The organism is Cupriavidus metallidurans CH34 (assembly GCF_000196015.1).
Lineage (GTDB): Bacteria > Pseudomonadota > Gammaproteobacteria > Burkholderiales > Burkholderiaceae > Cupriavidus > Cupriavidus metallidurans.
In genome coordinates, this window is sequence record NC_007973.1 from 3,431,156 (window position 1) to 3,488,335 (window position 57,180).

The following is a 57,180-nucleotide window of genomic DNA, read 5'->3' on the forward strand; positions in this document are numbered from 1 at the left end:
AAGTGTGAACGCTTGACTTGTGAACACAAGCCTCTAGAAAGGAGGTGATCCAGCCGCACCTTCCGATACGGCTACCTTGTTACGACTTCACCCCAGTCATGAACCCTGCCGTGGTAATCGCCCTCCTTGCGGTTAGGCTAACTACTTCTGGCAAAACCCACTCCCATGGTGTGACGGGCGGTGTGTACAAGACCCGGGAACGTATTCACCGCGGCATGCTGATCCGCGATTACTAGCGATTCCAGCTTCACGTAGTCGAGTTGCAGACTACGATCCGGACTACGATGCGTTTTCTGGGATTAGCTCCCCCTCGCGGGTTGGCAACCCTCTGTACGCACCATTGTATGACGTGTGAAGCCCTACCCATAAGGGCCATGAGGACTTGACGTCATCCCCACCTTCCTCCGGTTTGTCACCGGCAGTCTCTCTAGAGTGCTCTTGCGTAGCAACTAGAGACAAGGGTTGCGCTCGTTGCGGGACTTAACCCAACATCTCACGACACGAGCTGACGACAGCCATGCAGCACCTGTGTCCACTTTCCCTTTCGGGCACCTAATGCATCTCTGCTTCGTTAGTGGCATGTCAAGGGTAGGTAAGGTTTTTCGCGTTGCATCGAATTAATCCACATCATCCACCGCTTGTGCGGGTCCCCGTCAATTCCTTTGAGTTTTAATCTTGCGACCGTACTCCCCAGGCGGTCAACTTCACGCGTTAGCTACGTTACTGAGAAAATGAATCCCCAACAACTAGTTGACATCGTTTAGGGCGTGGACTACCAGGGTATCTAATCCTGTTTGCTCCCCACGCTTTCGTGCATGAGCGTCAGTCACGTCCCAGGGGGCTGCCTTCGCCATCGGTATTCCTCCACATCTCTACGCATTTCACTGCTACACGTGGAATTCTACCCCCCTCTGACGCACTCTAGCCTTGCAGTCACAAGCGCAATTCCCAGGTTAAGCCCGGGGATTTCACGCCTGTCTTACAAAACCGCCTGCGCACGCTTTACGCCCAGTAATTCCGATTAACGCTCGCACCCTACGTATTACCGCGGCTGCTGGCACGTAGTTAGCCGGTGCTTATTCTTCCGGTACCGTCATCCACGCCAGGTATTAACCAGCGCGATTTCTTTCCGGACAAAAGTGCTTTACAACCCGAAGGCCTTCTTCACACACGCGGCATTGCTGGATCAGGGTTGCCCCCATTGTCCAAAATTCCCCACTGCTGCCTCCCGTAGGAGTCTGGGCCGTGTCTCAGTCCCAGTGTGGCTGATCGTCCTCTCAGACCAGCTACTGATCGTCGCCTTGGTGGGCCTTTACCCCACCAACTAGCTAATCAGACATCGGCCGCTCCTGCTGCGTGAGGCCTTGCGGTCCCCCACTTTCACCCTCAGGTCGTATGCGGTATTAGCTAATCTTTCGACTAGTTATCCCCCACAACAGGGTACGTTCCGATGTATTACTCACCCGTTCGCCACTCGCCGCCAGACCGAAGTCCGCGCTGCCGTTCGACTTGCATGTGTAAGGCATGCCGCCAGCGTTCAATCTGAGCCAGGATCAAACTCTTCAGTTCAATCTCTGTGTGGTGCCGAAGCACCTCGCTCTTTCGAGCGGTCGCTCACTCTCAGAAAACTGACTGGCCAGGCTCCGAAGAACCCAACCAACATGTTTTACTGTGCGAGCACTGATAACTTTTGAAGCATCACAGCGACCGAAGTCACCGTGGCGTTCGCCATCAAGCGCCCACACTTATCGGTTGTTTGATTGTTAAAGAACCTCAGCGCCCGGCTTTGCCGGTTCGCTGTCGCTGCCTCGCTGACGTTGCCGTCATTTCGTTGCAGCGGAGAAACGAGATTATGCAGAGCATTCAACGTTTCGTCAACAGTTTTTGCAGAACTTTTTTCTGCCGGTCAGCGCTGCATTCCCTCGCAACCCCAACCCACTGCCGCCCCGCAACCCTTGTCGCTGCTGCGTTTGCAGTGCGTTTCGTGTTGCGAGGGGGCGAATATTAGGCCGGTTCACCGGGCTTTGCAACACCAATGTCACGTTACCGTGCTCAAGAATTCGGCCAGCACTCGGCAAGTCATTGATCATAAAGAAAAAATGGGCCGGAAATAACTTTCCGGCCCATTTAATAACCCTTGATTATCCTCGGGTATTCCCTAGTCCAGGGTCACCGATTCTGGAAATTGGGTGCACGCTTCTCCACAAACGCTGCCATACCCTCCTTCTGGTCTTCGGTGGCGAAGGTCGAGTGGAACAGTCGGCGCTCGAAGTGGACCCCTTCATTCAGAGTCGTCTCATAGGCAGCGTTCACCGACTCCTTGATCATCATGACAACCGGCAGCGAGTAACCGGCGATAGTCTCGGCCGCGGCCACGGCTTCGTCTACCAGTTTGTCTGCCGGGACGATCCGGGAAACCAGCCCGGCGCGCTCGGCCTCGGTGGCATCCATCATGCGCGCGGTCAGGCACAGGTCCATCGCCTTGGCCTTGGAGACGGCACGCGGCAGCCGCTGCGTGCCGCCGGCGCCAGGCATCGTGCCGAGCTTCACTTCCGGCTGGCCGAACTTCGCGCTGTCGGCGGCAATCACAATGTCGCACATCATCGCCAGTTCGCAACCACCGCCCAGCGCATAGCCGGCCACGGCGGCGATCACCGGTTTGCGGATGCGGCGGATTGTCTCCCAGTTGCGGGTGATGTAGTCGCCCTTGTAGACATCCATATAGGAGTACTTCGCCATCATGCTGATATCGGCCCCTGCGGCGAAGGCACGCTCGCTCCCCGTGATGACGATGCAGCCGATTGCCTCGTCCTGGTCGAATGCCGTCAGCGCCGCGCCCAGTTCGTCCATCAGCGCGTCATTGAGCGCATTGAGCGCTTTGGGCCGGTTCAGCGTCACCAGACCAACGCGACCTCGCGTCTCCACCAGGATGTTCTCGTACGACATGTCTGCTCCTTGCAATGCGGTTGGGTTCTATTTGTCGAGTGTCAGCGGGGACGATACTGGCGTGCTTGCGCCCAGCAGGTCAAGCGCACCAGCCTCTTGCGCCCTGCCACCATCCCGTCTACTATTTGCCGACCGACTGGTCGGTTAATTTAAAGCGATCGCGTCCTCACTACAATGGCCGTGCATCGCGTCGTGGCATCAGATCCACTACCAACCAGGAGAACAATATGGCGCAGGAGACAACCATGCCCCCATCCCAAGCGCAGACAACTGCGCGCGCAAGCCTCGATTCAGGCCCGATCCTGCTGCACTGGCAGGGTGATGTGGCCGTCGTCACGCTCAACCGTCCCGACAAGCTCAACAGCTTCACACGCGACATGCATCGGGCACTGGTCACCGCGCTCGACCATGTCGAGGCAGGCGGTGCCCGCGCGCTATTGCTGACCGGTTCGGGACGTGGCTTCTGCGCCGGGCAGGATCTGGCCGACCTCGACTTCACCCCCGGCCAAGCCACCGATCTTGGCGAACTTATCAATACGTGGTTCAACCCGCTCGTGCGGCGCCTGCAAGCCCTGCCCCTGCCGGTGATCGCCGCTGTAAACGGCACGGCAGCTGGCGCGGGGGCGAACCTGGCCTTCGCGTGCGACATCGTGCTCGCGGCCCGGTCGGCCAGCTTCATCCAGGCCTTCGTGAAGATCGGACTGTTGCCCGACTCTGGCGGCACGTGGCTGCTGCCCAAGCGGGTAGGCATGGCGCGCGCGCTTGGCCTGGCCATGACGGGCGACAAGCTCAGCGCCGAAGAAGCCGCGAAATGGGGTCTGGTCTGGGAAGTGATGGACGACCCACTACTGGCCGAGCAGGCCATGGCGCTGGCCACGCATCTGTCCGCGCAGCCCACGCGCGCCCTGGCAGCGATCAAGCAGGCCATACACGCCAGCGCGACCAACACCTACGACGCCCAACTCGATCTGGAGCGCGACCTGCAGCGCGAGCTTGGCCAATCGCACGACTACAACGAGGGCGTGAACGCCTTCCTCGAAAAACGCGCGCCCCGCTTCACAGGCGCCTGACAGCATTCCCGCCAACGCCAAAGGAGACCCGCTTGACGCAAGATCCCCAAGCGCTTGCCGAAGCGGCCGCCCATGCCATGTACGAGTCCGATGCCTGCAGCCGCTGGCTCGGCATGGTCCTGGAAGCGGTCCGCCCCGGCTATGCCCGCATATCTATGCCGATCCGCCCCGAGTTCCTGAACGGCCATGGCATCTGCCATGGTGGACTGATGTTCACCCTGGCAGATTCGACGTTCGCATTCGCCTGCAACAGCCACAACATCAATACGGTGGCGTCGGGCTGCTCGATCGAATTCCTGCGCCCGGTGCATGGCGGCGATGTACTGACAGCCGAAGCAGTCGAGCAGGTCTTGTCCGGCCGCCATGGCATCTACGACATCCGCGTAACCAACCGCGCCGGCGAACCCGTGGCGATGTTCCGCGGCAAGTCGGCCCAGATCAAGGGGCACGTGGTGCCACCCGCGGAGTCCTGACACACGCGGAAAGACAGCCACGCAGCAAGACCGCAGGAAACAAGCAGAAGCCAGCGCCAACGTAGCGCCACCGATCCGAAAACGGAGACATTCATGATTACGCGCCTGACCGATCTGCCCCTGGAGCCGATCGAGACCGCCAGCCGACAGGAGCTCCAGGCCCTGCAGCTTGATCGTCTGAGATGGTCCCTTCGCCACGCCTATGACCATTCGCCGGTGTACCGGCGCAAGTTCGACGAGGCTGGCGTGCATCCCGACCAAGTGCGATCGCTGGCCGATCTGGCCCGCTTTCCGTTCACGACCAAGAAGGACCTGCGCGACAACTACCCGTTCGGCATGTTCGCGGTGCCGCAGGACAAGATCGCTCGCATCCATGCCTCGTCGGGCACTACCGGCAAACCCACGGTGGTGGGCTACACCCTTGGCGACATCGACACCTGGGCCACGGTCATGGCACGTTCGATCCGCGCATCGGGCGCCCGGCGCGGCGACAAGGTGCACATCAGCTATGGCTATGGCTTGTTCACCGGTGGACTCGGCGCGCATTACGGCGTGGAGAAGGCAGGCCTCACTGCCATTCCCTTCGGCGGTGGCCAGACCGAGCGGCAGGTGCAACTGATCCAGGACTTCAAGCCCGAGGTCATCATGGTGACGCCGAGCTACATGCTGGCGATCGCCGACGAGCTTGAGCGCCAAGGTGTCGACCCGGCCTCCACATCGCTAAAGATCGGCATCTTTGGCGCGGAGCCGTGGACGCCCGAAATGCGTCTGGCGATCGAGAAGCGGATGGGCATCTCCGCTGTCGACATCTACGGCTTGTCCGAAGTGATGGGCCCGGGCGTCGCCAATGAGTGTGCCGAGACCAAGGACGGCCCGACGATCTGGGAAGATCACTTCTACCCCGAGATCATCGACCCCGATACAGGCGAAGTCCTGCCGGACGGCGAGTTCGGCGAACTAGTCTTCACCTCGCTGACGAAGGAAGCGATGCCGGTCATCCGCTATCGCACCCGCGACCTCACGCGCCTGATGCCCGGCAGCGCGCGTGCCGCATTCCGCCGGATGGAGAAGATCACCGGCCGCACCGACGACATGATGATCGTGCGTGGCGTGAACGTATTCCCGTCGCAGATCGAGGAATTGATCCTCAAACATGCGGAACTCGCGCCTCACTACCAATGCGTGCTGAACAAGGATGGCCCGCTCGATACGCTGATCGTGCGCGTGGAGTGCGCGCATGGGGCAGATCCGGCCACCGCGCGGCAGGCCGAATCGCAGCTCGCGCACGACATCAAGTCCTATATCGGCGTGACGGCGGGCATTGAGATTCTTGCCGAAGGCGGTGTCGAGCGCTCCGTCGGCAAGGCCCGGCGCATCGTCGACCTTCGTCCGCGCTAGTACGTGCTGCCGCGGCTAATGCGTCCTAGCGCGTTCTTGCCGCACTCTTGCTGCCGCCTGGCTCGTCGCGCTTGACGCCGAGCCGGCGGGCCAGCTTGTGCAGATTGCTAGCATCCATGCCAAGCTGCCGCGCGGCCTGGGCCCAATTCCCGCTCTGGGCCTCCAGGGCCTGCTCGATGCACCGGCTCTGGCAGGCCTCCACCGCCTCGCGCAAGCTGGTGGCCGGCGCCGACATAAACGGCGCTGCATCGGCGGCCGCATCGGCTGGCGCGACAACCCCATCCAGATCCAGCAAATCGGTGTCGAGCGTAATGATGTCCTTGCGGCTGGCGCCCCGGCTGAGCAGCTTCAGCGCGGCCCGGCTGATCACATGCTCCAGCTCGCGCACGTTGCCCGGCCACGTGTATCGACGTAGCGCATCCTGCGCCGCGACGGACAGGCGCAGGCTGCGCAGGCCCAGCCGCGCCCGGTTGAGTTCCAGGAATCGTCCCGCCAACAGCAGCACGTCATTGCCGCGCTCGCGCAGCGGCGGAATCGGAATGGGATAGACCGAGAGCCGGTGATACAGGTCGGCGCGGAACGAGCCGTCGCGCACATGCTCGCGCAGGTTGCGGTTGGTCGCCGCGATCACGCGCACGTCTACGCGGCGCGGCCGATCGGACCCCAGACGCTGGATCTCGCCGTTCTGCAGCGTGCGGAGCAGCTTGGCCTGGATGGCCAGCGGCAGCTCGCCCACCTCGTCGAGGAACAGCGTGCCACCGTCGGCGGCCTCGAAGCGCCCAGGGCGCTCGCCCGTCGCCCCCGTGAAGGCGCCGCGCACATGGCCGAACAGTTCGCTTTCGGCCAGGGATTCAGGCAGTGCGGCGCAGTTCACGTGAATCAGCGGGCGGTCCCGGCGGCGTGACAGCCGGTGCAGCCGGTGCGCGAACAACTCCTTGCCAACGCCGGTCTCGCCGAGCAGCAGCACCGGCAGTTCAGAATCCGCCACCACGCCGATCTCGTGCATGAGCTGCGCGATCGCCTCGCTCTCTCCGATGATTTCGCCGATGACCTCGCCATCGTCGCGCACCGTCTCCCCGGCTGCGCCCACCGCGCGGCCCATGCGTAGCGCGCGGATCTCGCCTTCCAGCCTCGAGGTGCGTATCGATGCCTCGATCAGCGCCGTCAGCTGGCCCAGTTCCTCTTGGGCCGAGGCGGTAAACGTCCCGACTTCCAGGGCGTCCAGCGTCACCACGCCCCATGGCTTGCCTTCGCTCTGGAGACTGATGCCCATGCAGTCGTGGACGGGCAGCGGCTCGCCCACGTGCTCGTCGATCAACCCGTCGTACGGATCGGGCAACGCACTGTCATGGTGGAAGCATGTGACGCCGCGCCGCGCCAGGATCGCCGCAAGCCGGGGATGAAGGCCCACGGAGAACCGCCGCCCAAGGGCATCGCGCACCAACCCATCCACCGCGATCGGACGCAGATGGTCCTCCTCCAGGCGCAGGATCGCCACCGCTCCGCAGTGGAAATGCGAGCGTAAGCACCCTACCAGGCGCTGCAGCCGCACGGCCTGGGGAAAGTCGGCGCAAAGATCCGCAAGAAGCACATCGCTGATCATGGTCAAAACAACCCTAGATAGTCAAAAACACCCTAAACGGCCACGGTGAATATTACCGCGCCCGACGCCAACCTGTTGAATCTTTTAGGACTCTTATCAGGCACGCGAATCGCATAGATGAAGCGGTATTCATTGCGACATCAAGAAGGAGCAATTCATCGTGGGCCCCTACAAGAAACTATGGTTCTTGTTGATCGCCGTGCTGGCGGTCACCTTTTCCTTACTCGGCTACTACGGTGCCGAGGTCTATCGGCAGGCGCCGCCCGTTCCGGCCAAGGTCGTCACCTCGGACGGCGCCACGCTTTTCACCGGTGACGAAATCCTTGACGGTCAAACCGCATGGCAGTCCGTCGGTGGTATGCAGCTTGGCTCCATCTGGGGTCACGGCGCCTACCAGGCGCCGGACTGGACGGCCGACTGGCTGCACCGCGAACTGACCGCATGGCTCGACCTGGCCGCGCGTGACCAGTACGGCAAGGATTACGCCGCGCTGGACGCGCCCGCGCAGGCCGCCTTGCGCGCGCAACTCAAGTCCGAGTACCGCAGCAATCAGTTCGACCCGGCCAGCCAGGCGCTGACCGTGTCCGACCGCCGCGCGAAGGCGATTGCCAAGACGGCCGATTACTACAGCCGCCTGTTCTCCGATGCGCCCGAGCTGCACAAGAGCCGGGAGAGCTTCGCGATGAAGGAAAACCCGCTGCCCTCGGCGGAGCGACGCGCTCGCCTGACCAACTTCTTCTTCTGGACCGCCTGGGCAGCCTCCACCGATCGTCCGGGGCACACCGCCACCTACACCAACAACTGGCCGCATGAGCCTCTGATCGACAACCATCCCACTGCGGAGAACATCGTCTGGTCGATCGCGAGCGTGGTGATCCTGCTGGCCGGCGTGGGTCTGCTCGTATGGGCCTGGGCGTTCCTGCGTGGCAAGGAAGAACCCCTGCCTGCCGCACCGGCACGCGACCCGCTGACCACCTTCGCCCTGACGCCTTCGCAACGCGCACTCGGCAAGTACCTGTTCCTGGTGGTGGCGCTGTTCGCCTTCCAGGTGCTGATCGGCGGCTTCACCGCGCACTACACGGTGGAAGGGCAGAAGTTCTACGGTATCGATGTTTCGCAGTGGTTCCCGTACACGCTGACGCGCACCTGGCACATCCAGAGCGCGCTGTTCTGGATCGCCACTGGATTCCTGGCTGCCGGCCTGTTCCTGGCTCCGCTGATCAACGGCGGGAAGGACCCGAAGTATCAGAAGCTCGGTGTCGACATCCTGTTCTGGGCGCTCGTGGTCGTGGTGGTCGGCTCCTTTGCCGGCAACTACCTGGCGATCGCGCAGAAGATGCCGCCCAACCTGAACTTCTGGCTCGGCCATCAAGGCTATGAGTATGTGGATCTGGGCCGACTCTGGCAGATCGGCAAGTTCGCTGGCATCGTGATCTGGCTCGTGCTGATGATGCGCGGCATTGCCCCCGCCCTGCGCGCGCGCGGCGGTGACAAGAACCTGCTGGCGCTGCTGACGTCGTCGGTGGTGGCCATCGGCCTGTTCTACGGCGCCGGTCTGTTCTACGGCGAGCGCACCAGCCTGTCGGTGATGGAATACTGGCGCTGGTGGGTGGTTCACCTGTGGGTGGAAGGCTTCTTCGAAGTATTTGCCACCACCGCATTGGCATTCATCTTCTCCACGCTGGGCCTGGTATCGCGTCCGATGGCCACGACGGCCAGCCTCGCGTCGGCCTCGTTGTTCATGCTCGGCGGTATCCCTGGTACGTTCCACCATCTCTACTTCGCTGGCACAACGACGCCTGTGATGGCCGTCGGCGCGAGCTTCAGCGCGCTGGAAGTCGTGCCGCTGATCGTGCTCGGACATGAGGCATGGGAAAACTGGCGCCTGAAGGAACGCGCGCCGTGGATGGCCAATCTGCGCTGGCCGCTGATGTTCTTCACCGCCGTGGCGTTCTGGAACATGCTGGGCGCCGGTGTGTTCGGCTTCATGATCAACCCGCCGATCACGCTGTACTTCGTGCAAGGTCTCAATACCACCGCCGTGCACGCACACGCTGCACTGTTCGGGGTCTACGGCTTCCTGGCGCTTGGCTTCACGCTGCTGGTACTGCGCTATGTCAGACCCAACTACACGCTGAACCCGCGCCTGATGTCGATTGCGTTCTGGGGAATGAATGGTGGTCTGGTTCTGATGATCGCCACCAGCCTGTTGCCGGTGGGTATCATCCAGTTCATCGCCAGCGCAAGTGAAGGCCTGTGGTATGCACGCAGCGAGGCCTTCATGCAGCAGCCACTCCTGCAAACGCTACGCTGGATGCGTACCTTCGGTGATGTGGTCTTCCTGGTGGGCGCGCTGTCGTTCTCGCTGCAGGTCGTGCTCGGGCTGTTTGGACGGCAGCCCAGCGGCAAGGTCGCCGAAGGCGTGCTGGTCCGTCAATGAAGCAGGGTTGGGGATATCAACGACTTCCCCAACCAGAATGACCGCCGGGCTGGCAAGCCCGGCATCCGCAGCCTCGGTCAATGTGGCCAGGCTGCCAACCCAACGCTTCTCATCCCCACGGCTAGCATGCATCACCACCGCAACCGGCATTTCCGACCGCATACCCGCTTGCAGCAAGGCGTCGCGAATGGCGGCAAGACGGCTCATCCCCATGTAGATGACGAGCGTCGTCCGGCTGCCGACCAATGCGGCCCAATCGGGATCGCCATCGTCACGCGTATGCGCGGTAACGAAGGTCACACCGTGGCAATGCTGACGATGGGTCAGCGCAATGCCAAGCGCCTGCGCAGCAGCCATGCCACTGCTGATGCCGTTGACAATTTCCACTTCGATGCCGTGCCCGCGCAGGAACTCTGCTTCCTCGCCGCCGCGACCGAACAACAATGGGTCGCCGCCTTTGACACGCGCCACGCACCGGCCAGCCTGCGCGTGCTCGAGCGCCTGCTCGTGAATGCTGGATTGACTCACCGAACAGCGGCCGCCACGCTTGCCGACCGAGATGATTTGCGTCCCGGGGTTCGCATAGCACAGCATGGCCTCCGGCACGAGATCGTCCACTAGCCAGACATCCGCTTCACGTAGCGCCCTGACTGCCTTCATGGTGGCGAGTTCCGGATCGCCCGGGCCCACCCCAACCAGCCAGACCTTTCCGGTCGTTTGCATGTTGGTACTCCTCAATGGCTCGTGCCAGACGAGCGCGTAGTCTTGTTGAATACGTTGTACTTGCCGATCGGCTTGTCCATCGGCAGTCGCTTGATTTCCTTCAGCGTCCTGGCGTCGTAGACGACGATCGCCCCATCGGCTTCCATCAGGCTGACCAGCGCATATCGACCATCACGGGTGAACTCCACGTGCGCCGCGGTGCGTCCCGGAGACGGCGTGACATTGCCAACGATGGCGAGTGTCTGCTTGTCGATCACCTGCAATGTGTCGCGTTTCGGACTCATCATCGCGTCGGTCCATGCGTATGGCGTGGCTTCGTGGCTACGCAGGAAGAAGCCCGGCCCATTGGTCGGGATCGTCGCCACGGTCTTCCAGGACTGCATGTCGATCACGCTGATCGCGCCCTGCTTCAGGTTCGGGGATGCCATGACTTCGCGGCCGTTGCGTTTCCACGTAATACCGCTGCCAAGATGCGGCATGCCGGTCAGCGCGAGGTCCGCCACTTTCCGGCCTGCGTCGAGATCGATCACCTGACCCGTGGCCGTGCGCGAGGCGCCAAGAATGTGGCGATACGGCTGATCGAAGAAGAAGTCGTCGAGCACGTCCGTGAGTTCGATCACGCGCGGTTCGAACGTCTTCTTGCCGATGTATGGGATCTCCCAGACCTCGGGAATATCGCGCAGCGCGACGATGAACGACCCACGCGGCGCGGCGTCGTAAACGGCTGAAACGCGGGAGGACTTCCCGCCCGCGCCCGTGACCGGATAGATACGCTGCAGTGACAGATCCGAAGCGCGCAGCAGCACCAGCGTCTGGGGCAACGTATTGCCGACCATCACCCACTCGCCATCTTCGCTGACCGCAAGGTTGCGGGTATTCATGCCGGCGCGGACCTCGGCCACGAGCTTCAGGTTCCAGAGGTCGTACTTGCTGACCCAGCCATCGCGGCTCGCCATGTACACATAGCGTCCGTCACTGCTGAACTTCGGCCCGCCGTGCAGCGCGAACCGGGTGGTGAATCGGTGAATCGGTTCGAGTTTGTCGCCGTCGAGCACGCTGACGTGATGCGTCCCGGCCTCGACGACCAGAAACAGGTTGGAAGGATCGGCACTGAAAACGGGCCGGGCCGGCAGCGTGCCGGGTGCGTGATAGACGATGCGCGATGCCTCGATGTCCGCCTGCTCCCAGCGCGGCGTGGCCGCGGGTGCGGAGCGCAGCCAGGTTGCCATCTGCTTGATCGTGGCGTCTCCGAGTTCTTTGGAGAAGCCTTGCATCTGCGTGGCCGGACGACCGTTGCGCAGCACGTCGAGCAAGTCGTCGGGCCGCAGCCGCTCCAGGCTTTCCGGCAACAGCGCCGGACCCATGCCGCCCAGACGATCGGCACCATGGCAAGCCGCACAGTGGCTGCTGTAGATGCTGGCGGGATCGATTGTCGTCTCCGCGTTGGCGACGAATGAAGCAAACATGCACGTCCAGAGAATCGCGTGCTTCATGTCACTGTCTCCAGATTGGGCTGCGCACTGATCTCCGCGTCTGAGAGATAGCAGCCCGGGTCCTGCGCCCACGGATTGCCGCTGACCGCGTAGGCCCGCGCGCGCGTATTGCCGTTGCAGATGTCACGATGCAGGCAAGTTGCGCATCGGCCCTGCAACGGTCTCGGCCTGGCGGCCAAGCCACGCATCAACGGATGGCTGCGGTCGGCCCAGATCTCGCCGAACGGGCGCTCGCGCACGTTGCCAAGAGAGAGTTGCCACCACATCGTGTCCGGGTGGACATTGCCGAGGTTGTCGATATTGGCCACACCGACACCCGTGGCATTGCCGCCCCAGTTGACCAGTCGCTCTCGCATGTCTGCAACGCGCTCGGGCCATTGACGCGCAATCCAGTACAGCAGGAACACGCCATCGGCATCGTTGTTGCCCGTGACGAAATCCCCGGCGCTACCCTGCTGCGCGCGCGCCCAGACATGCTCGAACAACCACTCGACCGCCACGCGTGTACCCGCGTGGCGCGCGTCATCGTTGCGATGGCTGCGGCCTCGCCCGGCGTAGTTGAAGTGGGACAGATAGAACTTGTCGATGCCTTCGGCCTCGGCCAGGGCCACCACGGAAGGCAGCTCGGCCGCGTTGGCCTCGGTCAGCGTCATGCGCACCCCCACGCGCAGGCCTGCTTCGCGCGCGATGCGCAGCCCGGCTATCGCCTGGGTAAAGGCGCCATTCATGCGGCGGAAGCGATCGTGTGTGGCTTCGATGCCATCCAGGCTCACGCCGACATAGTCGAACCCTGCCGCAGCGAGCCGCGCAGCGTGTGCCGCGTCGAGCAACGTACCATTCGACGACAGGGAGAGATGAAATCCGAGTTCGCGCGCACGCGCGGCGATCTCGTACAGGTCCGGCCGCAACAGCGGTTCGCCACCGGACAGGATCAGCGCGGGCACGCGCGCCGCCTTGAGCTGGTCGAGCACGGCCATGACTTCGCCGGTCGACAGCTCGCCCTTGAAATCCGTATCGGCAGATGTGGAATAACAGTGCTTGCAGTTGAGATTGCAGCGCCGCACCAGATTCCAGATCACCACGGGACCACTGGCACGGCGCGGCGGGGGGACCGACCCCCCGTCGCGCAGCGCCTCCATGAAGCGGGAGAGTCGGAACATGGATCAGAGGCTTAGCACCCACTTGGCCAACGTGTTGGCTTCCGCCTCGCTGACCTGATTGGGCGGCATCGGGATCGGGCCCCACTTTCCGCTACTTCCCTTCAGGATGCTTTGAGAAAGCTGCGCAGCAGCCGCCTTGTCACCTTTGTACTTCGCGGCGATGTCCTTGTAGGCGGGGCCGACCAGCTTCTTGTCGACGCTGTGGCAAGCCATGCAGTTCTTGCTTGTGGCAAGTTCCTGGCTGGCAAACGCGGTAACCGGCAGCGCGGCAGCAAGTGCCACGGCGGCGATAACTGTAGACGGATGCATGCGAATTCTCCTTCCCCTGATCAATAGACGTCGTGTTGTGTGTTGTGCGCGTTGAACTTGCCCGTCGGGGTAATCAGACGCGGGTCCTTGATCACGGTCTTGAGCTTGCGGGTCTTGTCATCGACCACGACCAGCGCGGACTCGCCATCCTTGGTACCCCAGACCGAGAACCAGACTTCATCACCGGCCTGGTTGTACTCGGCCTGCACCACACGCTTCGCGCCTTCGCCCTTCAGGTTCGCCCATTCGGCGATCGGCAGCACCTTGTAACCGTCTTCCAGCTTCTGCGTATCGAACACCGCCACGCTCTGGTTCAGCTTCGCGTCGGGATTGAGCGGCGTATCCACCCACAGGTTGTGCGACTTCGGATTGGTCTTGATGAACAGCGAGCCACCGCCCTGTCCCTTGAGCGTTTCGACCACCTTCCAGGCCTGCGCCTTGTGGTTGATGGGATCGGTGCCGATCAGGCTGATGGTTTCGTCGCCGAGATGGCTCGTGGCCCAGACCGGACCGAACTTCGGATGCACGAAGTTCGCGCCACGTCCCGGGTGCGGGGTCTTGCCGACATCGACCAGCGCGGCCAGCTTGTCTTCCTTGGTATCCACGACAGCGATCTTGTTCGATGCGTTCGCGGCCACCAGGAAGTAGCGACCCGTGGAGTCGAAACCACCGTCATGAAGGAACTTGGCGGAATCGATCGTGGTGGTCTTCAGGTTCTTCAGATCCGAATAATCGACCATCAGGATCTTGCCTGTTTCCTTCGCGTTGATGACGAACTCGGGACGGAAATGGCTGGCAACGATCGATGCGACACGCGGCTCGGGGTGGTACTCGTTGTCGACGGTCATGCCGCGTGTGGACACTACCTTCAGCGGCTTGAGTGTGTCACCTTCCATGATCACGTACTGCGGCGGCCAGTACGAGCCGGCCACGGCGTACTTGTCTTCGTAGCCCTTGTACTTCGAGGTTTCCACCGAACGCGCCTCGAGACCGATCTTTACTTCCGCGACGTTGTCCGGCTTGGGCAGCCACAGGTCGATCAGGTTCAGACGCGCATCGCGGCCGATCACGTACAGGTAGCGCCCGGACGCCGACATGCGCGAGATGTGCACCGCGTAGCCGGTCTTGACGATATTGATGATCTGCTTGCTGTCGCCGTCGATCAGGGCCACCTCACCGGAATCGCGCAGCGTGACCGAGAACAGGTTCTGCAGGTTGTAGTTGTTCATCTTGCGCGTTGGCCGCTTGGCCACGGGCACGATGTCCTTGCGCGATTTTTCGATGTCGGCCAGCGAGAATTCCGGCGGTGTCGGAGGATCGAGCTGGATGTAGCGCGCCATCAGATCGACCTCGGGATCGGTGAGATCGCCCGAGGTGCCCCAGTTGGGCATACCGGCCGGACTGCCGTACTTGATGAACGTCTTCAAGTATTCGGTGCCACGGGCACGCGTGATGTCGGGTGTCAGCGGTTTGCCCGTGGCGCCCTTGCGCAGCACGCCATGGCAGCCTGCGCACCGTTCGAAATAGATCTGCCTGGCGTGGTTGAATTCTTCCGCAGTCAGCTTCGGCTCGGGATTCTGAGTCGGCGCCGTCTGGGCGCTACCGTGCGCACTCCAGAAGAAGAGCGGCATGGCCGCCAGTGCGGGGAACATCCATGATTTCGCTTTCATGATTTTTCATTAGCGAGTGGGGAATGCTGTGCTGCGGCACCGTGCATGGAGCGCGGCGCGCGACAGATGTTCCAATCATGGGGAAGAAGAACTGCATCGCGATTGACACGAGTCAACGCGGGGAACGGGGCAGGAGAATAACCCTGCTCCGTGTCAGGGAACTAACTCGGACGGCGGGCATTGCTGTATGTAGCCCGCCGATAACATGACGTCAGCTGCGCGGCATCAGGACCCACATCCTGCCACCCTGCTTCATGCGGCCGGCGGTCTCGCCGGCGGCGTCGCCTGCGCCCCAGAAGAAGTCCGCGCGCACGCCACCCTTGATGGCGGAGCCCGTGTCCTGCGCGAACATCAGACGTTGAATCGGTTCGGAGGAAAGTGGCCGTGTGGTCGACAGGAAAACCGGCACGCCAAGCGGGATGGTTGCGGGATCAACTGCTATCGAGCGTTCCGCCGTAAGCGGCACGCCCAGCGCGCCTACCGGTCCTTCGTTGGTGGGCGGCAATTCGCGGAAGAACACAAAGCGCGGATTGACGTTGAGCATTTCGTCCACGCGTCCCGGGTTGGCACGCGCCCATGCCTTGATGCCCTGCATCGTGGCCTGCGCCGGCGTGATCTCGCCACGGTCGAGCAGCCATTTGCCGAATGAGCGGAACGGCTGGTCATTGGTGCCGCCGTAGCCGACACGCATCATCGTGCCATCGGCCATGCGGATGCGGCCGGAGCCCTGGATCTGCAGGAACGCGGCTTCGACCGGATCATCCACCCAGACCAGTTCGCTGCCACGCATCGCCGGGTTCTGCAGCAGTTCGGCGCGCGGCGGCAACATGCCCTTGCCGAGTTGCGGCGGCCGGCGATAGAGCGGGACCTGATACGCACCCTGACGCGTGCGGGAGCCGTGCAGGATCGGTTCGTAGTACCCGGTGATCAACCCGTTGTCCGTCCCATCGACGTTGACCACGCGGTATGGCAGGAAGTTGGTTTCGAAGTACGCGCGCATCGCCTCGAGATCGCCGGCGTCCACCATCAGGCCGACGGCGCAGACGCGGTTCCAGTCGGCGCGCTTTTTCAGCGCCTGGCAGCTCGCCAGCAGCGCGGGCCAGGCGGCACGCACGTCGTCCTGGCTCCAGCCACCGATTTCCGCCCAGCTCGCCGGTTGCAACCGGCCTGCCGCGGATGAGGTAGCAGGCGCCTTCCCGCCCGGCACGCCGCCCGGACCTTCGATACGCGGGGGCGGCCCGCTCATGCAGCCGGCCAGCAGTGCGGCAGCGCCCGTCAGGACAAGCCAGCCGCGCCAGGAAGTGTTGCTCGACGATGCGCGGGGGGCGCGCAGGGAATACTGATTTGCCATCTTGTCCATTCTTCGCGGACACGGCCGGCGGTCAGACAGTCCACAAACCCGCGCATGTCCTACAATCTCAACCCGATCCGTCGACTGACCCCCTCGCGATGAGCCAGTTCTTCGAAAACCACCCTACCCTGCTACTTGCCGCCGAAGCCGGCGTGGCGCTGCTGTTGCTGATCTTCATCGTGGTCTGGACGATGAGCACCGCCAAGAAGAATCCGCGCCCCACGCGCGCGCCGCAGGACCATCCGTCCCGCGCCAACCAGACTTCGACGGATGCAGACACGCCGCCCGAGGCCTAGTTCCCGCCGTGCGGCGGTTCAGTGCAGCATTCGGGGCAGCACCAGCGCGAATTCGGGAATCGGCACCTCGAAACGGTGGCCGTCTTCGGCCACGCAGAAATAATCGCCCTTCATCGATCCCACCGGGGTGGAGATCGTCGCCCAGCTCGAATACTCGAAGTGCTCGCCCGGCTTGAGCAGCGGCTGATGGCCGACCACGCCCAGGCCCGAGACTTCCTGCGTCGAGTTGTCGCTGTCGGTGATGATCCAGTGGCGCGAGATCAGCTGCGCGGCGACTTCGCCGGTGTTGTGGATCGTGATGGTGTAGGCGAACGCGTAGCGTCCACGGTCTGGGTCCGATTGGTCCGGCATGTACTGCGTGCGCACGGCCACGGAAAATGCGTACTCGCTCATGTATCGACGTGGTAAGAAGGGTCGGCAGGCCGCGCGGCGGCCGGGTGTTGCGCATTGTGCGGCAAGGCCATGGCAGGGGCAAGCGGCCCGGCCAGGCGTTCGTCCCGACTCCGGGGGCCCGACCGGCGTAAAATACCGCCCATTCCGCCTTCAGCCCGCCCGAATATCATGAGCAGCCCCACCTTCCGCATTGCCCCGTCCATCCTGTCCGCCGACTTTGCCCGCCTGGGCGAGGAAGTGCGCCGCGTCACCGAAGCCGGCGCGGACTGGATCCATTTCGATGTGATGGACAACCACTACGTGCCCAACCTGACCGTGGGGCCGCTGGTCTGCGAGGCGATCCGCCCGCACGTCACCGCCCCAATCGACGTGCACCTGATGGTACGTCCGGTGGATCGCATCATCCCGGACTTTGCCCGCGCCGGCGCCAACATCATCACATTCCACCCCGAGGCCAGCGACCATATCGACCGCTCGCTCGCGCTGATCCGCGACAACGGCTGCCAGGCCGGCCTGGTGTTCAACCCGGCCACGCCGTTGCACTACCTGGACCACGTGATGGACCGCCTGGACGTGATCCTGCTGATGTCCGTGAACCCGGGATTCGGCGGCCAGTCTTTCATTCCCGAGACGCTGAACAAGCTGCGCGCCGTGCGCCAGCGCATCGACGCGTACACCGCGCGCACGGGCCGCCGGATCCTGCTGGAAGTGGACGGTGGCGTGAAGGTGGACAACATCGCCGAGATCGCCGCGGCGGGCGCGGATACGTTCGTGGCGGGCTCCGCCGTATTCGGCAAGCCGGACGCCGACGGCGGCTACAAGGGCGTCATCGGCGCGCTGCGGGCCGAATTGGCCACGGTTGGCAAGTAATCAGGCAGGGAAGTCACGCGCATGAGTCTCGAAATACTGCGCCGCACGGACTGGCACGCCATCCGGGCGGTGATCGTCGACCTCGATGGCACCATGGTCGACACCGCTGGCGATTTTCACGCCGCCGTCAACGCGATGCTGCTGGCCCTGGCGCACAAGCATCCCAACCTGGGCCCGGTCGAGCCGATGTCCCAGGAGGACATTGTCAGCTTCGTCGGCAAGGGGTCGGAGAACCTGATCCGCCGCGTGCTGGACGCGCGTTTCTCGCCACTGCACGCCAACGGGCTGTTCGCTGATGCCTACGCGCTGTACGACCGCGAGTACGTGCGGATCAACGGCCAGTTTTCGAACGTCTACCCGAATGTCCGCGAGGGCCTGACGGCGCTCAAGGCGATGGGCCTGCGCATGGCCTGCGTGACCAACAAGCCGTGGAACTTCACCGAGCCGCTGCTGGCCCGTACCGGCCTGGCCCAGTATTTCGATCTGGTCTACGGCGGCGACGCGTTCGCCCTGCGCAAACCCGATCCGTATCCGCTGCTCAAGGTGGCCGAGGCATTCCGGGTCGATCCGGAGGCCGTGCTGGCCATCGGCGACTCCGAAAATGACGCGCGGGCGGCACGTGCGGCGGGCATGGGAGTGCTCTTGATGCCATATGGCTACAACCATGGCAATCCTGTACAAGACGTCGACGCCGATGGTATAGTCGCCGACATTGCCCGCGTGGCTGCGCTTCTTGCCGCACATCGGGCAACACACCGCTAAACCCGGCTGAACACCATTCAATGTTCCTCAACCGCAAACGCAACTTTCTTGGCAGTGATCGGCAGGCTTGGCCCTGGCGTCGCTGGCGCGCCTCTGAACAGGCGTAAAGTGCGTTCGCGAGTTTCCTGACGGGCTTGCGGGGATACATCGGGACTTATTAAGTCCGCCGCAGTCACCCCCCAAGCTCCGCCGGCCCGGTCCAGATCCACTGTCGACCGACGTCTCCGGCAGATCCTTCCGCCAGCGCCGTAGCCCAGATGCCTGTGTGCTACGGTTAGCTCATGAACGCGCCGCACGCCACGCCTTCGGCCGTGTGTGCGCGTGCGTCAAACGCGTGTGCTACACGGTCCGCTCCCGGGGCGGGTTGCCGCAACTTCTCCAGCCCTCCCCCTGCCGACGACACACGCGGCGCCGCCTGAACCCGACCATCGTGGCGGGCGCCGCAAGAAGAGGATCGACATGACCGAACTGGAATTCAAATCGCTGGCCGACCAGGGATACAACCGCATTCCCATCATCGCCGAGGCGCTGGCCGACCTGGAAACCCCGCTGTCGCTGTACCTGAAGCTGGCCCAGTCGCAAACGCGTGGCGTGAACACATTCCTGCTGGAATCGGTGGTCGGGGGCGAGCGTTTCGGCCGCTACTCGTTCATCGGCCTGCATGCCCGCACGCTGTTGCGCGCCTACGGGCACCGTGCCGAAGTGGTCACCGACGGCAAGGTCGTGGAGACGCACGAAGGCAACCCGCTCGATTTCATCGCCGAGTTCGAAAGCCGCTTCAAGGTGGCGCTGCGCCCCGGATTGCCGCGATTCTGCGGCGGTCTGGCCGGCTACTTCGGCTATGACGCGGTCCGCTATATCGAAAAGAAGCTGGCCGACACCCAGATGCCGGACGACCTCGGCCTGCCCGATATCCAGTTGCTGCTGTGCGAGGAACTGGCGGTCATCGACAACCTGTCCGGCAAGCTCTACCTGATCGTCTACGCCGACCCGACCACGCCGGAAGCCTATTCCCGCGCCCGCCAGCGCCTGCGCGAACTGCGCATGAAGCTGCGCCAGCCCGTGGATGTGCCGGTGACGAGCCCCTCCGTGCTGACCGAGGTCTATCGCGAATTCGCCAAGCCCGACTACCTGGCCGCCGTGCACAAGGCCAAGGAATACATCATGGCCGGCGACATGATGCAGGTGCAGGTGGGCCAGCGCCTGATGAAGCCGTATCGGGACTCGCCGCTGTCGCTCTACCGCGCGCTGCGTTCGCTGAATCCGTCGCCGTACATGTACTTCTACAACTTCGGCGATTTCCAGGTGGTGGGCGCCTCGCCCGAAATCCTGGTACGCCAGGAGACCCGCAAGGTCGGCGGCGCCCAGGCCAACGGCGACACGCAGAATGCCCGCATCGTCACGATCCGCCCGCTGGCCGGCACCCGCCCGCGCGGCAGCACCCCCGAGCGCGATGCCCAACTGGCCACGGAACTGCTCAACGATCCGAAGGAGATCGCCGAGCACGTGATGCTGATCGACCTGGCTCGCAACGACATCGGCCGCATCGCGGAAACGGGTTCGGTCAAGGTCACCGACAAGATGGTGATCGAGAAGTACTCGCACGTGCAGCACATTGTCAGTTCCGTGGAAGGCACGCTGCGCGACGGCATCAGCAACCTCGACGTGCTGCGCGCCACGTTCCCGGCCGGCACACTGTCCGGCGCGCCGAAGGTGCGCGCGATGGAAATCATCGATGAACTGGAACCGCGCAAGCGCGGCATCTACGGCGGCGCCGTGGGCTACCTGTCGTTCGGCGGCGAGATGGATCTGGCCATTGCCATCCGCACCGGTGTGATCAAGGACGGCAATCTCTATGTGCAGGCCGCGGCCGGCATCGTGGCGGATTCGGACCCCGAAGCCGAATGGAGGGAAACCGAAGCGAAGGCACGCGCCGTGATCCGCGCCGCCGAACAGGTCCAGGACGGTCTGGACGCCGACCTCTGAGCCCAGGAACAGGAGAAACGAACATGCTGCTGATGATCGACAACTACGACTCGTTCACCTACAACCTGGTGCAGTATTTCGGCGAACTAGGCGCCGATGTGCGGACCTTCCGCAACGACGAGATCACGATCGAGGAAATCGAAGCGCTCAAGCCCGACCACATCTGCGTGTCGCCGGGGCCGTGCAGCCCGCACGAGGCCGGCATCTCGGTGCCCGTGCTGCAACACTTCGCGGGCAAGATTCCGCTGCTGGGCGTGTGCCTGGGCCATCAGGCCATTGGCGAGGCGTTCGGCGGCAAGGTGATCCGCGCCAAGCAGGTGATGCACGGCAAGGTCAGCACGATCGAGACCACGCAGGAAGGCGTCTTCGCCGGGCTGCCCAAACACTTCGACGTGACGCGCTATCATTCGCTGGCTATCGAGCGCGAAACGCTGCCCGATTGCCTGGCTGTCACCGCCTGGACGCCGGACGGCGAGATCATGGGTGTGCGCCACAAGACGCTGGCCGTCGAGGGTGTGCAGTTCCATCCGGAATCGATCCTGTCCGAACACGGCCATGCGCTGCTGGCCAACTTCATCAAGGCGCCACGATGAGGCGCACCGATTTCTCCGCTTTCGCCGCACACTCTGCCCAAGAATCCGCCATGTCCATCACGCCGCAGGAAGCACTGACGCGCTGCATCGAGCACCGCGAGATCTTTCATGACGAAATGCTGCACCTGATGCGGCAGATCATGCAGGGGCAGATTTCCCCCGTGATGGCGGCGGCCATCCTGACCGGCCTGCGCGTCAAGAAAGAGACGATCGGCGAGATCTCGGCGGCGGCACAGGTGATGCGCGAGTTCGCCAATCACGTGACCGTCAAGGACCGCGAGAACTTCGTGGATATCGTCGGCACCGGCGGCGACGGTTCGCACACGTTCAACATTTCCACCGCGTCGATGTTCGTCGCCGCTGCCGCTGGCGCGAAGATCGCCAAGCATGGCAACCGTGGCGTGTCGTCGAAGTCCGGCAGTGCCGACGTGCTCGAGGCGCTGGGCGTGAACATCATGCTGACGCCGGAGCAGGTAGGCGAGTGCATCGAGCAGACCGGCATCGGCTTCATGTTCGCCCCGACCCATCATCCGGCCATGAAGAACGTGGCGCCGATCCGCAAGGAAATGGGCGTGCGCACCATCTTCAACATTCTCGGCCCCCTGACCAATCCTGCCGATGCGCCGAACATCCTGATGGGCGTGTTCCATCCGGACCTGGTCGGCATCCAGGTGCGCGTGATGCAGCGCCTGGGCGCGCAACACGCGATCGTGGTCTACGGCAAGGACGGCATGGACGAGGTGTCGCTCGGCGCGGCAACCCTGGTGGGCGAACTCAAGGACGGCGAAGTGCGCGAGTACGAGATCCATCCTGAAGACTTCGGCCTGTCGATGATCTCGAACCGCGGGCTGAAGGTGGCAGACGCCGTCGAGTCGAAGGAAATGCTGCTGGAGGCGCTGAGCGATGTGCCCGGCACCCCGCGCGAAATCGTGTCGCTGAACGCCGGCACCGCGCTCTACGCGGCCAATGTGGCCAGTTCGATCGAGGATGGTATCCGCCGCGCGCGCGAAGCCATCGCCAGTGGCGCCGCTCGCGAGAAGCTCGACCAGTTCGTGCGCGCCACCCAGCAATTCAAGTGAGCCCCCATGTCAGCCAAGTCCGACATCCTGGAAAAGATCCTGGCCGTGAAGGCCGATGAGGTGGCAGCCGCGCGCAAGAAGCGCGACCTGCCGAGCCTGCGTGCCGAGGCCGAGAGCCTGCGTCACGAAACCGGCATGGCCCCGCGTGGCTTCGAGCGCGCACTGCGCGACAAGATCGCGGCCGGCAACGCCGGCGTGATCGCCGAGGTCAAGAAAGCCTCGCCGTCGAAGGGCGTGCTGCGCGAGAACTTCGTGCCGGAGGCCATCGCCGAAAGCTACGCCGCCCATGGCGCGGCGTGCCTGTCCGTGCTGACCGACGTGAATTTCTTCCAGGGTCATGCCGAGTACCTGAAGCGCGCGCGTGGCGCCTGCCCGCTGCCGGCGCTGCGCAAGGACTTCATGGTCGATATGTACCAGGTCTACGAAGCCCGCACCTGGGGCGCCGACTGCATCCTGCTGATCGTCTCCGCGCTCGACCACGGCCTGATGGCCGAGCTGGAAGCGTGCGCGCACGAACTCGGCATGGATGTGCTCGTGGAAGTCCACGGCGGCGAGGAACTCGATAGTGCGCTGCGACTGAAGACGCCGCTGCTGGGCGTGAACAACCGCAACCTGCGCACCTTCGAGGTCTCGCTGGACAACACGCTGGACCTGCTGCCGCGCATGCCGGCCGACCGGCTCGTGGTAACCGAATCGGGCATCCTCGGGCCCGACGACGTCAAGCGGATGCGCGACGCCGACGTCCACGCCTTCCTGGTCGGCGAAGCGTTCATGCGCGCGCCGGAGCCGGGCGTGGAACTGGCCCGCCTGTTCTCGTGATTCCCAGATGGGCATCGAGATCGAACTGAAACTGGCCGTGCCCGACGCCGCGCTTGCCGCGGTGGCGGCCTGGCTCGACGCCAACGGGCAGCCACGTGGCGAGTTGACGTTGCTGAACGTCTACCTCGACACCCCCACCCGGGATCTGGCGCAGGCCCGCGCGGCACTGCGCCTGCGCAGGAAGGGCGAGCAGTGGCTGCAAACGCTGAAGACCGCTGGCCACAGCGCCGCCGGCCTGGCTGCCCGCCACGAATGGGAAACGCCAGTCGCGGGCGAGGCCATCGACTTGTCGTGCTTCCCCGACGATGCCCGCGCCGTGCTGACGCCGCTGGCAGACCGGCTCGCTCCGGTATTCCGGACCGACTTCGCCCGCCGCACCTGGATCGTCGAACAGGATGGCGAGCGCATCGAGGCCGCGCTCGACACCGGCGCGATCAGCGCCCCCGGCACGTCGCGGACCGAGCGTATCCAGGAACTCGAACTGGAATGGCTGCCGCGCGATGGGGCTGACGAACGCCATGTCGAAGCCGCATTGCGCGCGTTCGCCCTGCGCCTCGCCCACATCGCCCCGTTGACCCCTTCGGACCTCAGCAAGGCCGCGCGCGGCTACCGTCTCACCACCCCATCTTGATGCAAGCCGACCTGTTTGCGCCCGACACGCCGGAAACTTCCAGCGCCGCACCCCAGACCGTCAGCCTGCAGGAGCAGGCCAATGCCCTGCCCGCCGCTTGGCGAACCTTGCTCGCGCCATGCCTGGGCAAGGCCGAATGGTCGTCGCTGTGCGCGTTCGTCGACGAAGAACGCGCGGCGGGCAAGCCGGTGTTTCCACACGCGGTATTCCATGCCCTGCACCTGACGCCGCCAGACGCGGTCAAGGTCGTGATCCTTGGTCAGGACCCGTACCACGGCACCGGCGTCGTGGATGGACTGGAGATCCCGCAGGCACACGGGCTGGCCTTCTCCGTACCCGAGGGCGTCAAGGTGCCACCAAGCCTGCGCAACATCTTCAAGGAGATCGGCGCGGAATACGGCGTGGCGCCGACGCGTGCGTCGGGCAATCTGGAAGGCTGGGCACGTCAGGGCGTGCTGCTGCTGAACACGGTACTGACGGTCGAGCAGGGACAGGCCGCCAGTCATGCGAAGCGCGGCTGGGAAGCTGTGACCGACTGCGTGATCCACGCGCTGGCGGCATCGCGGCCGAACCTGGTGTTCCTGCTCTGGGGCAGCCACGCGCAGGCCAAGCGCGCCTTGCTCGAAGGCCAGACGCATTGCGTGCTGGAAGCGCCGCATCCGTCGCCGCTGTCAGCGCACCGGGGATTCCTGGGCTGCGGCCATTTCCGTCAGGCCAACGACTGGCTCGAGCGCCACGGCCGTGACGGTATCGACTGGCAGGCGACCTGACCGATCGGGCCGACCGGGCCGACGAGCGGGCCGACATGCAGGCCGCCGCTCAAGCGATTACTCAGGCCGTGGGCAGCCAGTCGAATCGATCGAACAGCTGCGGCGCCGCCTGAGCCACTTCCACCTTCGACACCTGCGCTGCGGGCGGCCCCGCTTCCATCCACACGCGTAGCGCCTCCAGGCGCTCGCGCGGCCCGCTGGCCAGCACCTCCACCCTGCCATCGACACGGTTGCGCACCCACCCGCCCAGACCGAGCGATGTCGCCCGGTCCGCACATGCGGCACGATACCCCACACCCTGCACACGGCCGTGGGCGAACAATTGCCAGGTTTCCGTCGTGGTTGTCATGATTTGCTTCCATACTGAGGGGCGCTATCAAAATGAAGCGAAGCGATTCTGGCCGGACGCATGGCCGCAGACAGTACAAGTAGTACGGCAAGGCCACGCAACGACGCCGGAATCATTTTGATAGCGTCTCTAGGTACACTACCTGGCCCGCTTGGGCGTTAGGTCATCAGCATACGATGCCTTTGCCCTCTCCCCCAGCCCCTCTCCCGCCTGCGAGAAAGGGGCGCGAACCGACAGCGTTGGAATTGCGCGGTGTTGGCCGCCCTCCCCGCCTGCGGGCGAGGGATCGATGGAGGGGGTGCGGCGGTTCCGAAACGAAGGGCCGTGCCCATGCCACCAACGCAAGATAACCAACCCGCACCCGGCTACGTCGGTCCCCTGCTGACCGCGCCCCCAAACCGGTTCGACTTCGCACTGCTGCCGATCATCCTCGCGGTCATCGTCATCGTGGCCTTTGCGGCCAAGCAGATGGTCGTGCCGTACCAGCCTGGCGATGCGCTGTCCGTACAACTGGACGTCGCCAGCCTGCCCTACTATCTGATGCGCACCAGCATCCGGATGCTGGCGGCGCTGGCGGCATCGCTGCTGTTCTCGTTCGCCTTCGCAGCCATCGCGTCGCGCAATCGCACCGCCGAGAAAGTGATGGTGCCGGCGCTGGACATCCTGCAGTCGATCCCGGTGCTCGGTTTCCTGTCGATCACGGTCACCGGCTTCATCGCCCTGTTCCCCGGCAGCCTGGTCGGCGTGGAATGCGCGGCGATCTTCGCGATCTTCACGTCGCAGGCCTGGAACATGGCCTTCAGCCTGTATCAGTCGTTCCGCACCATCCCCGGCGATCTCATCGAAGCCGCGGCAATGTTCCGGCTTTCGCCCTGGCAGCGTTTCTGGCGGCTCGAAGTGCCGTACGCCATGCCCGGCCTGCTGTGGAACATGATGATGTCGATGTCCGGCGGCTGGTTTTTCGTGGTCGCTTCGGAAGCCATTTCAGTATCCGGCCATGACATCCGCCTGCCCGGCATCGGCTCGTACATCGCGCTGGCGATCCAGCAGCAGAACCTGCCAGCAATCGGCTGGGCCATCGTGGCGATGCTGGTCGGCATCCTGATCTACGACCAGTTCCTGTTCCGCCCGCTGGTGGCCTGGGCCGACCGCTTCCGCTTCGAAACGCTGGCGCAGGACACCATGCCCCAGTCCTGGCTGCTCGACCTGCTGCGCCGTTCCGCATGGGTCCATGCGCTGCTCAAGTGGACCGCCAGCCTCGGCGGACGCACGCTGGCGTGGAGCGCCCGCCACCGCAACATGGTGGTGCTGCCCGCCGCGCCGGCCCGCTGGAGCCCCTGGCTCGAACGCCTGCGCGATACGGTGATCATCGTCATCGCGCTGGCGGCGCTCTATCGCGTGGTGCACTTCGTGCACAGCGAGGTGGGCTGGGGCGAGGCCGCGCACGTGCTGTGGCTTGGCGTGCTGACGATGACGCGCGTGATCGTGCTGATCGCGCTGGCGGCGCTGATCTGGGTGCCGATCGGCATCCGCATCGGCCTGAACCCGTCCGTGGCGCGCATCGCCCAGCCGATCGCGCAGTTCATGGCCGCCTTTCCGGCCAACCTGATGTTCCCGCTGGCCGTGATGGCAATCGTCAGGTTCGGGCTCAATCCGGAGATCTGGCTCAGCCCGCTGATGATCTTCGGCACCCAGTGGTACATCCTGTTCAATGTGGTGGCCGGGGCTTCCGGCATTCCCACCGAACTGCGGCTGGCCGCGCGCAACTTCGGGCTCAAGGGCTGGCTGATGTGGCGCCGCTTCCTGATTCCCGCCGTGTTCCCGAGCCTGTTGACCGGATTGGTCACGGCCGCAGGCGGGTCCTGGAATGCGAGTATCGTCTCGGAATACGTGACCTGGGGCGATCGCACGCTCGTAGCCACCGGCCTGGGCAGCTACATCGCCGAAATGACCGCGCGGGGCGACTTCCCACGCATCGCACTCGGCATCGGCGTGATGGCGCTGTTCGTGGTCGGCTTCAACCGGCTGCTCTGGAACCGCCTCTACGATCTCGCGCAGTTGCGCACCCGACTCTGACATTCGCACGATGGCACTGCACGACAACCCATCCAGACTGGCCCCATCCGTCATCGAACTGCATGGCGTGGGCAAGGTATTCCGCACCGCCGACCATACCGATCGCGCCGTGCTCGAAGGCGTCAACCTCACGCTGCGTGAAGGCGAGATCGTCGCCATGCTCGGCAAGTCCGGCTCCGGCAAATCGACGCTGCTGCGGATCATGGCCGGCCTGGTCGGCGCGGATCGCGGCGAGGTGCGGTTCCGTGGCCAGAAGCTGGTCGGCACGGCCGAAGGCATCGCCATGGTGTTCCAGTCGTTCGCGCTGTTCCCGTGGTTGACGGTGCAGCAGAACGTGGAACTTGGGCTGGAAGCGCAGGGCGTGCCGAAGGCGGAACGCGCGCGGCGCGCCGAAGCGGCCATCGACATGATCGGCCTCTCGGGCTTCAACAGCGCGTTGCCGCGTGAACTGTCCGGCGGCATGCGGCAGCGTGTGGGCATAGCCCGGGCGCTGGTGACGCAGCCGGACCTGCTGCTGATGGACGAGGCGTTCTCGGCGCTTGACGTGCTAACCGGCGAAACGCTGCGCGACGAAATGCTCGACCTGTGGGAATCGGGCCGCGCCAACATCAAGAGCATCCTGATCGTCTCGCACAACATTGAGGAAGCGGTGATGATGGCCGACCGGATCGTGATCCTGTCGAGCGACCCGGGGCGCGTGCGCGCCGAGGTACGGGTGCCGTTCGCGCGCCCGCGCAATCGCGACAGCGCCCAGGTGCGCGCGCTGATCGACGAGGTCTACACGCTGATGACCTCGCCGGCGGCGCTGGGGCCGCGCGTGCCCGCGATGGCTGCCGCGCAGCAGATCGGCTACCGCCTGCCAGAAGCCGACATCGGCCAGATGGAGGCCATTCTCGACCTGCTGCACGAATCGCCGTTCTTCGGCCGCGCCGACCTGCCGCACCTGGCCGACGAAGCCGGGCTGACCGACGACGAACTGCTGCCGGCCTGCGAGGCCATGCAGTTGCTGGGGCTGGCGACCATCGAGCGCGGCGACATCACATCGACGGCGCTCGGCCGCAGCTACTACGAGACCGAGCCCTCCGAACGCAAGGTCGTGTTCGGCAAGCAGTTGCTGAGCCACGTGGCGCTGGCCGCTCACATCCGGCGCGAGCTGGAAGAGAGCGAGGACGGCGAGGTTGGCGAGGAAACCGTCCTGCGCGAGATGCAGGCATTCCTGAAGCCGGAAGAGGCCCAGCGCGTGCTGACGATCGCGATCGACTGGGGCCGGTACGGCGAGGTTTACGGCTACTCGTTCAACAGTGGCGTGTTCAAGCTGCCCGACGTGGAGGAAGCCGGGGCGACTGGGAAGGTCTAGGTCAGCGTCAATGCCGCGGGTTTTCTCTCCTCGCCCGCCACATGGGAGAGGAGAGAGAACCCGTCACGATTCCGTTCGATCACCCCTTCCACGGCGTCCGGATCGCCCGGCCGATCGCGCCGGTACGCAGCGCGATCTTCGCCGCGTCCTCGCGCAGCGCGCGCAGGCGGCGCTCCAGCACCGCATTGGCGGCACGCCCGGAAGCACTCGCGGTGGACTCGGCACGCTGGTCCTGCGACCGCTGAATCGGCTCGGCCGCACCGATCTCGCCGGCCGCCGCGGCCTGCGCCAGCACCTCGGCCTTGCGACGATCCGCCGAGTCCGCGATGCGCGCGCGGCGCTCGCTCGCGTCATCGTCCGTGGTATCCGTGGCCGAGGACGGCGCGCTCTGATGGACCATGCCCACGCCGGCCACCGCCGCCTCTGTCGGTGTGCGGATGAACCCCGCGCCACGCGCCCCATGCCGTTCCTCGCCCGCCAGCCGCTCGCTGGCCAGCGTCAACGACCGCACGGCCGCCTCGGTCGCCTGCTCAATCGAGGCCTCGGCTGCCGGCACATCCAGTTCGCCGTAGTGCTGCCGCACCTGGATCCGCGCAGCGGCCACGTGCGCGGCCACCAGGTAGTTCTGCACGATGAAGCGGCTCAAGTTATCCACCGCGCGCTGCCGGCTGCGCGGCTCGTCGAGCATGCGCTGGAACGACGAGATCAGCGCCGACAGCGCATCCATGAACTGCTTGCGCTGCACACGGTATGCGAAGTCGTCCTGCGCCTTGCGCAGCAGCAGATCCCGCGTGGCCGCAATGTAGCGACGGTTGGCCTGCAGCACGTTCTCCACCAGCTTCGGAATAGCGCGGTACTCCCAGCTCGGCAGCACGAAGCTGAACACGGACGCGATGATCCCGCCAATCACGGTATCGACCAGCCGCTCGCCCACCACCGTCTGGCTGCCCGGAATCAGCAGGTTTATCTGGATCAGCACCTGCACACAGGCGGCAATCGCGGTGTAGCGGTACTTGATCGTGGAAAACGCCGCGCTGGCCACGAGCGCCAGATAGAGCACACCCAACAGCACCAGCGGCGCATGAATCCAGTGCAGGATGCCGACGCTGATGATGCAGCCGATCAGCGTGCCGATCAGACGATCGTTGTAGCGCTGCTTGGTCATGCTGAAGTTCGGCTTCAGGATCACCACGATGGTCAGCAGGATCCAGTAGCTGTGCGACGCGTACGGCAAATGCTCGCCCAGGAATAGCCCAGTCCCCACCGCCAGCGTGATGCGCACCGCGAACCGGAACGCCGGCGAGCGCCAGTTCAGGCTGTCGAGCACCACGCCCAGTTCGTACTTCTGGCGCGTCAGGAACGGTGTCATGTCCGAACCAGGCAGCACCTGGGCCGGCTCCACCGGCGTGCGCGAAGCCTCGTGCAATTGCCCCATCAGCGTGACCGCGCCCCGAATCATGTCGAAGGTATCGACCAGTGCCGTCATCGCCGTGGCCGACACATTGAGGTGGCGCAGCTGGGCGATCTCGCTTTCCACCGCGCGCAGGTCCGCCGCGTAGTCGTGCGCGCTGTACGACGGCCGCCCGCGCGTGATGTCGTAGGCGATTTCCTCGAGGTCCTTGCAGAGCCCGCGCACGAGCCGGCGCAACGCGTCGAGCACCGGCGTGCCGCCGAACGTCTGCCGCAGCAACGGATAGTCGGTATTGGTCGACAGCAGATACTCGTAGAGTTCCAGCATGCGCAGGTGCACCCGCACCAGCAGCCCATCGAACGGTGTCTTGTTGCCGCGCAGCACCATGTCGCGCGCAGCCTGCTGGCGCTCGGCCACCACGATCTGCTGGCGCACCAGCCGGTTGAACAGCTCGTCGTAGTCGGTGCCGGCGTCGTAGAACCCCGCCTTGATGTCGAGGTAGGCCGCCATCTCGTAGAGCGACTCCGCCAGGATCTGCTGCCGCGTGCGGCGTTCCATGAACCAGGCCACGCTGATCGCGTAGAGCAAGTAGCCCAGTGCGCCCACGCCGAACAGTCCCGCGTGAGACAAGGCCGTGCGCACGACGAATTCCTCGTTGATCGTCAGCGTCATGACGAACAACATCGAGAACTGCAACGGCATGGTCTTGTTGCCGTAGACCGTCATCATGCCGGCCAGGAATGTGACCAGCACCAGCACGAACGGCATCACGCGCGGGAACGGCGTGGCCAGCGCCACCACCACGGTCACCGCCGTGCAGAGCAGCACGCTAGCCAGCATCTCGTTGAACTTGTGGTTCAGCGGGCTCGGCAGGTCCATCAGGCTGGTGCACAGCGCGCCCATCGAGACGACCATCGCGCTGGGCAGGTCCATGAACTGCATGGCCAGCAGCGTCATGCCGATGACCCCCGTGGCCGAGCGCAGGCCACGGTAGATGTAGTGCGAGTAAAGGAACGTGCGGGGATCGTGCGCGTATTCCATGGGGGGCGATTACAAATGCCGGGTCGGCCGGGTCAAAGGGGAGCCCTGCCGTCGCCAGGGCGGCGACGGTAGGGTGGCAGGCAGGTTACTGGCCAAGCCAGCGCGCTCTCCCGACATGCTTGCCCGTTTCCACCGACACTTTGTACTGCACCGCCGGCTCACGCGCCAGCGTCACCGGCAATACCTGCAGTTCATCGCGCCGGAACACGTGGAGTTCCACGCGATCGCCCGCCCGGTAACGCCCGAGCAGCTTTTCAAGCTGACCCGGCGCCACGCGCAGCCCGTCGACGGCGGCCAGCAGGTCGCCCGCCGACAGCCCGGCCTTCTGCCCCGCCCCACCGTCGAGCACCTGGCTCACGCGCACCCAGCCGTCCTGCTTGGCCGTCTTGATGCCGAGCGCGGCCGTGCCGTCCGGCTTCTGGACTTCCGCCTTGACCCCGAACGCACGGAACAACGGCACCAGTCCGATCTCGCCCGTGCCCTCGGTCAGCGCGCGCAACAGGGCACCGAGCTTCAGGCCGGTGACATCATCGAACAGCGCGTAGACCTCCGCCTCGGTCACGCCGCGCTGCGCGGCGCCCGGCGCGTAGAAGTCGCGCCCGTAGCGTTGCCATAGCGCGCGCATGATGTCATCGAGCGACTTGCGGCCGCGCGTCTTCTCGCGGATCGTCAGGTCCAGCGCCAGCGCCACCAGCGAACCCTTGGTGTAGTAGCTGACGATGGCGTTCGGCGCGTTCTCGTCCTGGCGGTAGTACTTGGTCCAGGCATCGAACGAGCTGTCCGCCACGCTCTGCTTGGTGCGGCCGCTGCCGCGCAGCACGCCGTTCCAGGTCTTGCCCAGCATCTCGACGTATTGCTGGTCGGTCACCAGCCCGGTGCGAACCAGAACCAGATCGTCGTAGTAGCTCGTGAAGCCTTCGAACAACCAGAGCAGCGGCGTGTAGGTCTCACTCTCGAGCTGATAGGGCACGAATGCCGCCGGCTTGATCCGCTTGACGTTCCAGGTGTGGAAATACTCGTGGCTGCACAGGCCAAGGAAGGTGCGATACCCCTCGCTGGCCTCGCTGTCGCCGCGTGCGGGCAGATCGTTACGCGCGCACATCAGTGCCGTGCTGGCGCGATGCTCCAGGCCGCCATAGCCGTCGGTCGTGACCATCGTCATGAACACGTAGCGGCGGTTGCTGTCGAGCATCGGCGCACGGGCCGAGCGCGGCTCGAACAGCTTGATCTGCGCCTCGCAGATCTTCTTCAGGTCGCGGCAGACGCGCTGCAGGTCAAGCTGCGGCACCTTGCCCGTGAAGACCACGTCATGCTGCACGCCGCAGGCGCGGAAGCTGGCCAGCGCGAACGTGCCCATCTCCACCGGATGGTCGATCAGTTCATCGTAGTCGGCGGCCTGGTAGCGTCCGAAGCCGTAACGCCGCGCGCCACCGGGGCCGCGTGCCTCGGGCAATGCTGTAGCAACGCGCCAGTCGGCATAGGCTTCGCCCGCGGGCGCGTGGATATCGACCGAGCACGGACCATCGTCCTGCCCGACCACACGCAGGAACACCGAACTGCCATTGAAGAAGCCGTGCGTGGTATCGAGATGCGCGGCGCGCACCGACAAATCCCACGCGTACACCTCGTAGCTGACCACTAGCGGCCCGGCATCCGCCGCCAGCGCCGCGGCCTGCCAGCTCTGCTTGTCGAGCTTGGTCAGCGGCACCGCCACGTCGCCCGCATCGGCCCGGATGCGGACGATATTGCGGGCGAAGTCGCGAATCATGTAGCTGCCCGGAATCCACGCAGGGAGCGTGAAAACCTGGCCAGCGGGATCGGGAACATCCACCGTCACGGTGACGGCGAACAGGTGGGCTTCCGGATGAAGCGGGGCGATGGCGTAGCGGATCGGCGTCATGGTCACGATTGTAGCGTCACGTCCCGGACCGGCCCGGGACGCCAGTGCGCGGCAACCGCCGCCTTCAGCGGTTGACGTTGACCACCACGCGTCCGCGCATGCCGCCATCGACGATCTTGTGCCCCGCGTCGATGGCCTCCGCCAGCCGAATCTCGCGCGTGATGGCCTGCAACCGGTCTGGCGCCAGATCCTGCGCCAGACGCTTCCACGCGGTTTCGCGCAGCGGCATCGCCGCCATCACGCTATCGATGCCGGCCAGCGTCACGCCACGCAAGATGAACGGCGCCACCGAAGCCGGAAAATCCATGCCCTGCGCCAGTCCACATGCCGTGACCACGCCGCCGTACCGCACCTGGGCGCAGGCATTGACGAGCGTATAGGAGCCGACGGAGTCGACCACGGCTGCCCAGCGTTCCTTCTGCAGCGGCTTGCCCGGCGTGCCGAGTTCGGCGCGGTCGATCACCTCCGCCGCACCCAGCGCGCGCAGGAAGTCTGCCTCCGACGTCTTTCCCGTCGATGCGGTCACGCGATAGCCGAGCTTCGACAGCACCGCTATCGCCACCGAGCCCACCCCGCCCGATGCGCCGGTCACGAGCACATCGCCATCGCCGGGACGCACAGGTCCATTCACGCCACCGCGCTCGAGCGCCAGCACCGACAGCATCGCCGTGTAACCCGCCGTGCCAATCGCCATGGCCTGGCGCGTGGTGAACGCGTCGGGCAGGCGGACCAGCCACTCGCCCTTGAGCCGCGCGCGCTGGGCCAGGCAGCCCCAATGCGTCTCGCCGACACCAAAGCCGTTCAGCACCACACGGTCGCCGGCCTTCCAGCGCGGGTCGGCCGATTGCAGCACGGTGCCCGCACCGTCGATGCCGGCCACCATCGGCCATTTGCGCACCACGGGCGAACGGCCGGTGATCGCCAGTCCGTCCTTGAAGTTGATCGTGGAGTAATCGACTTCGACCAGCACGTTGCCGTCAGCGGGCAACTGGCTCTCGTCGACCTGCGCGATCTCCGCGTGCGTCTTGCCATCGGTCTGGGTCAGCAACAGGGCCTGGAACGTCATGGTGTCTCCGTTTTCGTCGTCGTTTTCGAAATCAATCCGGGGCGCGGAAATGCAAAGCGGCCGGTAGCAACCGGCCGCTTCATACAGCCGGATGGGGTCCGGCGTCGGTCTTATTTTTTCAGGCTGGCGAGCTTGCGTTCCAGCGTGGCCGCGTCAGCGGCTCCAGGGATTCGCGTGCCATCGGAGAAGAACACCGCCGGCGTGCCCGTGATGTTCAGGTTGTGGCCAAGCTCGAGGTTCTCATCGACCGGCGTCTTGCAGGATCCGTTGCCGGTGAGCGCCACGTGGTTCAGCATCCAGTCGCGCCAGACCTTGGTGCGATCGGCCGAGCACCACACCTGCTTTGCCTTCACCGTGGAATCCGGCGACAGCACCGGATAGAGGAAGGTGTAGACCGTGATGTTGTCCATCTGCTGGAAGGTCTGCTCGATCTTCTTGCAGTAGCCGCAGTTCGGGTCCGAGAACACCGCCACGGTGCGGCTGCCGTCACCCTTGGTCCACTTGATGGCGCGCGACAGCGGCAGATCCGACCACTTGATCTTGTTCAACTCGGCCAGACGCTCCTCGGTCAGGTTCGTGTTGGTCTTGGTGTCGATCAGTTCGCCGTTGATGATGTAGCGACCGGTGGCGTCGGTATAGACAAGCTGGCCGCTGACGTTGACTTCGTACAGGCCTGGCACCGGCGCCTTGGTCACGCTCTTGACCTCGGCGCGGCCACCCAGGATCTTCTGGATCGACGCCTTGATGCGATCCGTGCCCGGCTCGTCCGCGGCCAGCGCGTGCAGGGCATAGCCGGCGGCGCCCACGCCGCTTGCCAGAGCCGCGATTGCGGCGAAGCGAGCGGAACGGCGGCGGAACATTTGGAACATAGTGACTCCAGGAAAACGATGCGCCGGTCAGTGTGCCGGCTTGTTCGTGAATGGTAAATCGTTAATGGGCTGGTTTGTGGCTCGTTTGTGGATTCGCCTCTTCCGGCTTGCATCACCCGAGCGCGTGGCCGATCAGGAGCCGCTTGATCAGCCCCTGGCTGCCCACCGCCCGCATCCCCAGATTGCGCACCACACGCGCCGGCGTGCCGGGCAGCGAGAACAACCGGTGCAAGCCATCGGTGGCGGCGGTCAGCGAGAGCAAATCGGTAGCGCGCGCGCGCTCGTAGCGGCGCAACAGGCGCAAATCCCCTTCCGAACGGAACGACTCTTTGTCGGCCATCACCCGCCCGAGTTCCACCACATCGCGCAAACCCAGGTTCATGCCCTGCCCGGCGAGCGGATGGACCACGTGCGCGGCATCGCCGACCAGCGCCACGTGCGGCTGGACGAACTGCTCGGCGCGCTGCAGCACCAGCGGGAAGCCCTGCGCCGGCGTGATGCAGCGCAGTGCGCCAAAGCGGGCGCCCACCGCGCCGCTGGCTACCTGGGCCACGGTCGCGGCCAGCGCCTCGGGCGACAACGCGAGGAGGTCGTGGGCGTGTGCCTCATCGGCCGACCACACCATCGACACCCGATTGCCCGGCAACGGCAGCATCGCCAGGATTTCGCCGTTGGCCGGTTCCTCGTCAGCCATCAACTTCTCCGGCGCCCCCAGGAACCATTGCCAGGCGGTTTCCTGGTGCGGCAGTTCGCACTGGAAGTTGGCCACCACGCCAAGCTGCCGATACCGCCGCTGCGTGGTGCCGATATGACATTGCTGGCGCACCCAGGACCGGGACCCGTCGGCCCCAACCAACAAATTGGCGCGAACTTGTGCGCCGCTGGCCAGCGTCAGCGTCACACCGTCGACGTCGCGCTCGAGCCCGGTGGCCGTGTCGTCGAACCATTTCACCTGGTGCTGGAATCGCAGCGCGGTGTCGAGCACGCGCTCGACGTGCCCAGATTCGACGATCCACGCGAGCTGCGGCACGGCGGCGGCGTAGGCCGAGAAATGCAGATCCCCATCGAGCGAGGGATCGGTCTCGGCAGCACTCTCATCACCAAACACACGCATGTCGCGCACGGGCTGCACACGCGCCGGGTCCAGCGCCTCCCAGACACGCAGCCGCTCCAGCAGCGCCTGCGAACTGGCGGAAAACGCGTAGATGCGGGCATCCCAGTCATCGCCCCCCCGGCGGGCCCCCTCAGCAGCGGGCCGGGGCGCCGCCAGCGCCACCTGCATACCCTGCTGCGCCAGCAGCAGCGCGCAGGCCTTGCCAACAATGCCGCCGCCGACCACGGCGACCTGGAAGCGGGAAGAGGAATTCGAGGACATGGAAGAAGTGACGGTGCGTGACACCGATGCGGCAGGTCCGGACATCCCTGAATTATAGCGACGTGACGGGGGCTCCATCCGCGTGATCGGTTCGGACACGCATACGGACCGGTTCTGCCGCTTGCCTCCCGGCCGGCGCACCCGACCGCCCGAAGCCGGCATTGCCGTCAAGGCGACCTGCGCCGTCCGGTCCGCAGGTCATTTTCTTCTTATCCCGCAAGCAATAAGCGAGTGCCATCGAAAATGCCCCACGTCGAGGTCATTTCGCACTTTGAATCGCTTGCCTGGATTTTTGCTTTGCGTGTACGCTGGCCGCAAGGGCCCCCTTCCCTCTCGCAGCAATACCAAAAAACCACAACAACAATGGATCGCTCGAACCTGCGCCGCTATCTGATTGGATGGTTTCTGACTTTACTGCTGGCTGGCGTCGACTGGATATGGTTTTCAGCTACGGAATATGACGTGGAGGATGGGCTCGCAATGAGCACCATTCAGTCGGCGATTGGCCTTCTTCTCGTGTCGACATTCCTGTACGGCCTCAGTCGAATCAATCGGTACGCACCATTGACGGAGAAAATACGCCTTGGCGAAATCGCCAATGTGACATGCTGGGTCGTACTGCTCGCTTGTTTCATCGTCGCGTGCAATACGCTGCAGTACCTGTGCACAACCGTCAGCGCCCCACTGGTGGATGAAACGCTTCTGGCATTCGATCGAGCCCTCGGCTTCGAATGGCTGGCTTTCTATCGCTGGGTCCATTCCTATGAAACGCTGCGGCAAATCCTGGCAGCGGCTTATCTCAGTTTTTATATTCAGCTTCTGACCATACCGATTATTCTGGGGCTGACTCGCCACCATGCAGAGCTTTCTGAGTTTGTCCTGCTGATCATGTTGGCCGAGGCCCTACTCTTGATTATTTCGACCGCCGTGCCGGCTTCCAGTACTTTTGTCTATTTCGGCATCACGGCTCCCAACACTTCGGAAACGGTTTCCCATTTCCATTTGCTGCGAAACGGCTCGCTACAGATCATCAACCCCGTGCAGGGTCTGGTTTCGCTGCCCTCCTTTCATACGATGGTGGCCATTATCTGCACCTATGCGCTGCGACGATTGCCAACAGTCTTTCCCCTCGCCGTCATGCTCAACATCGTCATGATTGCTTCGACACCGACGCAGGGTGGTCATTACTTGGCGGATGTGCTGGCGGGCATTGCGTGCGGAGTCGCGGTCATTCTGATCTTCCGCAAGATGTCCGATCGCGCCATGCCGATCCGAGCAATGGTCCGGCGCCGCATCTGAGCGGCGAGAAGACGGTCAACCGTACCTTCCGGTTACCCGCGCGGGCATCGGCCGGGCCATGCATCACCCGGCAACACTGCGGCCGTCTGGCCCAAACCCTTTCTAATCAAGGCGTCCGATAGGGTTACTACGGTTACTAGGGTTACAATTGCCCCTTTCGTGCATGAAGCACGCGCAGGATCCGTGAGCCAACGCCGCGATCCGTGCTTGCTCGTCACTTCCCCGAATTCACTTCCGACTGTCATCGACTGGCGCCCACCACGCGACAAGCCGCGCGCCAGGCAGTCGTAAGCCATTGACTTCAAAGGTTTACCATGAGCCTCAAATGCGGCATCGTCGGCCTGCCCAACGTCGGCAAGTCCACGCTGTTCAACGCCCTGACCAAAGCAGGCATCGCCGCCGAGAACTATCCGTTCTGCACCATCGAACCCAATGTGGGCGTCGTGGAAGTGCCGGACCCGCGGCTGGCCAAGCTGGCCGAGATCGTGAAGCCCGAGCGCATCCTGCCGGCGACGGTCGAGTTCGTCGACATTGCCGGTCTGGTGGCTGGCGCGTCGAAGGGTGAAGGCCTGGGCAACCAGTTCCTGGCCAATATCCGCGAAACTGACGCCATCACCCACGTGGTGCGCTGCTTCGAGGACGACAACGTGATCCACGTCGCCGGCAAGGTCGATCCGCTGTCGGACATCGAAGTCATCAATACCGAACTCGCCCTGGCCGATCTGGCCACCGTGGAAAAGGCCCTGGCCCGCTACATCAAGCCAGCCCGCGCCGGCGACAAGGAAGCCCTGCGCCTGGTGGCCGTGCTCGAAAAGGCCCAGGCAGTGCTGGACCAAGCCAAGGCCGTGCGCACGCTGGACCTCGCGCCGGAAGAATGGGAAGCCCTGCGCCCGTTCTGCCTGATCACCGCCAAGCCGACCATGTACGTGGCCAACGTGCGTGAAGACGGTTTCGAGAACAACCCGCACCTGGACGCCGTGCGCGAGTACGCCAAGACCACCGGTTCGCCGGTCGTGGCCGTCTGCGCCGCCATCGAGGCTGAGATCGCGGATCTGGACGACGCCGACAAGGCCGAGTTCCTGGCCGACCTGGGCATGGAAGAGCCCGGCCTGGACCGCGTAATCCGCGCCGGCTTCAAGCTGCTTGGCCTGCAGACATACTTCACCGCTGGCGTGAAGGAAGTGCGCGCCTGGACCATCCATGTGGGCGACACTGCCCCGAAGGCCGCGGGCGTGATCCACACCGACTTCGAACGCGGCTTCATCCGCGCGCAGACGATCGCGTACGATGATTTCATCGCGTTCAAGGGCGAGCATGGTGCCAAGGAAGCCGGCAAGATGCGCGCCGAAGGCAAGGAATACGTGGTGCACGATGGCGACGTGATGAACTTCCTGTTCAACGTCTAAGCCATTCGGGACGCCTCCCGAGGTCCCGGACCATAAAAAACGCCCACAACCTCCAAGGTTGTGGGCGTTTTTGTTTCGGCCAGTTCCGCCGAAGGGTATCGACGTTACGAGCCGACTTGGAGCTGGCCGCCGCGACCCAGGCCGCCCTTCACATCCTGCGCCTTGTAGTTGCGCAGCGAGACGACCATGTTGTTGTAGGCGTCCATGAAGGCCGCCACGGTGGCCTTGCCCTCCGGCGTGCGCGAGAAGCGGACAGCAGGAACACCGCGCCAAACGTGAAGCAGGATCACGACGCGGCAGGCCGACGAGGCGCCCTTGCAGCGCCTCGCTCACTACATCGGCGCCAGCTTGTCGTCGCGCATTCCCACCAGCAGGGCCTGCCCGCTGGCATCCACCCGGAACTCGCCGAACCTCGCCTTCGAGAAGCGCTCGGCATGCCCTTCCTGGAAGAACCAGGCATCGGTCGATACCTGCACGTTCGACCGCCCCCAGCGCGACGCGACATTCTGCACGCGCAGCAATTGCTCGCCGGCAGCCAGCGCCTCGCCCTTGTGCAGGCGCACGAAGTGCCCCTCGTTGCTGGCGTCGCGGCGAATCACCACCAGTTCGTCACGGCGATTCTCGGTCTGATCCTGGCCATGCGCGGCCGACACTTCCATGCCGATGGCGAAATTCAGCGCCATGTAGTCGCCCTGCATCAGCGACCGTGGATCGACCGGCGCCAGCCGCAGATAGACCACATCGCCACGCGAGATCACGCGCTCCTTGCCGACGATGCCGGCCACAGCCACGGCGATGGTCAGCAGCCATCCAATCATGATCCAGCGTTTCATGCGATGGCCTCCTTGCGTGGCATACGGGTCAGCGCAAGCCGCGCGGCCAGCAGCAACACGCCAGCGGCGGCGAGCGTGACCGACTTGACGAGCAGCGTCCACTGCAGCGTGCTGTAGTACCAGATAAACCCGAGCAGAATCGCCGCGATGGCCAGCCCGATCCACGGCAACGACGCGCGCCGCAATGCCATGGCCAGCGCAAGCACGCCGGCCGTGACCGCCGGCGCCATCACCATCAGGCCGCTGAACGCCACAGCCAGCACCATCAGGCCGATACGAATACCGGCATCACAGCGAATGCGCGCGCCCTCGATCTGCGCGAAGCCAACCAGGCAGACGCCGACCAACACGCCGGGCACCCAGTTGCCGGGAGTCTGCAAATGCCTGATGCCATCGAACAGGAACTCGGACGGAAGCGCGGTTCCAGTGATGATTAGCGCCGAAGACAGGCCGAACACCAACGTGGCGTCGGCGGCGGGCTCCCAGAGCGCATGTGTCCCGCGTGCCGCAATGCGTGCCTCGTTCAACACGAAGACCATCACGGCAGCCATCGCCAGCACGCCCAGGAGGCCCACCGTGAGCGGCATCATCAGGAACGGATTCCGCATGGAGCCGCCCAGCGCGATATACAGCGCGATGGTCGCTGCCGACCAGCCGCCAGTCACCGCCACGAACCGATGCAGCCGGTTCGGCACGATCACGAACAGCACGGCTTCCAGCGCGGTCACACCCAGCCAGAACACAGCGGTCTGCGAAAGCCGATCGATGCCAAGGCTCTCGCCCACGCCAACGATCACCATGCCCTGTCCGCCCAGACTCGCGGCCAGCGCGAACTGGCCCAGCGCGATGCGCGCGCTGTCCTGACTGGTGGTGCGATACATCAGGATCGCCGCGCCAATCATCAGCAACCCGGTAATGGCGATAGCGGGGCCGTTGCCCCGCGTCACGGCGAACACGGAGCCCAGCAGGAACAATTGGGCGAACAGCGCGCCGAGCCAGCCCGCCGCGCCCATCAGCAGGCGAATCGGCCACGGCATGCGAAGCGCGGGCGTGAACTCGCCTTGCACGGCACCGCGAGCAGCAAGTTGCTGCCAGAGCAGGCGTTCGAATGGTTCGGTACTCATGCCGTCCTCCCGCTCTTTTCGCGCCATGCGCGCAGCAGCCACGTAGCAGCAACGACGGCCAGGCCGACCGTCAGCAGCGCGAGCAACAGGAACGATCCGAAGTCGCCATAGGCATCGATCAGCCAGCGGCCAACCGCCGAGATGATGACGCCGATGCCGGTCAGGCAAACCAGGCTCAGCACGACGATATCGAAAGCGCGCCAGCGGAACCACGCGCCAAGCGCGACCAGCGCCACCATGCAGATCAGCAGGCCGGAGCCTTCGACATGGCTGGTCAGCAGACTCATCAGCCCGACCCAGCCCGCGTAGGCGCAGGCCAGGATGCCGATCAGCCGGGGACCGGTGACACCCCGGAAGCCCCAGCTACCCGCGCGGGCGGCCAGCCCGTACCAGAGTGCTAGCTGGACCACCGCGGCACCCAGCAGGAACAGCATCGTTTCGCGCGCATGGTCCGCCGAGAACAGCAACTCGAACATGCCGCCCACGCCAAGTCGCACACTGCCATATCGCAGCAGCGCTACGTTCCCGACAACCAGCACGATCCACCAATGCGGCGCAGCCCGTGCGGCCAGCGCCCAGGGCAGCGCCAGCAGCGTCCAGAGCGCGAAGAGCTGCCAGGCATCGGCGCCGGTCTGGTAGGTCTGACCGATCACGGCCATCAGCACGCCGGACATGATCTGCGCGCCGCCCAACGCGGCGCGACCCGCCATATCGTCGGTCGGGCGCAACGAGGCAAAGCCCGCCAGCAGGGTCAGCAACGCCGCCAGCAGCCCGAACTTGGTGAATTTGTGGAGTGCCGCCCAATTGAAGGCGAAGAAGACGATCACGCCGGCGCATAGCAGCGCCGTCCCCAGTATCAGCAGCGCGCGGTCGAGCCAGCGGCGCCAGTCCATGCGATCGGGCAGCGTCGGCGCCCAGGCCGTGCTCAGATCCGCCGCATCGAGGCGACCCTGGGCACACCAGTCAGCAAGCGCCTGCTGCGCGGCGCGGCGATTTGAGAAGGTTTCCAAACCGTCGATCTCCCGAATGTCGGCATGGATCGCAATGTAACAAAAACGCGCTCGGCCAAAGCATCGCTGTCACCAATTGATGACCAATTGATATGCACGGCGCGCGGACCTTTCGCCCCCGTCGGCACACCGGTATGCTGGCGCTCTCTTCGTTTCCCGCGTTTTCCGCCCTGCCTGCCATGACCCTCGGCATTCTTGCCGCCCTGCACGATGAAGTCGACGGGCTGATCGCCGCCATGCGCCATGAGGACGCGCGCGCCACGAAGCGCACGATCGGGATGCGCGATTACTACAGCGGCACGCTGCACGGCCAGCCGGTGGTGCTGGTGCTGGCACGGATCGGCAAGGTGGCCGCGGCGGCCACGACGGTCACGCTGATCCGCGAGTTCGGTGTGAACGAGATCGTCTTCTCCGGCTTGGCCGGCGGTGTCGGCCCGGAGGTTCGGGTGGGCGATATCGTGGTGGCCGACCGCACCGTCCAGCATGATCTGGACGCCCGGCCACTGTTCCCGCGCCACGAAGTGCCGTTGCTCGCCCGGACCGAATTCCCGGCCGATCCCGGCCTCACCGGCGCTTTGCGCCAGGCCGCCGAGGACTTCCTTCGGCAAGATCTGGCCACTGAAGTCCCGGATGGCGTGCTGGCTCGCTTCGGGGTGCGCGATCCGCGCCTGCACGTGGGGATGATCGCCAGCGGCGACCAGTTCATCGGCTCGCCGGCGGCGGTCAGCGGATTGCGCGAGCAATTGCCGGCGCTGCAGGCCGTGGAAATGGAAGGCGCCGCCCTGGCGCAGATTTGCTACGAATATGGCGTGCCCTACGCGCTACTGCGAACGATCTCGGACCGGGCCGACGACACCGCGCATGTGGATTTTTCGTCATTTCTACGTGACGTCGCCAGTCACTACTCCGGGGCGATCCTGCGTCGATTCCTTGATGCAAAGGCTTGAATCCCGACAAAAATGCTCGGAGATTCCTGACTTTTTCGTCTGTTCACCCGTTACCGACGCGGACGCGCAACACCCCAGACACCCACGAGCACGGCCGCGCCGATGATCGCCGCACCCCAGCCAAGCAGTTGGCCATCGGTGAACAAATGCGCCGCGCGTCCGGTGTAGAAAGCGGCCAGCGCACCCGCCGCGCCCAGCAGTAGCGCGGCTGGCAGGCTGACGACGCGTCCGGACGGATGCATCTGCCGCCCCGCCAGTCCAACCACTGCGCCCACCACCGCCAAGCCGAGCATCCGCTTCCTCCGTGTCATTCGTGTCGTTTCGGCCACTTTCCGGCGGCCACGGCATAACAATACTGCAGGTGGAACAAATCGCCTCGATTCCTGCAACCTTGCAGCCGAGCGGTATAATGACCATCGCTTCCGGCGAAGTTCCGGATGGCACGCAAACCCCACAAATGCAACTGCTCGCGATCGGTATCAATCACACCACGGCACCCGTCTCGCTCCGCGAACGTGTGGCGTTTCCGCTTGAGCAGATCAAACCCGCGCTTGGCGCACTGCGCACCCACCTCTCGGGTCGCAACGGTACCGAAGCCGCCATTCTCTCCACCTGCAACCGCACCGAGATCTACTGCGCGACCGACGTGCTGAAGCCGGGCGAGGAAGGTTTCGAGCACACGCTGCGCTGGCTGGCGCAGCATCACAACGTCCCCGCTTCTGAATTGGCGCCGCACCTGTACGCGCTGCCCCAGTCGGAAGCCGTGCGCCATGCGTTTCGCGTGGCCAGCGGCCTGGACTCGATGGTGCTCGGCGAAACGCAGATCCTGGGGCAGTTGAAGGATGCGGTGCGCACCGCCGGTGAGGCCGGCGCGCTGGGCACGTACCTGAACCAGCTTTTCCAGCGCACGTTCGCGGTGGCCAAGGAAGTCCGCGGCCAGACCGAGATCGGCGCGCATTCAGTGTCGATGGCGGCCGCTGCGGTTCGCCTGGCGCAGCGCATTTTCGAGAGCGTCTCCACGCAGCGCGTGCTGTTCATCGGCGCCGGCGAGATGATCGAACTGTGCGCCACGCACTTCGCCGCGCAGACGCCGCGCCAGATCGTGGTGGCCAACCGTACCGTCGAACGCGGCGAAAAGCTGGCCGAACAGTTGTCCGAGCAGGGGCTGACCACCCAGGCGATCCGCCTGCAGGACCTTGGCGACCGTCTGCATGAATTCGACATCGTCGTCTCCTGCACCGCGAGTTCGCTGCCGATCATCGGCCTGGGCGCGGTCGAACGCGCGGTCAAGCGCCGCAAGCATCGCCCGATCATGATGGTCGATCTTGCCGTACCGCGTGACGTGGAGCCTGAAGTTGCACGCCTGGATGACGTGTTCCTGTACACCGTCGACGACCTTGGCGCCGTCGTGCGCGAAGGCAACGCGCTGCGTCAGGCTGCCGTGGCGCAGGCCGAGGCCATCATCGATTCCCGCGTGCTGAATTTCATGCACTGGCTGGAGACGCGCAGCGTCGTGCCCGTCATCCGCGAACTGCAATCGCAGGGCGAGGCGATCCGCCAGGCCGAAGTCGAACGCGCGCGCCGGATGCTGGCGCGCGGTGACGACCCCGCGGCCGTGCTCGAGGCGCTCTCTGGCGCGCTGACCCGCAAGTTCCTGCACGGCCCGACCCACGCGCTGAACCACACCCAGGGCGAGGACCGCGAGGCGCTGCTGCGCCTGGTGCCGGGCCTGTTCCGCCACAGCAGCCACTCCGAGCGCTAGCCGCTCCCCGCTTCAACGCTGGCGCACGCCAGCGTCCGGCATCCGCGTGTCGATCTGCGCGGCCCGCCAATGCCCCCCGCGACTCCGAATTCCTCCGCCAAGATGAAAGCCAGCATTTCCACCAAGCTCGACCAATTGGCCGAACGACTCGATGAAGTCAACGCCCTGCTCGCCCGCGAAGACGCGACGGCGAACATGGACCAGTACCGCAAACTGTCGCGCGAACATGCCGAGCTGTCGCCGGTGGCGGAGCAGTACGGCCAGTATCGCCAGGCCCAGGATGACCTGGCCACGGCGCAGGCGCTGCTTGACGACCCAGAGATGAAGGAGTTTGCGGCCGATGAAATCGACGCGGCCCGCGAGCGTCTCCAGTCACTCGAAAACTCGCTGCAGACCCTGTTGCTGCCGAAGGATCCGAACGACGACCGCAACCTGTTGCTCGAAATCCGCGCCGGCACTGGCGGCGAGGAAAGCGCGCTTTTCGCCGCCGACCTGCTCCGCATGTACACGCGTTATGCGGAACGTCGGCGCTGGCAGGTCGAGATCATGAGCGAGTCGCCCTCGGACCTTGGCGGTTACAAGGAAGTGATCGTCCGGATCGCTGGCGATGCCGCGTTTTCCCGGCTCAAGTTCGAGTCGGGTGGCCATCGCGTGCAGCGTGTGCCGGCCACCGAATCGCAGGGTCGCATCCATACGTCGGCCTGTACCGTGGCCGTCATGCCGGAAGCGGACGAGGTTGGGGAAGTCGAGATCAACCCATCGGATCTGCGCGTTGACACGTTCCGCGCGTCGGGCGCGGGCGGCCAGCACGTGAACAAGACTGACTCCGCCGTGCGCCTGACCCACCTGCCGACGGGCATCGTGGTCGAATGTCAGGACGACCGAAGCCAGCATCGCAACAAGGAAAAAGCGATGAAGGTGCTGGCCGCGCGCATCAAGGACATGCAGCTCCGCGCGGCGCAGGCCAAAGAGGCCAACACGCGCCGCAATCTGATCGGTTCTGGCGACCGCAGCGACCGCATCCGCACCTACAATTTCCCGCAAGGCCGGGTGACGGACCACCGTATCAACCTGACGCTCTACAAGATCGACATGATCATGGATGGCGACCTCGACGAGCTGATTTCCGCACTCTCCGCCGAGCACCAGGCCGACCAGTTGGCCGCCCTGGGTGAGGAATCCTGAATATGTAACTGAGGTAAATGCTTGAAACAGCACTAGCCGGGAAAGACGCACTGTCTATAATCGATTTCGACCAGACCACCCCGATGCGTCACTTTCAAGGCTCAAGGGTTCCGAAGTCTGGATGGAAGTTCACTCCTCCAACAGACATACAAGGATGAAATCATGAAAAAACTGCTCGCTCTGCTGATGATCACCGCCGCCCTGACCGCCTGCGGCAAGAAGGAAGAGGCTCCGCAAACGAATACCGACGCCGCGATGCAGAACGCAGCGGAATCGGCCAAGGCCGCCGCCAGCAGCGCAGCCGCCGCTGCATCGGATGCCGCGGATGCCGCCAAGGCTGCCGCCAGCGATGCCGCCGCCGATGTATCGGCTGCCGCCGAGAAGGCCAAGGCCGATGCCGGCAGCGCCATGTCCGCCGCCAAGGATGCAGCCAAGGACGCCGTCAACTCCACCGCCGACAAGGCCAAGGACGCCGTCAACAAGTAAATCCCCTACGTGATTCAGCGCGCGGTGGGGCCGGAATCGGCTTACACTAGGCGCTAATCACAAAATGCCGCGCAAAACCCCGTCGGGATGTTCCGACGGGGTTTTTTGCAAACTGGCGTACCGGTTCCCCAGATGGTCGAAGTCAGTAGTAAGCCGATGTCCCCGAGTCCTCAGGGCGCGCTGCCGCCCGCCCCCACGCTGCGCGAGGCGCTGACCCTCGCAGCCATCGCCGGCCTACCGGTGCTGGAGGCCCGCATGTTGCTCTCGCATGTGACGGGATTCACGCGCACGCAGCTGATCACGCGTGACAACGACCATCTGGACGCGCCAAAACGTGATGCATTTGCCACGTTGCTGGCCCGCCGGCTGACCGGGGAACCCATGGCCTATCTGATTGGAGAGCGTGAGTTCTTCGGCCGTACCTTCCGCGTCACCCCCGATGTGCTGATCCCTCGTCCAGATACCGAAGTGGCCGCCGAGGCATCGCTGGCGCGCATTGCCGACGTCAAGGCGCCACGCGTGCTGGACATGGGCACGGGCTCGGGCATCCTGGCCGTGACGATCGCCCGCGAGCGGCCCGACGCCGAAGTCTGGGCCACCGATATCTCCCGTGGCGCGCTGATGGTGGCCGAAGACAACGCCCGCGCGCTTCAGGCCGAGAACATCCGATTCCTGGTTTCCGACTGGTATGAGGACTTGCCGGTCGGATTGTGCTTCAACCTTATCGTCAGCAATCCGCCGTACATCGCGGAGGGTGACCCCCATCTGGTGGAAGGCGACCTGCGGTTCGAGCCGATCGACGCGCTGACCGATCATGAAGACGGTCTGAGCGACCTGGCCACCATCGTGGCGGGCGCCACCGCGCGGTTGCTGCCGGGCGGCTGGCTGCTGATGGAACACGGTTACGACCAGGGCGCCGCCATGCGCGCGCAGCTGGCCGAGGCGGGCTTTGTCGAGGTCTTCACCACGCGCGATCTGGCCGGGCTCGAGCGCTGCAGCGGTGGCCGCCTGCGCGGTTGATTTCCAGCCCGAATACCCCTACCTGAAGGCAGGGCCCGAATCCGGTAAAATCCGGACCGCTCCCCCCATTTCAGCGGTGCCAGCCTGGCGCCGCGCGCAACCAGAACGCATATCAATCATGAGTGACGTACAGCAGAAGATCGACCAGATCGTGAAGGGCAGCCCCGTGGTCCTGTTCATGAAGGGCACCGCGCAATTTCCGATGTGCGGTTTCTCGGGCCGGGCCATCCAGATCCTGAAGGCATGTGGCGTAGACGCCCCGACCACGGTCAACGTGCTCGAAGACGAAGGGATCCGCCAGGGCATCAAGGAATACGCCAACTGGCCGACGATTCCGCAGCTCTATGTGAACGGCGAGTTCATCGGCGGTTCGGACATCATGATGGAGATGTACCAGAACGGCGAACTGCAATCGCTGCTGAAGGCTTGATGGCCTGACGGCCTTCGCGCTCCAGCACATCATGCCTGTGACCAACGGCCGCGCGCCGCAACGGCTGATCATCGCCATCACGGGCGCGACGGGCGCCATCTACGGCGTCCGGCTCCTGCAAGCGCTCCAGGGGGTGGCCGATGTGGAAACGCATCTGCTGATGTCGCCCGCCGGCGTGATGAACCTGCAGCACGAACTCGACATGGGCCGCGCCGAAGTGGAAGCGCTGGCCGATGTGGTTCACAACGTGCGCGACATCGGCGCGACGATCGCCAGCGGTTCCTTCCGCGCCAACGCGATGATCGTGGCGCCCTGCTCGATGCGCACCCTCGCGGCAATCGCCCACGGCCTTTCCGACAACCTCATCACGCGCGCGGCGGACGTCACGCTCAAGGAGCGGCGCAAGCTGGTGCTGATGGTGCGGGAAACACCGCTAAATCTGGCGCATCTGCGCAATATGACCGCGGTGACGGAAATGGGTGGGATCGTGTTCCCGCCGGTGCCCGGGTTCTACCAGAAGCCACAGACAATCGACGAACTGGTCGACCACACGGTCGGACGAGTACTCGACCTGGTCGATCTGCGCGAGATCGGCGAAAAGCTCGCGCCCGGCTGGGGTGGGCTGAACAACAGCGCGGAAGATTGAAGCGCTGACGCCAGCCACGTACACCCCTCTCCCGATGGTGGACGAGGGATGTGCCCGCCATTCGCCTTACCAGTGGTAATAGCGACGGCCGTAGTAGCCGTAGTAACCGCCATACGGCCGCACCACCACGGCAGGCGGACCCACATAGACCGGCGCGGGGGCCACAGCGATCGGCGCCGGTGCCACGGCTGGTCCGTACGGCGTGGGGTACACCGCGCAACCGCCAAGCATGGCTGCGCCAGCCACTGCCAAACCCATCAATATTTTTTTCATTTCCGCGTCCTTGTAGTGATGCTGCTACCTGCAAGAACGTTATACGGGTGGGTCTGGTAATACAGCGTCAAGCTGCTGTAACCCTTGTTACGATTCGCAACGTATTCGCGCATGTATATACGTGCGCTTTACTCACACATCCGCACATATATCCGATCAAACGTCGAAGCGGATACCCTGTGCCAGCGGCAACGCATCGCCATAGTTGATGGTGTTCGTGGCACGCCGCATGTAGCCCTTCCACGCATCCGAGCCTGATTCCCGACCACCGCCGGTCGCCTTTTCGCCGCCAAAGGCGCCGCCGATTTCCGCGCCACTGGTGCCGATATTGACGTTGGCGATGCCGCAATCGCTGCCCGCCGATGACAGAAACCGCTCGGCTTCCCGCAACGACTCGGTGAAGATGCACGACGACAGCCCGTGCGACGCTGCGTTATTGAGCGCGATGGCCTCATCCAGCGAGGTGTATGGCATCAGATAGAGAATCGGCGCGAACGTCTCGGTCAGCATCGTGTCGTGCTGCGCGTCGGTCAGTACCAGCGCGGGCCGCACGTAGCAGGCATGGGGATAGCGGTCGCCAAGCAGACGCTCTCCGCCGTGCACGACGTTCCCTTGGGCACGGCAACTCGCCAGCGCATTGGCCATCGTATCGCCCGCCGCATGATCGATCAGCGGCCCCACCAACGTGCCGTCTTCCAACGGATCGCCAACCGGCAGCCGGGCGAACACCTGTCGCAGCCGATTGGTGACGGTCTCGATCAGATCGGCATGGACAAAGGCGCGCCGCAACGTGGTGCATCGCTGCCCGGCGGTGCCCGCCGCCGCAAACGTCATCGCGCGAATCGTCATTTCAAGCTCGGCCGATGGCGTGACGATCGCCGCGTTGTTGCCGCCGAGTTCGAGAATCGCCCGCTTGAAATGCGCGGCACAGGCCATGCCGACTTCGCGGCCCATGCGCGTCGATCCGGTCGCGCTCATCAAGCGCACGGCCGGATGCTGCACGAGGTGCTCGCCAAGCTGGCGGCCGCCGGTCAGCACGCAGCTGAGCCCGTCGAACTGTGGCGCGTGGCGTTCGAATACGCGATCGAGCAATCCCTGCGCGGCCAGCGCGCAAAGCGGTGTCTTTTCCGACGGCTTCCACACCACGCCGTTGCCGCAGACCAGCGCCAGCGCGGCATTCCACGCCCACACGGCCACCGGAAAATTGAAGGCCGAGATCACGCCGCACAGGCCATACGGATGCCAGGTTTCGCGCATCGCGTGCGCGGGCCGCTCCGAGGCGATCGTCAGTCCGTGCAACTGGCGCGACAGCCCTACCGCGAAGTCGCAGATATCGATCATCTCCTGCACTTCGCCAAGGCCTTCCTGCAGGATCTTGCCGGACTCCAGCGAGACCAGTCGCCCGAGCGCATCCTTGTTTGCGCGCAGCGCCTCGCCAAAGCGCCGCACCACCTCGCCCCGCGCTGGCGCGGGCGTCAGCGCCCAGGTGGTCTGGGCCGCATGGGCGCGCGCGATCCGCGCGTTGGCCAGCGCGGCATCACACATCGCAAGCTGGCCGAACACCTCGCCGTCGATCGGCGAACGCACGGCCAGCACGCCTGGCGCGGCGCCTTCGGCTGGCGTCCACGGTGGCGGCAGGTCCATGGCCTGCCAGCAAGCTGCGATCTCTTGCGCTTTCATGCGAGCGTCTCCTGTAGCGGATGATGCGAGTAGTGCTGGCCGAAGCGGTTGGCCAGGAACCGGTCGAGCGGCATGGCTTCCTGCGGCACGAACCCGGCCTGCGGCAGCACGCCCGTGGCCACAAGGTCGAGCGCCGTGCAGATGCCCGCCGCCGTGGTCAGCTGGATCGCGTTGACGTGGCCAATCCCGGCAAAGTCCGCCATGCCGCCGATGCGCGCGGAGAACGATGCCTGCGTGAGCGGTCCACGCTTGCCTTCGCCCCTCACGCCGGGCGGATGCCCGGTGGCGCTGGCAAAGACGATCACCACGTCCTGCTCGGTAACCGGAATCGCGTGCTCGAAGATCTCGCGCAGCCACTCGCGCCGTTCGCGCAGCCGCAGGTCATTCAGCAGCAGTTTCATCTGCGCGCAGTGCCCGGGGTAGCGGATCGACTTGTAGTCGACTTGCCGCGCATGGCCTGCCAGGGTGTCTGGCAAAGTGCCCAGCCCTCCAGATGTATTAAAGGCCTCGTATTCGACGCCGTCCAGTGCGAAGGTCTCATGCCCTTCCAGCGCGGGCAGTTCCACGCGCCGACCGTCGACGATGGCTTCGCACGGGTTGCAGTACTCGTTGATCAGCCCCTCGGTACTCCACGTCAGGTTGTACTTGAGTGCGTTGCTCGGATAGCGCGGCAGCGCGCCCACGCGCATCCGCAAATCGAGAAGTTCGCCGCCGCCGCGCAGGAAGCGCTGCGCGAGGTCGTGGCCGACCACGCCGATGAAACCCGGCGCGAGCCCACACTGGGGCATCAGCACGGCACGCGCACTCCGCCCCAGTTCGCGAATCACCCGGGTGGCGGCCACGTCCTCGGTCAGATCGAAGTAGTGCACGCCAAGCCGCGCTGCCACTTTTGCCACGTTGACGGCGGCATGGAACGGCAGCGCATTGAGCACCGCATCAGCGCCGGCCAGCAGCGCCGCGCAGGTGCCGGGTTCGGTTGGATCGCCCGCGCGCACGGCGATCTGGCGCGGCATGCCGTCGAGCCGGTGCGCGTCGTGATCGACCAGGCAGACGCGGTAGTCGCCCGAGGCGGCCAGCATCGCGGCAATCACACGGCCGATCTTGCCAGCGCCGAGCACCACCACGGATAGCGGCCGTGGAGCCAGGGTCAGGTCGCGCACGGCGGCGGGACCAAGCGTTGAGGGTTGCATGGCGGGCTCCGTCAGAAGGTCATGGAAAGCATTCGTTGTGACTGAAGTATGGGCAGCAACGCGCACGTTTTGTAGCCACAAGATTGACGAAAGCCCGGCATAATCCGACGTATCGACGTTTAATACTGACGAATCGTCAGAGCGAGCCATGGCGGAACTCGACCAGACCGATCGGCACCTGCTGGCCCTGCTGCAGGCCAACGCACGCGAGAGCGCTGCAAACCTGGCGCGCGCGCTTGGCATCGCCCGTACCACCGTGGTGGCGCGCATCGCGCGCCTGGAGAAGATCGGCGTGATAGCCGGCTACGGCGTGCGGCTGGGCCGCCAGATGGAGGACAACGCGATCCTGGCGTTCTGCGGGCTCTCCGTGCAGCCCAAGGCATCCCCTGCCGTGGTGCGCGCATTGCAACGCTTCCCGGAAATCGAGGAACTCAATTCGGTCAGCGGCCCGGTGGACTACATGGCGGTGATCCGCTGCGACTCGCATGCGCGGCTCGACAAACTGCTCGATGAAATCGGGATGCTCGATGGCGTCAATCACACCCAGACGTCGATCGTGCTGGCGCGGAAGATCGACCGGCGACGGGCCGCTGGCTAGGCGAAGCTGGCCAACCGGCCCTGCCGGGCGCCTACCGCGCTGCTGCACTATCCTCTACGTACTCAAGAGCGGAGACCAATATGAACAATGACATTCGCGTTGCCGTCGGTGGTGTCACCGGCTGGGCCGGTGGCGAGTTGGCACGCGGCGTGGCACATGCCGCCGACATGACACTGGTGGCGGGCCTGTCGCGTGGCGCGGCGGGACAGGCACTGGCGAAACTGACGGGGCACGCCGACACTCCGGGCATTGCCGTGGCCAGCATCGAGGAACTAAACCAGACGCCTTACGACGTCTACGTCGAATACACCAAGCCGACCATCGCAAAGCACAACATCCTGCAGGCGCTGGCGCGCGGCGCGCACGTCGTGGTGGGCACCTCTGGGCTGACGGACGACGACTACGTGGAAATCGACGCCGCCGCGCGCAAGGCAGATCGTGGCGTGCTGGCTTGCGGCAATTTCGCGATCACGGTGGTGCTGCTGCAGAAGTTTGCCGAAATGGCCGCGCGCCATCTGGAGCACTGGGAAATCATTGACTACGCCAAGGCTGGCAAGGTCGACGTGCCGTCGGGCACGGTGCGCGAACTCGCATTCCGGCTCGGCCAGGTCAAGGCCGCCGCGCAGGTGGTGCCGATCGACGAGGTCAACGGCCCGAAGGAAACGCGCGGCGCGACGATGTCGGGCACGCAGGTGCACGCGGTGCGGCTGCCCGGCTACCAGCTCGGCGTGGAGGTGATCTTCGGCGCCGATGGCCAGCGCCTGCACCTGAAGCACGAAGCCGGCGATGGCTCGAAGCCGTACGTGTCCGGTGGACTGCTGGCGATCCGCAAGGTCCACACCGTGCGCGGCGTGGTCCGCGGACTCGACAAGGTGATGGAAGGGCTCTGACGAGCCCAACGACTCCGGACGCCTTACCAGCTGCCGGGGTTCACCGGTTTGACGGGCGCCTTCTTCTCCGCCTTCTCCTTCTCGGCCTTCTCGGCTTTCTCGGTCCCCTTGCCGGGCTTCGCCGCCGCGTCTGACGCCGGTGGCGCGAGCGATTTGGCCACCGCGGCATCGCGGTTGGCCATCAGCGCGCGCGCCTGCGGCAGCAGCAGTTCGATCGTGCCTTCGGACGGGTCCTCCGGAATCGCGTACAGCTCGACCGTCAGCGGGCGATGCATCCAGCCCGCGTGAATGGTCTTCACCGCATTGCCGGCCTTGTCCTTCATGTCGACCATTTCCTTGCGGAACGGCTTGCCGTAGCGCGCGGAGAGCGACTGCTCGGCGGCATCCTGCGACTTGATGCCATCGGTCGGCACCATCACGCCCACCAGCGCATTGCCGTCGACGAATGCCAGCAGGTGCGGGCCATCCATGAATACCGGACGCTTGTCGCGCGGCACGCCAATCTGGCGCATGGTGCCGTCGCCGCGCAGCTCGACGCATAGCGCTGTCACGTCCTTGCCATCCGGCGTGCGGTGATCGGCACAATCCGGCAGCGCGGGCAGCGGGTTGCCGATCTCGAGCGTGCCAAGGATCTGGGCCAGCGCGTCAGTCCCGGTGGGGGCCGGCGCGGCAGCTACGGCAGGCGTGGCGGGTTTCGCGGGTGTTGCGGGTGCGGCATGGGCGACGGACGTCGCCAGCAGGCTGGCGAGCGCCAGCCCGGCAAGAGGCAATCTCAAAACTCACTCCTGAAAACGGCTCCGCGTTGGAGTCGGCCCCGCGCCGAGGGTTCAAACCCGTCCACCGGAGTGACGTCTGGTCGACAGATTGGCCGAGGCGGCTAGCGGAGCATGTGCTTCACGGCGTTGAAGCATACCAGCGCGAGGCCGATCAGCACCGCCCACAGGATCAGGCGCGGTATCGGGCTAGGTGGAAGCTGGCGCGACGGGGTGCGCTGCATGACGGGCATGCGCATACGGGAGTTGGTCTGCAATCCGCGCGTGTGCCAGATGGTGGTGTCCGCACCAAGGTCCACCGCCCGGGGTGTTTCGCGCCGAGGCTGGCTGCCCGGCGCCCCGGCTTGCGTGCTGTTATTGGTACTGGTACTGGTACTGGTACTGGTCGAAGCCTTGCTGGTGGATCTGCTGGTCGAGCGCGTGCCGACTGGTCGTTGCGTGGCCATCCCCTGCTCCCCGATTGCATCGATTGCCGACGTATCAGTGTGCCGCCGGTACACACGCGTGGCCGCCGGTCTGCAGCCCCCGGTCCACGCGCGGCACATGTTAAGACAAAGTGGCCGTGTCCGCCACAGCGGCTCCACCGTGCCACCACTGCGCCTTTCCTCTGGCAGCGGTGGCAACCACGCGTCACGCGGACGCTGACGCTGACTTCCGGCCGATCGACATTGCCTCGCGGCGGAAGGCGTGGCCCATGTGGTGATAGAACGGATGCGGGTTGAACTGGCGCGACAGGAACGACGCCAGCAGCGACGCCGCAAGCAGGTAGATCGTCAGATCCTGCGTGCGGGTCATCTCCATCACGATCACGCTGGCGGTGATCGGCGCCTGCGTGGCGGCGGCCAGGAATGCGGCCATCGACACCAGCGCCAGCACGCGCGGCTCGGTCGCGCCCGAGAGGAAATGGGACACGGTGTCGCCGATGCCCGCGCCGATGGCCAGCGAGGGGGTAAAGATGCCACCAGGGATGCCCGCGAAATACGACACCACGGTGGCAACGAACTTCGCCAGCCCGAACCAGATCGTGCTGTGTGGCGTGCCGTTGATCAGGCCAGATGCCTGCTCATAGCCCGTGCCGAACGTCGCGCCAGCGGTTGCCCAGCCGAGCGCGGCCACGATCAGGCCGCAGAAGAACGCCACCATGACCGGATGCGCGTTCAGCCAGCCGCGCCACGATGACGGTGTCAGGCCCGGCACCCCCGCGATCAGCAGCTTGGCGAACAGCCCGCCCATCACGCCGTTGACCACGGCGCAGAGCAGCACCGGCCCCCAGGCGTCGTGCAGCACCAGCATCGGCACCTTGACGCTGAAGTACGGATTGTTGCCGAGCACTGCCAGCGACAGAAAGCCTGCCGTCAGCACGCCGGATAGCACCAGCCTGTCCCAACGCACCGACGTTCCACGGCCCAATTCCTCGATCGCGAACACCACCCCGGCCAGCGGCGTGTTGAATGCCGCGGCAAGACCACCGGCCGCACCGGCCGCGATCAGCGCGTTCGGATGAAATCCGATGCGAAACTGGAGCTTCTCGTGACACAAGCGGCCCCAGGCCAGCATGGCAGCGGCGCCGACCTGAACCGATGGCCCTTCACGGCCCACCGAGGCGCCGGCGAGCAATGCGCCGGTCGTCAGCAACACCTTCCACATGGATTGCCGGAACGAGACCAGCACGGTCTGCGCAACGCCCGCAGGCGGCAGCGTCACGGCGGCGATCACCTGCGGAATGCCGCTGCCGCGCGCCTGCGGCGCCAGCCGAATGGTCAGCCAGCGCAATGCGGCCAGCCCGAACGGCAGGATCACGAACGCCAGCCACGGCGTGGCCGTCGTCAGCTTCGCGTTCCAGTTCAGCGCCACTTCGGCGATATAGGCAAAGACGATCGAGAACAACGCCACGAAGCCCGCGCCGCACATGAACGCACCATAGCGAATGGTGGTGCGCGAAATTCGGCCAAACTGACGTGTCTTGCGGAATGCGGTGCTGCGCGCGTGCAAGCGCAACTTGCTCAGGCGGTCGGGCTGGTCCGGGTGTCGCGTGGATGCGGAATCTGGGGGCTTGCCGGCACCAGAAGGCGACGTGGCTTTGGTGGGATCGGAGGAACCGGAAGAGTTGGACGAATCGGGCGGCTCGGCGGAATCGGTCATGGCGTCGATGCGTGAGCGTTGGCAGCGGGGGAAGATGACAGAGGCTACCGGAGGCATCCAGCGCCTCCGGCAGCCCTCAACTATACGCCCGTCGCTCCCGCTGTCCCCCAGGATTCAGGCTAAGAGGCGCCATCACAATGAAGCGAAGCGGTTCTGGCTAGGGTGAAGCAGGGGTTTCGGCTCGTATGCGAGCCGCCTGCGGAACGGCATGTGCCTGCGAGCACATGCGCGCCCTGCAAGGGCGCGGCCGCAGACAGTACAAGTAGTACGGCAAGGCCGCGCAACGACGCCAGAATCATTTTGATAGCGCCTCTGAATCTCAATCCAGCGTGATGTGGTTGGCGCGAATCACCTTGCCCCAGTTGTCTCGATCGGCGGTCACGTAGCGGTCGATCTCAGCCTGTGTGCGCGGCGGCTGTACCACGAACCCGAGCGCGTTGAACGTGTTGCGGAACTGCGCCTCCGTCAGCACGTGCGATGCAGCGGCCTGCAGCTTTGCGACGGCTTCGGGCGGCGTATGCGCCGGCACCGCCAGGCCGAACCATGTGGCGGCGCGGAAGTTCGGGTAGCCGCTTTCGGCGACGGTCGGCACGTTGGGCAGCACGTCGAGCCTCGAACTTCCGGTCACGGCCAGCGCCTTGAGCTTGCCGGCCTTGATATGCGGCAGCGACGTGCTGACCACGTCGACCATAAGCTGGACGTTGTTGCCCAGCAGCGCGGACAGCGCCGGGGCCGAGCCGTTGTACGGCACGTGCGTCATCTCGATGCCGAGTTCGGTCTTCAACATCTCCGTGGCGAGCTGCAACGAATTGCCGAGCCCCACCGACGAGTAATTGAGCTTGCCATTGGCAGCCTTGGCGTAAGCCGCGAACTCCTTGATGTTGTTGGACGGCACCTGGTTGTTGACGACCACCACGAGTGGCGCTTCCACGCCGACCGTGATGATCTTGAACTCCTGCGGCTCGTAGCCGGGCTTCTTGTAGAGCATCGGATTCAGCACCATGCTCGCGCTGGTGACCAGCAGCACCGTGTAGCCGTCCGGCTGCGCGCGCGCCACGCTCTGCGTCCCGATCATCGTGTTTGCGCCGGGGCGGTTCTCCACGAGCACCGGCTGCTTCAGTTCCCGCGACACGCCTTCGGCGATCCCGCGACCGAACTGGTCGGTCGAGCCGCCGGGCGCGTAGGGCACCACGAGCTTGATGGGCCG

Annotated in this window: 52 protein-coding genes, 1 rRNA gene and 1 pseudogene (1 of these 54 running past the window's edge); 26 read left to right on the forward strand and 28 right to left on the reverse strand. The window is 64.7% G+C overall.

Translation table 11 applies throughout. The features are described from left to right. Positions 1–37 precede the first annotated feature (37 nt). Positions 38–1,569, reverse strand: a 16S ribosomal RNA gene (locus RMET_RS15850). A gap of 600 nt (positions 1,570–2,169) precedes the next feature. Next, positions 2,170–2,946, reverse strand: coding sequence for an enoyl-CoA hydratase (locus RMET_RS15855; RefSeq protein WP_011517646.1), 777 nt, complete (start codon positions 2,944–2,946; stop codon positions 2,170–2,172). A 227-nt stretch (positions 2,947–3,173) separates the two neighbouring features. On the opposite strand from RMET_RS15855, the gene paaG reads away from it, so the two are divergent. From paaG to paaK, 3 genes are all read left to right on the forward strand, one after another. Continuing rightward, positions 3,174–4,016, forward strand: coding sequence for a 2-(1,2-epoxy-1,2-dihydrophenyl)acetyl-CoA isomerase PaaG (paaG, locus tag RMET_RS15860; protein ID WP_011517647.1), 843 nt, complete (start codon positions 3,174–3,176; stop codon positions 4,014–4,016). A 32-nt stretch (positions 4,017–4,048) separates the two neighbouring features. Beyond that, the gene (gene paaI / locus RMET_RS15865; protein WP_008647561.1) at positions 4,049–4,489 is read left to right on the forward strand and encodes a hydroxyphenylacetyl-CoA thioesterase PaaI; all 441 of its coding nucleotides are present in this window, start codon (positions 4,049–4,051) and stop codon (positions 4,487–4,489) included. Between the two features lie 93 nt (positions 4,490–4,582). Next, a complete protein-coding gene (paaK, locus tag RMET_RS15870; protein WP_008647562.1) occupies positions 4,583–5,887 on the forward strand; it encodes a phenylacetate--CoA ligase PaaK in 1,305 nt (434 codons plus the stop codon). A 25-nt stretch (positions 5,888–5,912) separates the two neighbouring features. On the opposite strand, the gene norR is transcribed toward paaK, so the two are convergent. After that, positions 5,913–7,490, reverse strand: coding sequence for a nitric oxide reductase transcriptional regulator NorR (gene norR / locus RMET_RS15875; RefSeq protein WP_011517648.1), 1,578 nt, complete (start codon positions 7,488–7,490; stop codon positions 5,913–5,915). Between the two features lie 160 nt (positions 7,491–7,650). Here norR and RMET_RS15880 point away from each other — a divergent pair, with 160 nt between their 5' ends. Then, a complete protein-coding gene (locus tag RMET_RS15880) occupies positions 7,651–9,930 on the forward strand; it encodes a nitric-oxide reductase large subunit (protein ID WP_011517651.1) in 2,280 nt (759 codons plus the stop codon). An 18-nt stretch (positions 9,931–9,948) separates the two neighbouring features. Here RMET_RS15880 and cobA read toward each other — a convergent pair. The 6 genes and pseudogenes from cobA to mltA form a co-directional block, all read right to left on the reverse strand. Then, a pseudogene (gene cobA, locus RMET_RS32385) lies at positions 9,949–10,653 on the reverse strand (uroporphyrinogen-III C-methyltransferase); the annotation flags it as partial. Positions 10,654–10,664: 11 nt separating this feature from the next. Further along, entirely contained in the window at positions 10,665–12,146 is a 1,482-nt protein-coding gene (locus RMET_RS15890) for a nitrite reductase (RefSeq protein WP_011517653.1), read from the reverse strand. Further along, positions 12,143–13,306, reverse strand: a complete 1,164-nt coding sequence (nirJ, locus tag RMET_RS15895) for a heme d1 biosynthesis radical SAM protein NirJ (protein WP_011517654.1) — start codon at positions 13,304–13,306, stop codon at positions 12,143–12,145. The genes RMET_RS15890 and nirJ overlap by 4 nt, the downstream gene beginning before the upstream one ends. A gap of 3 nt (positions 13,307–13,309) precedes the next feature. Next, a complete protein-coding gene (locus RMET_RS15900) occupies positions 13,310–13,615 on the reverse strand; it encodes a c-type cytochrome (RefSeq protein ID WP_011517655.1) in 306 nt (101 codons plus the stop codon). A gap of 20 nt (positions 13,616–13,635) precedes the next feature. Beyond that, positions 13,636–15,285, reverse strand: a complete 1,650-nt coding sequence (locus RMET_RS15905; protein WP_011517656.1) for a nitrite reductase — start codon at positions 15,283–15,285, stop codon at positions 13,636–13,638. A 211-nt stretch (positions 15,286–15,496) separates the two neighbouring features. After that, a complete protein-coding gene (gene mltA / locus RMET_RS15910) occupies positions 15,497–16,636 on the reverse strand; it encodes a murein transglycosylase A (protein WP_029308595.1) in 1,140 nt (379 codons plus the stop codon). Positions 16,637–16,734: 98 nt separating this feature from the next. Between mltA and RMET_RS15915 the strand changes: the two genes are divergently transcribed. Next, positions 16,735–16,932 (forward strand): hypothetical protein, encoded by a 198-nt coding sequence (locus RMET_RS15915; RefSeq protein WP_011517658.1) that lies wholly within the window; start codon positions 16,735–16,737, stop codon positions 16,930–16,932. A gap of 18 nt (positions 16,933–16,950) precedes the next feature. Here RMET_RS15915 and apaG read toward each other — a convergent pair whose 3' ends face one another. Continuing rightward, a complete protein-coding gene (gene apaG / locus RMET_RS15920) occupies positions 16,951–17,325 on the reverse strand; it encodes a Co2+/Mg2+ efflux protein ApaG (RefSeq protein WP_008647582.1) in 375 nt (124 codons plus the stop codon). Positions 17,326–17,493: 168 nt separating this feature from the next. Here apaG and rpe point away from each other — a divergent pair, with 168 nt between their 5' ends. The 8 genes from rpe to RMET_RS15960 all read left to right on the forward strand — a co-directional run bounded on the left by rpe (position 17,494) and on the right by RMET_RS15960 (position 24,835). Further along, on the forward strand, positions 17,494–18,195 hold the full coding sequence (gene rpe / locus RMET_RS15925; protein WP_029308596.1) for a ribulose-phosphate 3-epimerase: 702 nt from the start codon (positions 17,494–17,496) through the stop codon (positions 18,193–18,195). A 21-nt stretch (positions 18,196–18,216) separates the two neighbouring features. After that, the gene (gene gph, locus RMET_RS15930) at positions 18,217–18,957 is read left to right on the forward strand and encodes a phosphoglycolate phosphatase (protein WP_011517660.1); all 741 of its coding nucleotides are present in this window, start codon (positions 18,217–18,219) and stop codon (positions 18,955–18,957) included. 459 nt (positions 18,958–19,416) lie between these two features. Then, positions 19,417–20,943 carry an anthranilate synthase component I gene (gene trpE, locus RMET_RS15935; RefSeq protein WP_008647586.1) on the forward strand — a complete coding sequence of 509 codons (1,527 nt, stop codon included), beginning with the start codon at positions 19,417–19,419 and terminating at the stop codon, positions 20,941–20,943. Positions 20,944–20,966: 23 nt separating this feature from the next. Then, positions 20,967–21,536 carry an aminodeoxychorismate/anthranilate synthase component II gene (locus RMET_RS15940; protein ID WP_008647587.1) on the forward strand — a complete coding sequence of 190 codons (570 nt, stop codon included), beginning with the start codon at positions 20,967–20,969 and terminating at the stop codon, positions 21,534–21,536. Between the two features lie 50 nt (positions 21,537–21,586). After that, entirely contained in the window at positions 21,587–22,615 is a 1,029-nt protein-coding gene (gene trpD / locus RMET_RS15945; RefSeq protein WP_035822072.1) for an anthranilate phosphoribosyltransferase, read from the forward strand. Between the two features lie 6 nt (positions 22,616–22,621). Further along, positions 22,622–23,434 carry an indole-3-glycerol phosphate synthase TrpC gene (trpC, locus tag RMET_RS15950; RefSeq protein WP_011517662.1) on the forward strand — a complete coding sequence of 271 codons (813 nt, stop codon included), beginning with the start codon at positions 22,622–22,624 and terminating at the stop codon, positions 23,432–23,434. Positions 23,435–23,441: 7 nt separating this feature from the next. Beyond that, complete coding sequence (locus tag RMET_RS15955) at positions 23,442–24,065, forward strand: CYTH domain-containing protein (protein WP_011517663.1); 624 nt, start codon at positions 23,442–23,444, stop codon at positions 24,063–24,065. Then, positions 24,065–24,835, forward strand: coding sequence for a uracil-DNA glycosylase (locus RMET_RS15960; protein ID WP_011517664.1), 771 nt, complete (start codon positions 24,065–24,067; stop codon positions 24,833–24,835). Before RMET_RS15955 ends, RMET_RS15960 begins: the two co-directional genes overlap by 1 nt. Before the next feature lie 61 nt (positions 24,836–24,896). On the opposite strand, the gene RMET_RS15965 is transcribed toward RMET_RS15960, so the two are convergent. After that, positions 24,897–25,184 carry an acylphosphatase gene (locus RMET_RS15965; protein ID WP_011517665.1) on the reverse strand — a complete coding sequence of 96 codons (288 nt, stop codon included), beginning with the start codon at positions 25,182–25,184 and terminating at the stop codon, positions 24,897–24,899. Positions 25,185–25,514: 330 nt separating this feature from the next. On the opposite strand from RMET_RS15965, the gene RMET_RS15970 reads away from it, so the two are divergent. After that, complete coding sequence (locus RMET_RS15970; RefSeq protein ID WP_008647147.1) at positions 25,515–27,260, forward strand: ABC transporter permease; 1,746 nt, start codon at positions 25,515–25,517, stop codon at positions 27,258–27,260. Between the two features lie 10 nt (positions 27,261–27,270). After that, positions 27,271–28,617, forward strand: coding sequence for an ABC transporter ATP-binding protein (locus RMET_RS15975; RefSeq protein WP_011517667.1), 1,347 nt, complete (start codon positions 27,271–27,273; stop codon positions 28,615–28,617). 79 nt (positions 28,618–28,696) lie between these two features. On the opposite strand, the gene RMET_RS15980 is transcribed toward RMET_RS15975, so the two are convergent. From RMET_RS15980 to RMET_RS16000, 5 genes are all read right to left on the reverse strand, one after another. Further along, positions 28,697–31,069, reverse strand: coding sequence for an FUSC family protein (locus tag RMET_RS15980; protein WP_011517668.1), 2,373 nt, complete (start codon positions 31,067–31,069; stop codon positions 28,697–28,699). 85 nt (positions 31,070–31,154) lie between these two features. Then, entirely contained in the window at positions 31,155–32,969 is a 1,815-nt protein-coding gene (locus RMET_RS15985; RefSeq protein WP_011517669.1) for a M61 family metallopeptidase, read from the reverse strand. 64 nt (positions 32,970–33,033) lie between these two features. Next, positions 33,034–34,035: an acrylyl-CoA reductase (NADPH) gene (gene acuI / locus RMET_RS15990; protein ID WP_011517670.1), complete on the reverse strand. Its 1,002-nt coding sequence runs from the start codon at positions 34,033–34,035 to the stop codon at positions 33,034–33,036. Between the two features lie 110 nt (positions 34,036–34,145). Next, positions 34,146–34,904 carry a DsbC family protein gene (locus tag RMET_RS15995; RefSeq protein WP_011517671.1) on the reverse strand — a complete coding sequence of 253 codons (759 nt, stop codon included), beginning with the start codon at positions 34,902–34,904 and terminating at the stop codon, positions 34,146–34,148. Between the two features lie 112 nt (positions 34,905–35,016). Further along, positions 35,017–36,441 (reverse strand): UbiH/UbiF family hydroxylase, encoded by a 1,425-nt coding sequence (locus tag RMET_RS16000; protein WP_011517672.1) that lies wholly within the window; start codon positions 36,439–36,441, stop codon positions 35,017–35,019. A gap of 81 nt (positions 36,442–36,522) precedes the next feature. Between RMET_RS16000 and RMET_RS16005 the strand changes: the two genes are divergently transcribed. After that, positions 36,523–37,578, forward strand: coding sequence for a phosphatase PAP2 family protein (locus tag RMET_RS16005; protein WP_080710376.1), 1,056 nt, complete (start codon positions 36,523–36,525; stop codon positions 37,576–37,578). A gap of 314 nt (positions 37,579–37,892) precedes the next feature. Beyond that, entirely contained in the window at positions 37,893–38,984 is a 1,092-nt protein-coding gene (gene ychF, locus RMET_RS16010; protein WP_011517674.1) for a redox-regulated ATPase YchF, read from the forward strand. Positions 38,985–39,088: 104 nt separating this feature from the next. Here the strand turns inward: ychF and RMET_RS16015 are convergent, their stop codons facing one another. From RMET_RS16015 to RMET_RS16030, 4 genes are read right to left on the reverse strand one after another with little or no spacing between them, the layout of a single operon-like run. Then, positions 39,089–39,274 (reverse strand): hypothetical protein, encoded by a 186-nt coding sequence (locus RMET_RS16015; RefSeq protein ID WP_011517675.1) that lies wholly within the window; start codon positions 39,272–39,274, stop codon positions 39,089–39,091. A 42-nt stretch (positions 39,275–39,316) separates the two neighbouring features. Then, positions 39,317–39,817, reverse strand: coding sequence for a GDYXXLXY domain-containing protein (locus RMET_RS16020; protein ID WP_011517676.1), 501 nt, complete (start codon positions 39,815–39,817; stop codon positions 39,317–39,319). Continuing rightward, positions 39,814–40,941 (reverse strand): DUF4401 domain-containing protein, encoded by a 1,128-nt coding sequence (locus RMET_RS16025; RefSeq protein ID WP_011517677.1) that lies wholly within the window; start codon positions 40,939–40,941, stop codon positions 39,814–39,816. Before RMET_RS16025 ends, RMET_RS16020 begins: the two co-directional genes overlap by 4 nt. After that, positions 40,938–41,951, reverse strand: a complete 1,014-nt coding sequence (locus tag RMET_RS16030) for a DUF2157 domain-containing protein (RefSeq protein ID WP_011517678.1) — start codon at positions 41,949–41,951, stop codon at positions 40,938–40,940. Before RMET_RS16030 ends, RMET_RS16025 begins: the two co-directional genes overlap by 4 nt. A gap of 179 nt (positions 41,952–42,130) precedes the next feature. Between RMET_RS16030 and RMET_RS16035 the strand changes: the two genes are divergently transcribed. After that, positions 42,131–42,898, forward strand: a complete 768-nt coding sequence (locus RMET_RS16035) for a 5'-methylthioadenosine/adenosylhomocysteine nucleosidase (protein WP_029308600.1) — start codon at positions 42,131–42,133, stop codon at positions 42,896–42,898. Positions 42,899–42,948: 50 nt separating this feature from the next. Here the strand turns inward: RMET_RS16035 and RMET_RS16040 are convergent, their stop codons facing one another. Continuing rightward, positions 42,949–43,209: a hypothetical protein gene (locus tag RMET_RS16040; protein WP_375199112.1), complete on the reverse strand. Its 261-nt coding sequence runs from the start codon at positions 43,207–43,209 to the stop codon at positions 42,949–42,951. Positions 43,210–43,355: 146 nt separating this feature from the next. Between RMET_RS16040 and hemA the strand changes: the two genes are divergently transcribed. From hemA to RMET_RS16070, 6 genes are all read left to right on the forward strand, one after another. Continuing rightward, positions 43,356–44,660: a glutamyl-tRNA reductase gene (hemA, locus tag RMET_RS16045; protein ID WP_029308601.1), complete on the forward strand. Its 1,305-nt coding sequence runs from the start codon at positions 43,356–43,358 to the stop codon at positions 44,658–44,660. Between the two features lie 102 nt (positions 44,661–44,762). Then, positions 44,763–45,845, forward strand: a complete 1,083-nt coding sequence (gene prfA, locus RMET_RS16050) for a peptide chain release factor 1 (RefSeq protein ID WP_029308602.1) — start codon at positions 44,763–44,765, stop codon at positions 45,843–45,845. 162 nt (positions 45,846–46,007) lie between these two features. Continuing rightward, the gene (locus RMET_RS16055) at positions 46,008–46,331 is read left to right on the forward strand and encodes a hypothetical protein (RefSeq protein ID WP_011517683.1); all 324 of its coding nucleotides are present in this window, start codon (positions 46,008–46,010) and stop codon (positions 46,329–46,331) included. A gap of 156 nt (positions 46,332–46,487) precedes the next feature. Next, positions 46,488–47,351: a peptide chain release factor N(5)-glutamine methyltransferase gene (gene prmC / locus RMET_RS16060; protein ID WP_029308603.1), complete on the forward strand. Its 864-nt coding sequence runs from the start codon at positions 46,488–46,490 to the stop codon at positions 47,349–47,351. 118 nt (positions 47,352–47,469) lie between these two features. After that, positions 47,470–47,781, forward strand: coding sequence for a Grx4 family monothiol glutaredoxin (gene grxD, locus RMET_RS16065; RefSeq protein ID WP_008650878.1), 312 nt, complete (start codon positions 47,470–47,472; stop codon positions 47,779–47,781). A 31-nt stretch (positions 47,782–47,812) separates the two neighbouring features. Further along, positions 47,813–48,427 (forward strand): UbiX family flavin prenyltransferase, encoded by a 615-nt coding sequence (locus tag RMET_RS16070; protein ID WP_011517686.1) that lies wholly within the window; start codon positions 47,813–47,815, stop codon positions 48,425–48,427. A 66-nt stretch (positions 48,428–48,493) separates the two neighbouring features. Here the strand turns inward: RMET_RS16070 and RMET_RS16075 are convergent, their stop codons facing one another. From RMET_RS16075 to RMET_RS16085, 3 genes are all read right to left on the reverse strand, one after another. Further along, on the reverse strand, positions 48,494–48,685 hold the full coding sequence (locus tag RMET_RS16075; RefSeq protein ID WP_008650882.1) for a hypothetical protein: 192 nt from the start codon (positions 48,683–48,685) through the stop codon (positions 48,494–48,496). Positions 48,686–48,856: 171 nt separating this feature from the next. Further along, entirely contained in the window at positions 48,857–50,380 is a 1,524-nt protein-coding gene (gene amaB / locus RMET_RS16080; protein WP_011517688.1) for an L-piperidine-6-carboxylate dehydrogenase, read from the reverse strand. Then, positions 50,377–51,570, reverse strand: coding sequence for a saccharopine dehydrogenase C-terminal domain-containing protein (locus RMET_RS16085; protein WP_011517689.1), 1,194 nt, complete (start codon positions 51,568–51,570; stop codon positions 50,377–50,379). Before RMET_RS16085 ends, amaB begins: the two co-directional genes overlap by 4 nt. 148 nt (positions 51,571–51,718) lie before the next feature. On the opposite strand from RMET_RS16085, the gene RMET_RS16090 reads away from it, so the two are divergent. Next, positions 51,719–52,168 (forward strand): Lrp/AsnC family transcriptional regulator, encoded by a 450-nt coding sequence (locus RMET_RS16090; protein WP_008643127.1) that lies wholly within the window; start codon positions 51,719–51,721, stop codon positions 52,166–52,168. Positions 52,169–52,248: 80 nt separating this feature from the next. Continuing rightward, on the forward strand, positions 52,249–53,058 hold the full coding sequence (dapB, locus tag RMET_RS16095; protein ID WP_011517690.1) for a 4-hydroxy-tetrahydrodipicolinate reductase: 810 nt from the start codon (positions 52,249–52,251) through the stop codon (positions 53,056–53,058). 23 nt (positions 53,059–53,081) lie between these two features. Here the strand turns inward: dapB and RMET_RS16100 are convergent, their stop codons facing one another. From RMET_RS16100 to RMET_RS16115, 4 genes are all read right to left on the reverse strand, one after another. Then, positions 53,082–53,834: a hypothetical protein gene (locus RMET_RS16100; RefSeq protein ID WP_011517691.1), complete on the reverse strand. Its 753-nt coding sequence runs from the start codon at positions 53,832–53,834 to the stop codon at positions 53,082–53,084. A 101-nt stretch (positions 53,835–53,935) separates the two neighbouring features. Beyond that, complete coding sequence (locus tag RMET_RS16105) at positions 53,936–54,277, reverse strand: hypothetical protein (RefSeq protein ID WP_011517692.1); 342 nt, start codon at positions 54,275–54,277, stop codon at positions 53,936–53,938. Between the two features lie 184 nt (positions 54,278–54,461). After that, positions 54,462–55,973, reverse strand: coding sequence for a chloride channel protein (locus RMET_RS16110; protein ID WP_375199111.1), 1,512 nt, complete (start codon positions 55,971–55,973; stop codon positions 54,462–54,464). Positions 55,974–56,292: 319 nt separating this feature from the next. After that, positions 56,293–57,180, reverse strand: partial view of a Bug family tripartite tricarboxylate transporter substrate binding protein gene (locus RMET_RS16115; RefSeq protein ID WP_011517696.1) — the 3' portion only. It continues 84 nt past the right edge of the window; only the last 888 of its 972 coding nucleotides appear in the window; its start codon lies off the right edge, out of view; its stop codon occupies positions 56,293–56,295.

Bases quoted from the DNA above. Each gene is read 5' to 3' on its own strand.
- RMET_RS15855 (WP_011517646.1), bottom strand. From the start codon at position 2,946: ATGTCGTACGAGAACATCCTGGTGGAGACGCGAGGTCGCGTTGGTCTG.
- paaG (WP_011517647.1), top strand. From the start codon at position 3,174: ATGGCGCAGGAGACAACCATGCCCCCATCCCAAGCGCAGACAACTGCG.
- paaK (WP_008647562.1), top strand. From the start codon at position 4,583: ATGATTACGCGCCTGACCGATCTGCCCCTGGAGCCGATCGAGACCGCC.
- norR (WP_011517648.1), bottom strand. From the start codon at position 7,490: ATGATCAGCGATGTGCTTCTTGCGGATCTTTGCGCCGACTTTCCCCAG.
- RMET_RS15890 (WP_011517653.1), bottom strand. From the start codon at position 12,146: ATGAAGCACGCGATTCTCTGGACGTGCATGTTTGCTTCATTCGTCGCC.
- nirJ (WP_011517654.1), bottom strand. From the start codon at position 13,306: ATGTTCCGACTCTCCCGCTTCATGGAGGCGCTGCGCGACGGGGGGTCG.
- RMET_RS15900 (WP_011517655.1), bottom strand. From the start codon at position 13,615: ATGCATCCGTCTACAGTTATCGCCGCCGTGGCACTTGCTGCCGCGCTG.
- RMET_RS15905 (WP_011517656.1), bottom strand. From the start codon at position 15,285: ATGAAAGCGAAATCATGGATGTTCCCCGCACTGGCGGCCATGCCGCTC.
- mltA (WP_029308595.1), bottom strand. From the start codon at position 16,636: ATGGCAAATCAGTATTCCCTGCGCGCCCCCCGCGCATCGTCGAGCAAC.
- RMET_RS15915 (WP_011517658.1), top strand. From the start codon at position 16,735: ATGAGCCAGTTCTTCGAAAACCACCCTACCCTGCTACTTGCCGCCGAA.
- apaG (WP_008647582.1), bottom strand. From the start codon at position 17,325: ATGAGCGAGTACGCATTTTCCGTGGCCGTGCGCACGCAGTACATGCCG.
- rpe (WP_029308596.1), top strand. From the start codon at position 17,494: ATGAGCAGCCCCACCTTCCGCATTGCCCCGTCCATCCTGTCCGCCGAC.
- gph (WP_011517660.1), top strand. From the start codon at position 18,217: ATGAGTCTCGAAATACTGCGCCGCACGGACTGGCACGCCATCCGGGCG.
- trpE (WP_008647586.1), top strand. From the start codon at position 19,417: ATGACCGAACTGGAATTCAAATCGCTGGCCGACCAGGGATACAACCGC.
- RMET_RS15940 (WP_008647587.1), top strand. From the start codon at position 20,967: ATGCTGCTGATGATCGACAACTACGACTCGTTCACCTACAACCTGGTG.
- trpD (WP_035822072.1), top strand. From the start codon at position 21,587: ATGTCCATCACGCCGCAGGAAGCACTGACGCGCTGCATCGAGCACCGC.
- trpC (WP_011517662.1), top strand. From the start codon at position 22,622: ATGTCAGCCAAGTCCGACATCCTGGAAAAGATCCTGGCCGTGAAGGCC.
- RMET_RS15955 (WP_011517663.1), top strand. From the start codon at position 23,442: ATGGGCATCGAGATCGAACTGAAACTGGCCGTGCCCGACGCCGCGCTT.
- RMET_RS15960 (WP_011517664.1), top strand. From the start codon at position 24,065: ATGCAAGCCGACCTGTTTGCGCCCGACACGCCGGAAACTTCCAGCGCC.
- RMET_RS15965 (WP_011517665.1), bottom strand. From the start codon at position 25,184: ATGACAACCACGACGGAAACCTGGCAATTGTTCGCCCACGGCCGTGTG.
- RMET_RS15970 (WP_008647147.1), top strand. From the start codon at position 25,515: ATGCCACCAACGCAAGATAACCAACCCGCACCCGGCTACGTCGGTCCC.
- RMET_RS15975 (WP_011517667.1), top strand. From the start codon at position 27,271: ATGGCACTGCACGACAACCCATCCAGACTGGCCCCATCCGTCATCGAA.
- RMET_RS15980 (WP_011517668.1), bottom strand. From the start codon at position 31,069: ATGGAATACGCGCACGATCCCCGCACGTTCCTTTACTCGCACTACATC.
- RMET_RS15985 (WP_011517669.1), bottom strand. From the start codon at position 32,969: ATGACGCCGATCCGCTACGCCATCGCCCCGCTTCATCCGGAAGCCCAC.
- acuI (WP_011517670.1), bottom strand. From the start codon at position 34,035: ATGACGTTCCAGGCCCTGTTGCTGACCCAGACCGATGGCAAGACGCAC.
- RMET_RS15995 (WP_011517671.1), bottom strand. From the start codon at position 34,904: ATGTTCCAAATGTTCCGCCGCCGTTCCGCTCGCTTCGCCGCAATCGCG.
- RMET_RS16000 (WP_011517672.1), bottom strand. From the start codon at position 36,441: ATGCCGGCTTCGGGCGGTCGGGTGCGCCGGCCGGGAGGCAAGCGGCAG.
- RMET_RS16005 (WP_080710376.1), top strand. From the start codon at position 36,523: ATGCCCCACGTCGAGGTCATTTCGCACTTTGAATCGCTTGCCTGGATT.
- ychF (WP_011517674.1), top strand. From the start codon at position 37,893: ATGAGCCTCAAATGCGGCATCGTCGGCCTGCCCAACGTCGGCAAGTCC.
- RMET_RS16020 (WP_011517676.1), bottom strand. From the start codon at position 39,817: ATGAAACGCTGGATCATGATTGGATGGCTGCTGACCATCGCCGTGGCT.
- RMET_RS16025 (WP_011517677.1), bottom strand. From the start codon at position 40,941: ATGAGTACCGAACCATTCGAACGCCTGCTCTGGCAGCAACTTGCTGCT.
- RMET_RS16035 (WP_029308600.1), top strand. From the start codon at position 42,131: ATGACCCTCGGCATTCTTGCCGCCCTGCACGATGAAGTCGACGGGCTG.
- RMET_RS16040 (WP_375199112.1), bottom strand. From the start codon at position 43,209: ATGACACGGAGGAAGCGGATGCTCGGCTTGGCGGTGGTGGGCGCAGTG.
- hemA (WP_029308601.1), top strand. From the start codon at position 43,356: ATGCAACTGCTCGCGATCGGTATCAATCACACCACGGCACCCGTCTCG.
- prfA (WP_029308602.1), top strand. From the start codon at position 44,763: ATGAAAGCCAGCATTTCCACCAAGCTCGACCAATTGGCCGAACGACTC.
- RMET_RS16055 (WP_011517683.1), top strand. From the start codon at position 46,008: ATGAAAAAACTGCTCGCTCTGCTGATGATCACCGCCGCCCTGACCGCC.
- prmC (WP_029308603.1), top strand. From the start codon at position 46,488: ATGTCCCCGAGTCCTCAGGGCGCGCTGCCGCCCGCCCCCACGCTGCGC.
- grxD (WP_008650878.1), top strand. From the start codon at position 47,470: ATGAGTGACGTACAGCAGAAGATCGACCAGATCGTGAAGGGCAGCCCC.
- RMET_RS16070 (WP_011517686.1), top strand. From the start codon at position 47,813: ATGCCTGTGACCAACGGCCGCGCGCCGCAACGGCTGATCATCGCCATC.
- RMET_RS16075 (WP_008650882.1), bottom strand. From the start codon at position 48,685: ATGGGTTTGGCAGTGGCTGGCGCAGCCATGCTTGGCGGTTGCGCGGTG.
- amaB (WP_011517688.1), bottom strand. From the start codon at position 50,380: ATGAAAGCGCAAGAGATCGCAGCTTGCTGGCAGGCCATGGACCTGCCG.
- RMET_RS16085 (WP_011517689.1), bottom strand. From the start codon at position 51,570: ATGCAACCCTCAACGCTTGGTCCCGCCGCCGTGCGCGACCTGACCCTG.
- RMET_RS16090 (WP_008643127.1), top strand. From the start codon at position 51,719: ATGGCGGAACTCGACCAGACCGATCGGCACCTGCTGGCCCTGCTGCAG.
- dapB (WP_011517690.1), top strand. From the start codon at position 52,249: ATGAACAATGACATTCGCGTTGCCGTCGGTGGTGTCACCGGCTGGGCC.
- RMET_RS16105 (WP_011517692.1), bottom strand. From the start codon at position 54,277: ATGGCCACGCAACGACCAGTCGGCACGCGCTCGACCAGCAGATCCACC.
- RMET_RS16110 (WP_375199111.1), bottom strand. From the start codon at position 55,973: ATGACCGATTCCGCCGAGCCGCCCGATTCGTCCAACTCTTCCGGTTCC.